Annotated in this window: 52 protein-coding genes, 16 tRNA genes, 1 rRNA gene and 2 riboswitches (1 of these 71 cut by a window edge); of the genes, 57 read left to right on the forward strand and 12 right to left on the reverse strand. The window is 45.7% G+C overall.

The annotated features are described in order from the left end of the window. The 22 genes from AC58QG_RS27560 to AC58QG_RS27665 form a co-directional block, all read left to right on the forward strand. A 23S ribosomal RNA gene (locus tag AC58QG_RS27560) occupies positions 1-157 on the forward strand; the annotation flags it as partial. 82 nt (positions 158-239) lie between these two features. Further along, positions 240-315, forward strand: a tRNA-Asn gene (locus AC58QG_RS27565). 3 nt (positions 316-318) lie between these two features. Next, positions 319-410, forward strand: a tRNA-Ser gene (locus AC58QG_RS27570). 15 nt (positions 411-425) lie between these two features. Then, a tRNA-Glu gene (locus tag AC58QG_RS27575) sits at positions 426-500 on the forward strand. 13 nt (positions 501-513) lie between these two features. Continuing rightward, a tRNA-Val gene (locus AC58QG_RS27580) sits at positions 514-586 on the forward strand. 56 nt (positions 587-642) lie between these two features. Beyond that, a tRNA-Met gene (locus AC58QG_RS27585) sits at positions 643-719 on the forward strand. Between the two features lie 12 nt (positions 720-731). Further along, positions 732-808 (forward strand) — tRNA-Asp (locus AC58QG_RS27590). 20 nt (positions 809-828) lie between these two features. Further along, a tRNA-Phe gene (locus AC58QG_RS27595) sits at positions 829-904 on the forward strand. Positions 905-919: 15 nt separating this feature from the next. Beyond that, positions 920-995, forward strand: a tRNA-Thr gene (locus AC58QG_RS27600). Positions 996-1,004: 9 nt separating this feature from the next. Further along, positions 1,005-1,086, forward strand: a tRNA-Tyr gene (locus AC58QG_RS27605). 12 nt (positions 1,087-1,098) lie between these two features. Continuing rightward, a tRNA-Trp gene (locus tag AC58QG_RS27610) sits at positions 1,099-1,172 on the forward strand. A 25-nt stretch (positions 1,173-1,197) separates the two neighbouring features. Beyond that, a tRNA-His gene (locus tag AC58QG_RS27615) sits at positions 1,198-1,270 on the forward strand. 22 nt (positions 1,271-1,292) lie between these two features. Then, positions 1,293-1,364 (forward strand) — tRNA-Gln (locus tag AC58QG_RS27620). Positions 1,365-1,372: 8 nt separating this feature from the next. Continuing rightward, positions 1,373-1,447 (forward strand) — tRNA-Gly (locus AC58QG_RS27625). Between the two features lie 10 nt (positions 1,448-1,457). After that, positions 1,458-1,531 (forward strand) — tRNA-Cys (locus AC58QG_RS27630). An 11-nt stretch (positions 1,532-1,542) separates the two neighbouring features. After that, positions 1,543-1,631 (forward strand) — tRNA-Leu (locus tag AC58QG_RS27635). 17 nt (positions 1,632-1,648) lie between these two features. After that, positions 1,649-1,727 (forward strand) — tRNA-Leu (locus AC58QG_RS27640). Positions 1,728-1,941: 214 nt separating this feature from the next. Beyond that, on the forward strand, positions 1,942-3,705 hold the full coding sequence (locus tag AC58QG_RS27645; protein WP_497365544.1) for a sensor histidine kinase: 1,764 nt from the start codon (positions 1,942-1,944) through the stop codon (positions 3,703-3,705). Next, on the forward strand, positions 3,698-5,302 hold the full coding sequence (locus AC58QG_RS27650) for a response regulator (RefSeq protein WP_497365299.1): 1,605 nt from the start codon (positions 3,698-3,700) through the stop codon (positions 5,300-5,302). The genes AC58QG_RS27645 and AC58QG_RS27650 overlap by 8 nt, the downstream gene beginning before the upstream one ends. A 269-nt stretch (positions 5,303-5,571) precedes the next feature. Next, positions 5,572-6,555, forward strand: coding sequence for an ABC transporter permease (locus tag AC58QG_RS27655; protein ID WP_497365300.1), 984 nt, complete (start codon positions 5,572-5,574; stop codon positions 6,553-6,555). A 15-nt stretch (positions 6,556-6,570) separates the two neighbouring features. Continuing rightward, positions 6,571-7,515, forward strand: a complete 945-nt coding sequence (locus tag AC58QG_RS27660) for a carbohydrate ABC transporter permease (RefSeq protein ID WP_497365301.1) — start codon at positions 6,571-6,573, stop codon at positions 7,513-7,515. Between the two features lie 74 nt (positions 7,516-7,589). After that, positions 7,590-9,140, forward strand: coding sequence for an ABC transporter substrate-binding protein (locus tag AC58QG_RS27665; protein ID WP_497365302.1), 1,551 nt, complete (start codon positions 7,590-7,592; stop codon positions 9,138-9,140). Positions 9,141-9,215: 75 nt separating this feature from the next. Here the strand turns inward: AC58QG_RS27665 and AC58QG_RS27670 are convergent, their stop codons facing one another. After that, positions 9,216-9,329 (reverse strand): YjcZ family sporulation protein, encoded by a 114-nt coding sequence (locus AC58QG_RS27670; RefSeq protein WP_497365303.1) that lies wholly within the window; start codon positions 9,327-9,329, stop codon positions 9,216-9,218. A gap of 251 nt (positions 9,330-9,580) precedes the next feature. On the opposite strand from AC58QG_RS27670, the gene AC58QG_RS27675 reads away from it, so the two are divergent. Continuing rightward, positions 9,581-10,291 (forward strand): class I SAM-dependent methyltransferase, encoded by a 711-nt coding sequence (locus AC58QG_RS27675; protein ID WP_497365545.1) that lies wholly within the window; start codon positions 9,581-9,583, stop codon positions 10,289-10,291. Positions 10,292-10,375: 84 nt separating this feature from the next. Further along, positions 10,376-11,590 carry an ROK family protein gene (locus AC58QG_RS27680; RefSeq protein WP_497365304.1) on the forward strand — a complete coding sequence of 405 codons (1,215 nt, stop codon included), beginning with the start codon at positions 10,376-10,378 and terminating at the stop codon, positions 11,588-11,590. Here the strand turns inward: AC58QG_RS27680 and AC58QG_RS27685 are convergent. Beyond that, on the reverse strand, positions 11,580-12,374 hold the full coding sequence (locus tag AC58QG_RS27685) for an alpha/beta fold hydrolase (RefSeq protein WP_497365305.1): 795 nt from the start codon (positions 12,372-12,374) through the stop codon (positions 11,580-11,582). The two genes, AC58QG_RS27680 and AC58QG_RS27685, sit on opposite strands and share 11 nt — an antisense overlap. A 184-nt stretch (positions 12,375-12,558) precedes the next feature. Between AC58QG_RS27685 and AC58QG_RS27690 the strand changes: the two genes are divergently transcribed. The 6 genes from AC58QG_RS27690 to AC58QG_RS27715 all read left to right on the forward strand — a co-directional run bounded on the left by AC58QG_RS27690 (position 12,559) and on the right by AC58QG_RS27715 (position 18,214). Then, entirely contained in the window at positions 12,559-12,942 is a 384-nt protein-coding gene (locus tag AC58QG_RS27690; protein ID WP_310501636.1) for a hypothetical protein, read from the forward strand. Positions 12,943-13,092: 150 nt separating this feature from the next. Continuing rightward, positions 13,093-14,469, forward strand: coding sequence for a molybdopterin-dependent oxidoreductase (locus AC58QG_RS27695; protein ID WP_497365306.1), 1,377 nt, complete (start codon positions 13,093-13,095; stop codon positions 14,467-14,469). A gap of 98 nt (positions 14,470-14,567) precedes the next feature. Then, complete coding sequence (locus AC58QG_RS27700; protein WP_497365307.1) at positions 14,568-15,212, forward strand: MOSC domain-containing protein; 645 nt, start codon at positions 14,568-14,570, stop codon at positions 15,210-15,212. Beyond that, a complete protein-coding gene (gene mobA / locus AC58QG_RS27705; RefSeq protein WP_497365308.1) occupies positions 15,209-15,823 on the forward strand; it encodes a molybdenum cofactor guanylyltransferase in 615 nt (204 codons plus the stop codon). The genes AC58QG_RS27700 and mobA overlap by 4 nt, the downstream gene beginning before the upstream one ends. An 86-nt stretch (positions 15,824-15,909) precedes the next feature. Beyond that, positions 15,910-16,914, forward strand: coding sequence for a GTP 3',8-cyclase MoaA (moaA, locus tag AC58QG_RS27710; protein WP_497365309.1), 1,005 nt, complete (start codon positions 15,910-15,912; stop codon positions 16,912-16,914). A 31-nt stretch (positions 16,915-16,945) separates the two neighbouring features. Then, complete coding sequence (locus AC58QG_RS27715; protein ID WP_497365310.1) at positions 16,946-18,214, forward strand: molybdopterin molybdotransferase MoeA; 1,269 nt, start codon at positions 16,946-16,948, stop codon at positions 18,212-18,214. Positions 18,215-18,443: 229 nt separating this feature from the next. On the opposite strand, the gene AC58QG_RS27720 is transcribed toward AC58QG_RS27715, so the two are convergent. Further along, the gene (locus AC58QG_RS27720) at positions 18,444-18,548 is read right to left on the reverse strand and encodes a YjcZ family sporulation protein (RefSeq protein ID WP_497365311.1); all 105 of its coding nucleotides are present in this window, start codon (positions 18,546-18,548) and stop codon (positions 18,444-18,446) included. Between the two features lie 154 nt (positions 18,549-18,702). Continuing rightward, on the reverse strand, positions 18,703-19,494 hold the full coding sequence (locus AC58QG_RS27725; protein ID WP_497365312.1) for a stalk domain-containing protein: 792 nt from the start codon (positions 19,492-19,494) through the stop codon (positions 18,703-18,705). A gap of 4 nt (positions 19,495-19,498) precedes the next feature. Next, a riboswitch (cyclic di-AMP (ydaO/yuaA leader) is annotated at positions 19,499-19,651 on the reverse strand. Between the two features lie 155 nt (positions 19,652-19,806). On the opposite strand from AC58QG_RS27725, the gene AC58QG_RS27730 reads away from it, so the two are divergent. The 5 genes from AC58QG_RS27730 to lepB all read left to right on the forward strand — a co-directional run bounded on the left by AC58QG_RS27730 (position 19,807) and on the right by lepB (position 23,673). After that, the gene (locus tag AC58QG_RS27730) at positions 19,807-20,463 is read left to right on the forward strand and encodes a PspA/IM30 family protein (protein WP_497365313.1); all 657 of its coding nucleotides are present in this window, start codon (positions 19,807-19,809) and stop codon (positions 20,461-20,463) included. An 18-nt stretch (positions 20,464-20,481) separates the two neighbouring features. Beyond that, positions 20,482-21,258, forward strand: coding sequence for a cell wall-active antibiotics response protein LiaF (gene liaF / locus AC58QG_RS27735; protein WP_497365314.1), 777 nt, complete (start codon positions 20,482-20,484; stop codon positions 21,256-21,258). Positions 21,259-21,365: 107 nt separating this feature from the next. Next, positions 21,366-22,433 (forward strand): sensor histidine kinase, encoded by a 1,068-nt coding sequence (locus tag AC58QG_RS27740; protein WP_497365315.1) that lies wholly within the window; start codon positions 21,366-21,368, stop codon positions 22,431-22,433. A gap of 26 nt (positions 22,434-22,459) precedes the next feature. Then, a complete protein-coding gene (locus AC58QG_RS27745) occupies positions 22,460-23,107 on the forward strand; it encodes a response regulator (RefSeq protein ID WP_497365316.1) in 648 nt (215 codons plus the stop codon). A 17-nt stretch (positions 23,108-23,124) separates the two neighbouring features. Further along, positions 23,125-23,673, forward strand: coding sequence for a signal peptidase I (gene lepB, locus AC58QG_RS27750; RefSeq protein WP_497365317.1), 549 nt, complete (start codon positions 23,125-23,127; stop codon positions 23,671-23,673). A 450-nt stretch (positions 23,674-24,123) separates the two neighbouring features. On the opposite strand, the gene AC58QG_RS27755 is transcribed toward lepB, so the two are convergent. After that, positions 24,124-24,843, reverse strand: coding sequence for a hypothetical protein (locus AC58QG_RS27755; protein WP_497365318.1), 720 nt, complete (start codon positions 24,841-24,843; stop codon positions 24,124-24,126). A gap of 129 nt (positions 24,844-24,972) precedes the next feature. Here AC58QG_RS27755 and AC58QG_RS27760 point away from each other — a divergent pair, with 129 nt between their 5' ends. Next, on the forward strand, positions 24,973-25,419 hold the full coding sequence (locus tag AC58QG_RS27760; protein WP_497365319.1) for a GNAT family N-acetyltransferase: 447 nt from the start codon (positions 24,973-24,975) through the stop codon (positions 25,417-25,419). A 45-nt stretch (positions 25,420-25,464) separates the two neighbouring features. On the opposite strand, the gene AC58QG_RS27765 is transcribed toward AC58QG_RS27760, so the two are convergent. Next, positions 25,465-25,833 carry a hypothetical protein gene (locus AC58QG_RS27765; RefSeq protein ID WP_497365320.1) on the reverse strand — a complete coding sequence of 123 codons (369 nt, stop codon included), beginning with the start codon at positions 25,831-25,833 and terminating at the stop codon, positions 25,465-25,467. A gap of 191 nt (positions 25,834-26,024) precedes the next feature. Between AC58QG_RS27765 and zwf the strand changes: the two genes are divergently transcribed. The 4 genes from zwf (at position 26,025) to AC58QG_RS27785 (ending at position 31,364) form a co-directional block, all read left to right on the forward strand. Beyond that, positions 26,025-27,560 carry a glucose-6-phosphate dehydrogenase gene (gene zwf, locus AC58QG_RS27770; RefSeq protein WP_497365321.1) on the forward strand — a complete coding sequence of 512 codons (1,536 nt, stop codon included), beginning with the start codon at positions 26,025-26,027 and terminating at the stop codon, positions 27,558-27,560. 172 nt (positions 27,561-27,732) lie between these two features. Beyond that, complete coding sequence (locus AC58QG_RS27775; protein ID WP_497365322.1) at positions 27,733-28,806, forward strand: metallophosphoesterase family protein; 1,074 nt, start codon at positions 27,733-27,735, stop codon at positions 28,804-28,806. A gap of 46 nt (positions 28,807-28,852) precedes the next feature. Further along, complete coding sequence (locus AC58QG_RS27780; protein ID WP_497365323.1) at positions 28,853-30,436, forward strand: peptide chain release factor 3; 1,584 nt, start codon at positions 28,853-28,855, stop codon at positions 30,434-30,436. A 127-nt stretch (positions 30,437-30,563) separates the two neighbouring features. Beyond that, positions 30,564-31,364 (forward strand): YheC/YheD family protein, encoded by an 801-nt coding sequence (locus AC58QG_RS27785; RefSeq protein ID WP_497365324.1) that lies wholly within the window; start codon positions 30,564-30,566, stop codon positions 31,362-31,364. Here AC58QG_RS27785 and AC58QG_RS27790 read toward each other — a convergent pair. Beyond that, complete coding sequence (locus AC58QG_RS27790) at positions 31,359-32,723, reverse strand: putative bifunctional diguanylate cyclase/phosphodiesterase (RefSeq protein ID WP_497365325.1); 1,365 nt, start codon at positions 32,721-32,723, stop codon at positions 31,359-31,361. The genes AC58QG_RS27785 and AC58QG_RS27790 overlap by 6 nt on opposite strands. 273 nt (positions 32,724-32,996) lie before the next feature. Between AC58QG_RS27790 and AC58QG_RS27795 the strand changes: the two genes are divergently transcribed. From AC58QG_RS27795 to AC58QG_RS27810, 4 genes are all read left to right on the forward strand, one after another. Continuing rightward, entirely contained in the window at positions 32,997-34,037 is a 1,041-nt protein-coding gene (locus AC58QG_RS27795) for a LacI family DNA-binding transcriptional regulator (protein ID WP_497365326.1), read from the forward strand. A gap of 387 nt (positions 34,038-34,424) precedes the next feature. Then, a complete protein-coding gene (locus AC58QG_RS27800; RefSeq protein WP_497365327.1) occupies positions 34,425-35,588 on the forward strand; it encodes a Gfo/Idh/MocA family protein in 1,164 nt (387 codons plus the stop codon). Positions 35,589-35,618: 30 nt separating this feature from the next. After that, positions 35,619-36,251 (forward strand): ThuA domain-containing protein, encoded by a 633-nt coding sequence (locus AC58QG_RS27805; protein WP_497365328.1) that lies wholly within the window; start codon positions 35,619-35,621, stop codon positions 36,249-36,251. A gap of 20 nt (positions 36,252-36,271) precedes the next feature. After that, positions 36,272-37,366 carry a Gfo/Idh/MocA family protein gene (locus AC58QG_RS27810; protein WP_497365329.1) on the forward strand — a complete coding sequence of 365 codons (1,095 nt, stop codon included), beginning with the start codon at positions 36,272-36,274 and terminating at the stop codon, positions 37,364-37,366. Positions 37,367-37,548: 182 nt separating this feature from the next. Here AC58QG_RS27810 and sspI read toward each other — a convergent pair whose 3' ends face one another. Then, positions 37,549-37,752: a small acid-soluble spore protein SspI gene (gene sspI, locus AC58QG_RS27815; protein ID WP_310501607.1), complete on the reverse strand. Its 204-nt coding sequence runs from the start codon at positions 37,750-37,752 to the stop codon at positions 37,549-37,551. Between the two features lie 176 nt (positions 37,753-37,928). Here sspI and AC58QG_RS27820 point away from each other — a divergent pair, with 176 nt between their 5' ends. From AC58QG_RS27820 to AC58QG_RS27855, 8 genes are all read left to right on the forward strand, one after another. Further along, the gene (locus AC58QG_RS27820) at positions 37,929-38,588 is read left to right on the forward strand and encodes a potassium channel family protein (protein WP_497365330.1); all 660 of its coding nucleotides are present in this window, start codon (positions 37,929-37,931) and stop codon (positions 38,586-38,588) included. A gap of 8 nt (positions 38,589-38,596) precedes the next feature. Beyond that, the gene (locus AC58QG_RS27825; RefSeq protein ID WP_497365331.1) at positions 38,597-39,400 is read left to right on the forward strand and encodes a TrmH family RNA methyltransferase; all 804 of its coding nucleotides are present in this window, start codon (positions 38,597-38,599) and stop codon (positions 39,398-39,400) included. Between the two features lie 845 nt (positions 39,401-40,245). Next, positions 40,246-41,328, forward strand: coding sequence for an iron-siderophore ABC transporter substrate-binding protein (locus AC58QG_RS27830; RefSeq protein WP_497365332.1), 1,083 nt, complete (start codon positions 40,246-40,248; stop codon positions 41,326-41,328). A gap of 4 nt (positions 41,329-41,332) precedes the next feature. Further along, positions 41,333-42,373, forward strand: coding sequence for a FecCD family ABC transporter permease (locus AC58QG_RS27835; protein ID WP_497365333.1), 1,041 nt, complete (start codon positions 41,333-41,335; stop codon positions 42,371-42,373). After that, positions 42,370-43,401: a FecCD family ABC transporter permease gene (locus AC58QG_RS27840; RefSeq protein WP_497365334.1), complete on the forward strand. Its 1,032-nt coding sequence runs from the start codon at positions 42,370-42,372 to the stop codon at positions 43,399-43,401. The genes AC58QG_RS27835 and AC58QG_RS27840 overlap by 4 nt, the downstream gene beginning before the upstream one ends. Further along, on the forward strand, positions 43,401-44,237 hold the full coding sequence (locus AC58QG_RS27845) for an ABC transporter ATP-binding protein (RefSeq protein ID WP_497365335.1): 837 nt from the start codon (positions 43,401-43,403) through the stop codon (positions 44,235-44,237). The genes AC58QG_RS27840 and AC58QG_RS27845 overlap by 1 nt, the downstream gene beginning before the upstream one ends. Positions 44,238-44,438: 201 nt before the next feature. Continuing rightward, positions 44,439-45,521 (forward strand): Gfo/Idh/MocA family protein, encoded by a 1,083-nt coding sequence (locus tag AC58QG_RS27850; protein ID WP_497365336.1) that lies wholly within the window; start codon positions 44,439-44,441, stop codon positions 45,519-45,521. A gap of 209 nt (positions 45,522-45,730) precedes the next feature. After that, a complete protein-coding gene (locus AC58QG_RS27855) occupies positions 45,731-46,636 on the forward strand; it encodes an RNA polymerase sigma-70 factor (protein WP_497365337.1) in 906 nt (301 codons plus the stop codon). Here the strand turns inward: AC58QG_RS27855 and AC58QG_RS27860 are convergent. The 4 genes from AC58QG_RS27860 to AC58QG_RS27875 form a co-directional block, all read right to left on the reverse strand. Continuing rightward, positions 46,629-47,732 (reverse strand): GerAB/ArcD/ProY family transporter, encoded by a 1,104-nt coding sequence (locus tag AC58QG_RS27860; RefSeq protein ID WP_497365338.1) that lies wholly within the window; start codon positions 47,730-47,732, stop codon positions 46,629-46,631. The two genes, AC58QG_RS27855 and AC58QG_RS27860, sit on opposite strands and share 8 nt — an antisense overlap. A gap of 21 nt (positions 47,733-47,753) precedes the next feature. Continuing rightward, positions 47,754-48,914, reverse strand: coding sequence for a Ger(x)C family spore germination protein (locus AC58QG_RS27865; protein ID WP_497365339.1), 1,161 nt, complete (start codon positions 48,912-48,914; stop codon positions 47,754-47,756). Further along, positions 48,911-50,359, reverse strand: a complete 1,449-nt coding sequence (locus AC58QG_RS27870) for a spore germination protein (RefSeq protein ID WP_497365340.1) — start codon at positions 50,357-50,359, stop codon at positions 48,911-48,913. Before AC58QG_RS27870 ends, AC58QG_RS27865 begins: the two co-directional genes overlap by 4 nt. A gap of 483 nt (positions 50,360-50,842) precedes the next feature. After that, the gene (locus AC58QG_RS27875) at positions 50,843-51,322 is read right to left on the reverse strand and encodes a carboxymuconolactone decarboxylase family protein (RefSeq protein WP_497365341.1); all 480 of its coding nucleotides are present in this window, start codon (positions 51,320-51,322) and stop codon (positions 50,843-50,845) included. A gap of 203 nt (positions 51,323-51,525) precedes the next feature. Here AC58QG_RS27875 and AC58QG_RS27880 point away from each other — a divergent pair, with 203 nt between their 5' ends. The 5 genes from AC58QG_RS27880 to AC58QG_RS27900 all read left to right on the forward strand — a co-directional run. Further along, complete coding sequence (locus AC58QG_RS27880) at positions 51,526-52,356, forward strand: ATP-dependent DNA ligase (RefSeq protein WP_497365342.1); 831 nt, start codon at positions 51,526-51,528, stop codon at positions 52,354-52,356. Positions 52,357-52,532: 176 nt separating this feature from the next. Then, entirely contained in the window at positions 52,533-54,044 is a 1,512-nt protein-coding gene (locus tag AC58QG_RS27885; protein WP_497365343.1) for a spore germination protein, read from the forward strand. After that, a complete protein-coding gene (locus AC58QG_RS27890) occupies positions 54,037-55,149 on the forward strand; it encodes a GerAB/ArcD/ProY family transporter (protein ID WP_497365344.1) in 1,113 nt (370 codons plus the stop codon). The genes AC58QG_RS27885 and AC58QG_RS27890 overlap by 8 nt, the downstream gene beginning before the upstream one ends. Further along, entirely contained in the window at positions 55,146-56,270 is a 1,125-nt protein-coding gene (locus AC58QG_RS27895) for a Ger(x)C family spore germination protein (protein WP_497365345.1), read from the forward strand. The genes AC58QG_RS27890 and AC58QG_RS27895 overlap by 4 nt, the downstream gene beginning before the upstream one ends. Positions 56,271-56,326: 56 nt before the next feature. Then, a riboswitch (FMN riboswitch) is annotated at positions 56,327-56,474 on the forward strand. A gap of 185 nt (positions 56,475-56,659) precedes the next feature. Beyond that, on the forward strand, positions 56,660-57,232 hold the 5' portion of the coding sequence (locus tag AC58QG_RS27900) for a DMT family transporter (protein ID WP_497365546.1). It continues 339 nt past the right edge of the window; the window shows 573 of its 912 coding nt (coding positions 1-573); it begins with the start codon at positions 56,660-56,662; its stop codon lies off the right edge, out of view.

Below are 57,232 nucleotides of genomic sequence, written 5' to 3' on the forward strand. Positions count from 1 at the left end.
GGGATAAGCGCTGAAAGCATCTAAGCGCGAAGCCCCCCTCAAGATGAGATTTCCCAGTATGTAAGACCCCTTGTAGACGACGAGGTTGATAGGTTCGAGGTGGAAGTGCGGCAACGTATGCAGCTGACGAATACTAATCGGTCGAGGGCTTAACCAAAATTCCTAAGAGTATTACCTTACGTTGAAGTTTCGTATCTAGTTTTCAAGGAATAAACCCTTGAAAGATTCATTGTTTTTATTCCCTGATAGCTCAGTTGGTAGAGCACTCGACTGTTAATCGAGTTGTCACAGGTTCGAGTCCTGTTCGGGGAGCCATATGGAGAGGTGTCCGAGCTGGCCGAAGGAGCACGATTGGAAATCGTGTAGGCGTCACAAGCGTCTCGAGGGTTCGAATCCCTCTCTCTCCGCCACAATCTTTCTAGTGAGGCCCGTTGGTCAAGTGGTTAAGACACCTCCCTTTCACGGAGGTAACAGGGGTTCGAGTCCCCTACGGGTCACCATTTTCATTCCCATGGAGGCTTAGCTCAGCTGGGAGAGCATCTGCCTTACAAGCAGAGGGTCGGCGGTTCGATCCCGTCAGCCTCCATCACTTTTCCTTATGAAAGACTTGATTTAATAGGAATCGTGACTTATACTTAATGACGCGGGGTGGAGCAGCCCGGTAGCTCGTCGGGCTCATAACCCGAAGGCCGCAGGTTCAAATCCTGCCCCCGCAACCAAATAATGAATGTGGAGCTGTGGTGTAGTGGCCTAACATGCCTGCCTGTCACGCAGGAGATCGCGGGTTCGAATCCCGTCAGCTCCGCCATTATCACATTCAACTAGTAAGGCTTTGTAGCTCAGTCGGTAGAGCAGAGGACTGAAAATCCTCGTGTCGGCGGTTCGATTCCGTCCAAAGCCACCATTTTAAACTTAATAAGCCGTTGTAGCTCAACTGGTAGAGCAACTGACTTGTAATCAGTAGGTTGGGGGTTCAAGTCCTCTCGACGGCACCATTGCTTTGTGGAGGCTTAGTGAAGTGGCTAAACACGGCAGACTGTAAATCTGCTCTCTTCGAGTTCGGTGGTTCGAATCCATCAGCCTCCATTTCCTTTATGCAGGGGCATAGTTTAAGGGTAGAACAAAGGTCTCCAAAACCTTTGGTGTGGGTTCAATTCCTGCTGCCCCTGCCAAAAATGCAAGAAACCTAATATTGTGGCGGTCGTGGCGAAGGGGTTAACGCACCGGTTTGTGGATCCGGCATTCGCGGGTTCAAGTCCCGTCGTCCGCCCATTATTACCAAAGCAACATAATGGGGATTAGCCAAGCGGTAAGGCAACGGACTTTGACTCCGTCATGCCAAGGTTCAAATCCTTGATCCCCAGTTTTATATGCGGAAGTGGCTCAGCGGTAGAGCATCGCCTTGCCAAGGCGAGGGTCGCGGGTTCGATCCCCGTCTTCCGCTCCATTATTACTAAGGCGCCATAGCCAAGTGGTAAGGCAGAGCTCTGCAAAAGCTTTACCCCCAGTTCGAATCTGGGTGGCGCCTCCACAAATTAATTAGCCGGAGTGGCGGAATCGGCAGACGCACAGGACTTAAAATCCTGCGGTAGGTGACTACCGTACCAGTTCAAGTCTGGTCTTCGGCACCATTGTTTTACAAGTTTATGCCGGCATGGCGGAATGGCAGACGCGCTCGACTCAAAATCGAGTCCGAAAGGGTGGAGGTTCGAGTCCTCTTGCCGGTATAGCGAACAAAGAAAGCCTATGAAATCTTCTGATTTCATGGGCTTTTTTTCTGTTCCTCGGTAAGCACGAATACATGACTTCATAAGACTTCATCAAACATTGTATCTAAAATGCTATGTATATGTGTTTTACGGATAGTAAAATAGGAAGGGAATACTTACAATAGAAGATCATACCCAAAATGACAATGAGGCGGGAAACCCTTTGAATATAGTGAATTCGGTAAGGTTTAAGATTTTTATTGGGTTTGTGTTGGTTGTTGGTCCCTTGGTCTTATTTCTGATATTTAATAATGTGTACTCCATGAATGTGGTGAGAGATCAAATTTCCCAAAACTATAATAAGCTCCTGCAGCAGTATGTGGAGGACACCGATAATACGCTCAAAGAATTCGATAATTATTTGTTTCATCTTTATAGTGATCCTGATGTGATTAATATGAACTTGTACCCGTTGGAATCGGATGATTATGTCTTAGCTAAGCAGCGATTATTTAATAAGTTAACTCGGCAGTTGGATATATACAACTTGGTCAATACGTTTTTTGTCTTCTCAGCTACAACTGGAGATCTGTTAGTGTCAACGAGAGAAAATACATATTACTATGATCGCGTTCAGACCGTGAAGCAATTCATCGTAGATAATTCGAAGACACGGCCTAATGATAGCTCGAATGGCAATTGGCTCATTATGAAAGCTTCGAATGGTGATCACTATTTAATGAAAATTAATAAGGATTTAGGGGCGGGACTGTCGGGCGGAATTCTCATTAAAATGAGTAGTATGGTTGAGCCGCTTAGCAAGTGGGACACAGGCGAAGGTGGAGGAACTACTGTGGTGTCTCCAGAAGGGACTACGTTAACAAACACCTATTTCCCGCTACAAAGGTATCAGAAAATTAGCGATCAAATTTCACCTAAAACCTCTGGCTTTCAAATTGTCAAAGACAAGGAGCTTGATCAGCAGTTTTTGATTGTTCGTGAAGCTTCCTCACATGCTGATTTGGAATTTGAGCTCATTATTGCGGAGAAAAATATGCTGCAGAATTTACCGTACTTGCAGCTGTTGATTTACTTTTTGCCATTAGGTGGAGCCTTTGTGCTGGGGATTTATTTGTTGTATGTCCAGCGGATCTTATTCAAGCCATTGATGCAATTAATCCGTGGTATGAGGAAGATTGCCCAAGGGGAATTGTCGATTCGTTTGCATGAGGGCAGCTCAACGGAGTTTGCCTTTCTGATCGCTACATTTAATAACATGGTGGATCAGATTGAGAATCTGAAGATTTCGGTGTATGAGGAGAAGATCCGCGTTCAGCAAGCGGAATTTAAGCATTTGCAGGTGCAGATAAATCCTCATTTCTATATGAACAGTTTAAATATTATTTATAACCTCGCGGCGCTAAAGGATACGAAATCAGTTCAAAAGATGTCCTTGCATCTAGCGGATTATTTCCGCTTTATTATGCGCACGAACCGGACGACAATGACACTGAAGGATGAAATCGAGCATATTCGCAATTATTTGGAGATACAAGTGATGCGTTATCCAGATCATTTGACTTTTGACATCCAATTGCCCGAGAAATACAGTCAGTATGCGATTCCTCCGCTCATTGTACAGCCTTTTGTAGAGAATGCGGTGATCCATGGGTTTACGAAACAGTATGGCACGTATGTGATTCAAGTGAAGGCTGAGCAAGATCCGGAAGCACCTGAGGAGTTCTTCATCCTGTCGATTAGTGATAACGGGGAGGGCTTTCAACCGGAATTGCTGTTGCAATTGAATTCAGCTGAGTATTTGGATCAATCGGGTGATGAGCATCTCGGGATCTGGAATGTAAGGCATCGATTGCAAATGAATTATGGAAACAAAGTTGCACTGAGATTCCTGAATAAGCCGGAGAGAGGGGCCTTAGTTCAAATCAGGCTGCCGCTTCATACTCCCATTGTGGAAGGGATGGATAAGGATGTATAACTTATTAGTTGTGGACGATGAGAAGATTGCGGTAAAAGGGATAACAGTGGGGATTGATTGGGAGACGTTTCCGATTGGGCAAATTTTTGAAGCGTTTGATGTGAGTGAAGCGAAACAGATTCTATCAGAGAATCGGATCGATATCATGATATCGGATATTGAAATGCCTGGTGCCAATGGTTTGCAGCTCCAAGAGTGGGTGCGTACGAATTCACCACAAACGGAGACGATTTTCCTGACAGGTCATGCGAACTTCGAATATGCTCAAAAGGCTGTACGTTTAGGCAGTTTTGACTATGTGTTAAAGCCGGTGGATCATGATCGTTTGCAAGACATCGTGAAGCTCGCTATAGCGAAGATTAAAGAGGATCAGGAGCAGTTGGATTTTCATGAAACCTATAAGATGTATTATAGTCACTGGGTCAATGAGCTTCCGACTTTGGTGGAGAAGTTCTGGCAGGAGCTGCTAAGCGGGAAAATACCTGCAAACGAGGAGCGGCTAACACGTAATTTCCAGATGTATGAAATTCCATTGGAAATGACGAGTACGATTTTACCTATCTTGATCAGTGTGGAGCATTGGAAGGAAGAACTAAACGCTAGAGATGAAGAGATTATGGAGTACGCGATTCGCAAAGCTGCTGCGGAAATTATTATCGTGGACCAGGCAGGATGTGTGATTCAAGAGAACGGCTCTTCTTTAGTTCTACTGTATGTAGCTGAAGGGAGCCGACTGTCGCTATCTGAAATAAAAGCTAAGTGTGAGGCTTATATTAACGCTTGTCATCGCTATTTTCAGTGCAGCTTGTCCTGCTATGTAGGTGAAGAAACACCCTTGCTTAAGCTAACGGCGAAGGTTGCGGATCTATTTCAAAATGAGCGAAACAATGTGACGAAAAGCAACTGTGTACTTATGGACAATGAGACGGATCAGCCGCTTATGAATAAGCCGCAGGCGCCAACTTTTTCCGACTGGATTGTGTTGTTAGAGTCTGGAAAGAAAGCTGAACTGGTGGCTCGCATACAGGAGAATATTGATCGTCTGCAGAAGACTGATGACGTCGGTTCTGAAACCGTAGAGGCTTTTTACTATGGGCTGCTACACGTGGTGTATCATGTATTGCACAAAAAAGGATTAGCTGTTCATGATATGCTGCCTCATCAGGATTTGCAGGATTATAGCAGTGCGACACGCTCATTAAATCAACTCAGGAACTGGGCCATCCGCATCGCACAAGTAAGCTGCGACTACATGAATAGCCATCTGAAAGGCGTCTCAGCCGTTACAGCGAAGGTATGCCAATACATTGACGAGCATATGGAAGAAGAGCTTAGCAGAGAGGAATTGGCGGCGTCTGTCTATCTCAATCCAGCGTATTTATCACGATTATTTAAGAAAGAAACGGGTCTTTCTATTTCGGAGTATAGCCTGAAGGTTCGTATGGAGAAAGCGATGAAGCTGCTTGCGGAAACAAACGATAAGATCAGCTATGTGGCAGAGCAAACGGGTTATTCGCATTTTTCCTTTTTCGCGAAAATGTTTAAGAAGTATTCGGGTCTTTCCCCGCAAGAGTATCGGAAAAACTTTCAGGGCTGAAGAGGTTTGAAGGAAACCGAGTGTGAGGAAGAAGATTTCAATATTGCTGACACAAAAGCTGCCCGAGAAGGGGCAGCTTTTGTGTTTTACGTGGATAGCTCTCAGGCGGCTTAAGGATTAAAATCATGCCCTTATTGGTAGTTACCCTCGAATGTCACAGAAGTGCTGATTCGGTCACGCTGAAGATAGAGAATTATTTGTAAACACTTTACAATGAACCTATAACAGAGAAGCAAGCGGATTGATTGGAAAGGGGAGCAAAATAGAAGATGAACGATACTCCAAATACGGCAGCGCAGGCAGCCCCTATACGTACTATAAAACGAACTCGCGTTAAATCGAACTTTCTATGGACAGTACGCAAGTATTGGATATTCTATGTGATGATGGCACCAGCAGCACTGCTGTTGATCATTAACAACTACATCCCAATGGCGGGCGTTCTGATTGCTTTTAAGAATGTGAATTACACAAAAGGGATTTTAGGAAGTCCCTGGGTTGGCTTCGATAACTTCAAGTATTTATTCTCCAGTGAGGTTGCGTGGGTTATTACTCGGAATACGATCTCTTATAATCTGGTGTTTATCGTATTGAACTTAGTAATAGCGGTTGCAATGGCGATTATGTTCAATGAGATGCGCAGTAAATTTTTATCGAAGTTTCATCAAAGCACGATGTTTCTGCCGTTCTTTCTGTCCATGGTATGTGTAGCTTATCTGGTTTACGCCTTCTTGGGAGCAGAGCATGGCTTCGTGAATACGGTGCTGCTACCTAAATTAGGTATTGAGCCGATTGACTGGTATACAGAGCCGAAATATTGGACGGTTATCCTGCCGATCGTGAATACATGGAAAAACCTTGGTTACTATACGGTCATCTATATGGCGGCCATTATTGGTATTGATCATGAGTATTATGAGGCAGCTTTAATTGATGGAGCGAATAAGTGGCAGCAAGTGAAACGGATCACAATTCCGCTTATCATGCCTGTCATGATAACGATGACACTGTTGCAAGTAGGTAGAATTTTCTATGCGGACTTCGGCTTATTCTTCCAAGTAACTAAAAATGCGGGTGCTTTATTTCCGACCACACAAGTTATTGATACCTATGTGTATCAAACATTCCTAACGATGGGGGATATCGGAATGTCATCAGCAGCAGGCTTATATCAAGCGGTAGTAGGCTTCCTACTTGTTCTAGTTACGAACTTATTTGTAAGAAAAGTAAGCAAAGAGAATGCACTATTTTAAGAAGGAGTGGCTGTCGTGAGTGAAGCAATTTCGGTACGTAAACAACGGATAGCCAAAAGACGAGGACCCAACGATTTATCTCCTACAGCGAATTTGTTGGTTAACGTGTTCTTCTGGATATATACCGCTGCTTGTATTATGCCTTTGGTTTTGGTTATTATCGTTTCTTTTTCCGATGAAAAGGGAGTTCTCATTCATGGCTACAATTTCATTCCTGAAGCTTGGAGTTTGGAAGCCTATAAATTTATGTTTAAAGATTGGCATCAAATCTTACGCTCCTTCGGGATCTCAGTCTTCTTAGCAACGGTGGGCACAGCGATTAGTTTAGTGATGATGTCACTCTATGCATATCCCATCTCGCGAAGCGATTTTCCACATAAAAGCTTCTTCTCCTTCTTCATGTTCTTCACCATGTTGTTCAATGGAGGACTCGTTCCTTGGTATCTCGTCTATACGCAGATGCTGGACTTGAAAAATACGATTGCAGCGCTCATGCTGCCCTTACTCGTATCCGCTTTCTTTGTACTACTGCTCCGGACGTTCTTTGCTAATTCCATTCCGATGCCCTTAATTGAAGCAGCGAAGATTGATGGTGCTGGCGAGGTTCGCATTTTCAGCCAAATTATTATTCCACTGTCCTTACCAGTTCTGGCTTCGGTTGGTTTGTTCCAGGTACTGAATTATTGGAATGACTGGTTCCTCAGTCTGGTGTTCATTTCTGGAAGCAAGAACATCAATCTGCAGTTCATGATGTACAAAACGATGCTGGATATTCAGTTCCTAACCTCGAATGTGCAGGCAAGTCAGGGATTATCACAAGCAGGTGGAATGCTGCAACTGCCGACGGAAACTGTGCGTATGGCGATGGCAGTACTCGGTATAGGCCCGATCGTGTTCGCGTATCCTTTCTTCCAGAAGTATTTTAAGAAAGGCTTGACGGTTGGGGCAATTAAAGGATAGTTGAATACGGCTTGTACCAGTTAAGGCTGGTTTAGCATATAGGAAGAATCGAGAAAAAGGGAGGCAATCCATCAATGAAAGCTTTGAAAAAAAGCACACTTGCACTTCTTACACTAACGTTTTCGTTATCACTCACTTTGGCGGGCTGTTCTAAAAGCAACACAGAGACTACAGCAAGCGCTACACCAGCACCAGCTACAAGTACAGCTCCAGCGGCTACGAAAGCAGCAACATCTGATCTGAAGCCTTATGAAGTGAAGCTGGTGTATCCTGGTACACCACAACCGGATCAAGCTAAAGTGGAAGAAGCAATGAACAAGGTTTTAAAAGAGAAAATTAATGCCACGATTAAATTGATGCCAATCGACTGGGGTCAATGGGATAACAAAACGAACTTAATGATCGCATCCCGTGAAGAGTTCGATATCTTGTTCACAGCACAATGGAATGGTCATGCAGTTAACGTAGGTAAAGGTGCGCTAATGCCGCTCAATGACCTATTGGGGCAATATGGTAAAGGGATTACGGATTCCTTGGATCCGGCGTTCTTGCAAGGCGCCAAAATCAATGGCAAAAACTATGGTGTTCCAACAAATAAAGAACTCGCAGCATCTGGTGGGATCGTGTATCGTTCCGATATCGCGAAAGAGTTAGGAATCGATATGGCCGCTGTTAAAACGATGGCAGATCTAGGCAATGTTCTCAAAACAGTCAAAGAGAAAAAACCAGAAATGACAGCATTCTTCCTTCGCGATGGGGATAACCTGAACGCGCACTATTTGGCACAATATGACTACCTTGGAGATAGTACAATTCCTGGTGTGATTATGAAAGATGGCACAGACACGAAGGTTATTCCGAAATGGGATCAACCGCGTTACAAAGAAATTTTGAAATTAACACGTGATTTTATGCAAAAAGGTTATATCAATAAAGATGCGGCAACAACGCAATTGTCCGGTCAAGATGCATTGAAATCCGGTAATGTGTTCATGATTACATCTTCTTTGAAACCAGGTAAAGATAGTGAATTAGCGAATGCAACGAACTTGGTAGGCAAGCTTGGACAAATCGAGCTTACACCACGTACAATTTCCACAGGCGACACGGCGGGTTCCATGTTGGGGATTTCAGTTACTTCGAAAGATCCAGCTCGTACCATGATGGTCATTAACCTCTTGCATACCGATAAACAATTGAACAATTTAATCAACTTCGGTATCGAAGGCACGCACTACACGAAAGTGTCTGAAAACATTATTAAAGCAACAGATGCTGGTAAAAACTATGCACCGGGTGCTGCATGGCAGTTCGGTAACCAATTCCTGAACTACTTGTATGATAATGAAGATCCACAAAAATGGGATAAATTCAAAGAGTTCAATAAAACAGGTAAAAAATCACCTGGACTTGGCTTTACTTTCGATTCCGAGCCTGTCAAAACACAAGTGGCTGCGGCCGTGAACGTAGGAAAAGAATTCGACGCGGCGATGGATACAGGTTCCGTGGATATGGATGCTTCCTTGCCGAAATATCAAGATAAAATGAAAGCAGCAGGCATTGATAAAATTATTGCTGAAAAGCAAAAACAATTGGATGCTTTCTTAGCAGCATCGAAGAAATAAGTTGTTGTATGGATAAGGAGCCAAGCTCAGATGAGCTATGGCTCCTTATGTTTGTTCCTATCATGTATGACTTAATTACCAAGCATAAGTCATAGTTACAATAACGAGCAATACGAACAAAACAAGAATAGCAGCAGCAGACGTTCCACCATAACCTGCACAAGAACCAGCACCTACAGCAACACCCATATATGTCACCCCCCATCTCTAGGAATGCTCTTCCGCAGAAGCGAATGAGAGACAATACTATCCTATGGAGAGATGTCACGATTTGCTTGGGTGTTTCGCCCAAATCCTTAGGGACAACCCCTAATTTTAGGCAAGAGCCTGTTTTTGGAAAAACGCGGCGAGAATCTGAACAAGTGACAGGAGCCTTCCATATGGTAGAAAAAGAAACGTAATGCCATTGCGGAGGTGTAGGGGCTATCGATTACTTGGATATGTTAGCGAAGCTCGGGATAGGAAACGCACATCCCGGGGGATTTGGAGAGACCATCGAGCAACTGAAGAGATATCCGATTGAGAAAGGGAAAAAGGTGCTGGAGGTTGGCTGTGGAACAGGTAGAACAGCCTGTTATCTAGCAGAGCAAGGTTGTGATGTCACCGCTGTCGATATACGTCCAGAGATGATTAATAAAGCCAAGATTCGAGCGGAAAAGCAGGGGAGCCAGGTGAATTTTCTAATTGGTGATGTCTGTCAGCTGCCATTCGAGGCTTCTACTTTTGATGTCGTGATGGTTGAATCTGTCACGAACTTTGCAGATGCACAGAAAGCCGTATCGGAGTATTACCGGGTATTAAGACCAGGAGGAAAGCTGTACGACCGAGAAGTTATTAAAGTAAAAGAGATGACAACAGGCATTCATAGGGCACTGTGCAGTTTCTACGGGGTGAGCAAGATCTATAAGCTGGAAGAATGGCAAGAGTTGCTGGAAAGCAATAAATTCGATGCAGTCACCTCGACAGGGATACATCCCTTCCCATTGACAATGTTCGAAGATCAGGTCCAGCATCCAGATCCTGTTCATTTATCTGATCGGCAATCATTTATGGACCCCCGCGTATGGCAGATCACGGCTAGATATGACGAGCTGGTCAGCAAATATCATCCTTATATGGGCTATACCCTAATGATAGGCTCTAAGCTCTAAGATCTAAGGACACAATAAGAAGCAGGATAATGAATCCTTCATGGCGAAGGATATGAGAAAGATTATCATTGGGGGCTGCTTCTTTTGAATGTAGACGTTATAACAGAACGAATTTCAAACCGTAAAGCCAAAGAAGTTTACGAGCTGATTACACGTCAAACTACGGTTTCGAAAATAGATTTATTAGAACAAAGCGGTATGACGGTCTCTACGTTGACGCGGCTTTTAGAGGAGTTAACGAGTCAGGGACTCATTTTAGAATCCGGCTTTGGAGCATCTACGGGCGGGCGTAGGCCGATTTTGTACGAAAAGAATCCGGCCTATGCTTATATATTTGGCTTGGAAATTTCCAGAACATTGTCCAAGCTCGTACTCGTCGACCTAGGGATGAACAAACTGGAAACCAAGAGCTGGGCAATGACAGAAGTCATGACGCCCGAAGTGCTAATTCCGCTTATTACCGAGGAAGCGCAGCGCATGTTAGCTCATCATGGCATCGAAACTTCACAGGTGTTAGGCATTGGGGTAGGTGCCGTGGGGCCAGTAGATCGATTGTCTGGCGTTATTCTGGAGCCCTCCTATTTCCCTGCGAGTGGATGGAGGCATGTAGAGATTTGTAAGTGGTTAAGCGAAGCACTGCAAATTCCTGCACTACTGGATAATGGAGCGAATACAGCGATTCTGGCGGAATCCTGGCACCAACGGACACGGAGCTTTAAACATCTCCTATATATTCATGCAGGGGTAGGCTTACGCTCTTCGATGGTGTCTGAAGGAAAGGTCATCTATGGGGCCGTAGATATGGAAGGCTCGGTAGGTCAGATGATTATTCAAATAGATGGCGTTCCACATCGTAACCAAGCTGGTAATTATGGCGCATTGGAATCTTACGCTTCGCTGTACGCGATAGAGAAGGCTGCGAAATCTGCCTTAAAACAAGGGAGATCCACAGTGTTAATACATATGGTTGAGGATCCAGAGCAGGTTACTTATCAGCATATTATGGAGGCGCTCAAAAAAAATGATCCCCTAGCTGTGGAGATCGTGACGGAGGCTGCGACCTATTTTGGGATCGGCCTGGCGAATTTATTAAATATTTTGCACCCAGAGAAAGTGATCATCGGGGGGCCATTGATTACAGGCGGGGAGTTGTTCTTCCAGACAGCAACGCAAGTTGCTATCCGGAAAACCTATTATTACCCCACCTATCAGGTTATTTTCAGCAAAGGGCAGCTAGGCGATGAAGCACTTGCCATCGGAGCTGCCGTGATGGTTATGAATCAGCTCGTTAAGCCGTAGCTCCTTTAAGAAAATCAAGAAGCAACGTATTAAAAGCTTCGGGTTTTTCCATTGGGGTAAGGTGAGAAGCGGCAGGGATGACGTGAAAGCTAGCCCCTTGGATGCGACCAGCCATGGACTTCATGACATCCGGTGGCGCAATCGCATCCTGCTCTCCAGCGATGACAAGCGTCGGTACCTTGATGGTGCTGAGTAAAGGTACGGAGTCATCGCGGAACGCCATCGCAATGCTAGCGTGGACAAGACCTTCGGCTGGCATGCTGTCCATGATCAACTTGAGGTTATCAATAAGCTGCGGCTGCTCTTGAAGCGTGGCTGCAGTCACAAGCTTAGGCATCATCGCATCGCGGGCTGCCGCGGCTCCCTTGTCATACAGAGAGACAGCCATGTTCATGCGATTCTTCCGTCCTTCTTGGCCGTCTGGCTCGGGGCGTGTATTGGCAAGAATCAAGGCTGAAAAGCGTTCAGGCGCTAGACGCAGTAGAGCAAAAGCCACATAGCCACCCATGGAGAAGCCTCCGAGGGTGGCTTTTTCTATACCTAATTCATCCATAAGGGCGAGAACATCCTGCGCATAGTGAGCGAGAGACATCGGTGTTACAGGGACATCGGATTGGCCCATCCCACGGAAATCAGGTGTAAGCACTCGGTAGTGGGCTGATAACGATTCGACCTGAGCCTGCCACATGCGATGATCCAAAGGAAAGCCATGAAGGAGGATAACAGGGGCTCCTTGACCTTGATCTTGAACGAACAAATCGGTACCATTTACGTGTTTTTTCATTGTTTTTCACCCTCCAAGGACCTGTTTTTAAAAAAAATAGCGAAAAAGTTATGTCTTCATACTTTCATTATGGTTAACTCATACTTACTTAACATTTCATTGCTATTCTCTGATTATACCTTTAGTACTTCACCAAGAACAGGCAAAACGAAACATTCATATTTACGAAACGGGGTTTATTGATATGACTAAAAAACCATGGTCCACCCAAGAGCTGGACAAACTAATTCGCCTTTCCTCGGAGTGTCCACCAGTTGTCATTGCTAGAGAATTATCTCGTCCTGTCACATCTGTCCGCAAAAAAATGCGTGAAATGGGTGTCAGCTATGTTTCGGGTGAGCAGTGGAAAAAAAGTCAAATTCAATACCTCATTTCGGATGAAGGCACATCTTACAAAAACAAACATAAGTTAACGCAAGAATCGAATGAAAATGGCTTTGAATCACCCGTGCTAGACGAGTTCTGGACAACCCTTGTGAAAATGGCTCGTGTAGCTAAAAAGAGGGGGAAACGGGTCGATGTCCTATCGTTTATCGATACATACCGGAAGATTCGTATTGGCGGTTAATGACAACTATATAAACAAATGAAGGTGAAATCCGTTGCGACGTGATATCACCTTTTTCTTTTGGGGTGGACAAGAGAAATTTATCCAATTGTAAGCCTATTTTAAGGTTAATGCGTTATGATAGATGCATAATGATATGGAACGTATCCCATGAAGGATGTGGCGAAGGTGGAGTCAAAAAGAGGCTGGCTCAAGCAGTCGTTTGGAAAGCGGTTAAATGCCATTCATAGTTGGAACGCTTGGATTGTGGTGCTGTTGACAGTGACAGGAATCGTGCTCAGTATTGGCGCGATTCGAGGAGATCTTGGTGCTTTTCGTGTGACACTGAAGCAGCTGCACATTTATTTGGGAGTAGCCTCTGTGCTGCTCATGATTCTGTATGCGCCGATGATCCGCAAGCATTGGCGCCAAATTCGCGCGCGCCGCAACCAACGCGCGAATCTGGTGTTCGTGCTCGCGCTCCTGATCGGCTGGGCCGCATCAGGCGTGATCCTGTGGCAGTTCCGGCACATGCCACCGGCTTTGAACAACTCGGCACTCTTCGTGCATGACCTGCTCACCTGGGTGGGAGTGCCGTATGCCGTGTACCACGCCATCTCGCGCAGCCGATGGCTGAAGCGCCAGCAGCGGCTCGAGCAAGCCGCTGCAGCCGCGGGCAGACCGCCAGCATCGCTGCAGGCGGTCTCAGCCCCTGCCGTCGCCGTAAGCGTCGCAGCGGCGGATACAGCTCCCGTGGCGGCCGAGGACGCCACGGCAAGGCGCTCAGCAGCGCAGGCGGTCATCGCCGCGCTGAAGGAATCGCCGATCACACGCGCCTCCTTCCTGCGACTCGTCGCAGGGGTGGTGCTCGTGATCGCGGTCGGCCCCGCCTTTTATCGCTGGATAAAAGGCGCGTTCGATACCGGCGGGTCGTCGACCGCCGAATATGTGGCAAGCGACGGCAACCGCATGCTGCCGCCGCCAGAGCCATTGCCCGACTCCGCCGCTGTAGTAGGCGGAGGGGCCAAAGGGAATTTCCGTATCTACACGGTGACGGAAATTCCGGCATTTTCCTCCGATACTTGGAAATTCGCCATTTCCGGCTTAGTAGATAGGCCTAATGCATGGAACTGGGATCAGTTCCTGCAAATGAAACGCACGGTTCAAGTCAGTGACTTTCATTGTGTAACCGGTTGGTCTGTGTACCAGTGTACGTGGGAAGGGATTCCCTTGAAGCAGCTGTTAGCTGCGGCGGGTGTTCAAGCGTCTGCTAAATTTGTGAAGTTTTATTCTGGGGACAAAGTGTATACCGATGCACTTTCCTTGAGTCAGGCAAATGGGGACGATATTATGGTCGCGGTCTTAATGGACGGTAAGCCGATACCGCAGCAATTAGGTGGGCCTGTGCGCCTGATTGTACCGCAGATGTATGCCTATAAATCAGTGAAATGGTTGCAAGGTATCGAGTTAATCGAGAAGGAGCACATGGGGTACTGGGAAGTGCGAGGGTATGATAATGATGCTTGGGTCGGCAAATCGAATGCATAAATTGGAGGAACCGCGGTCGAAGCGGGGAACTGACTTTTTGTAAGGAATTTGGTATAGTTAGGGCAAAGAATCCTGTTCGGAAATGAGGGACGTTTGCCATGCAAATTACATCGATTAACGTGGGGTTACCCCAAACGATAGCCTATCAAGGTAAAGAGCTGACTACGGGGATTTATAAGACCCCGGTCAGCTCCTCTTTGTTTGTATCCAAGATACAGATGGAAGGGGATGGACAAGCGGATCTGACGGTTCATGGGGGCATGGATAAGGCCATCTGTGTATATCCTGTAGAGCATTATGCCTATTGGGAAACGCTCAGGGGGCATAAATTGGACGCTGCTACCTTTGGTGAAAATCTAACAATTCGCGGTATGCAGGAGCATGAGGTATGTGTTGGGGATACGTTCGCCATTGATGAGGTGATCGTTCAAGTCTCACAGCCTAGGCAGCCTTGTCATAAATTAGCAAAGCGCATGAATTGGCCAGAAGCCACTCTTCATGTTCAGGAAACAGGGTATACAGGTTATTATTTTCGTGTGCTGCAAGAGGGGCGCATCGCACCTAATTCGGAGTTGCGACTTCTTGCCAGAGATGAAGGGGGTGTGACGGTTGCGTACGCCAATCAGATTAAATATCATGATAAGTTCAATATCGAAGGTGTTAAAAGAGTTCTTGCTGTCGAAGCACTTTCAGGTAGCTGGAAGCAATCGTTTAGGAAACGATTGACGGAGATTGAAACATGATCACTGGCGTTATACTTGCCGGAGGCTTGAATCGCCGTATGGGTGGGAAGCCTAAGGCTCTTTTACCTGTGCAAGGGGAAGCAATTCTTCTAAGACAATTGAAAGAAATGTCGCGTTGCTGTGGGCAGATTATTGTAGTGACCAATGAAGTCGAAACCTTACAGCCTGTGCTCGCTGGGGTAACCGATATAGAAGTGACGTGTGTTAGTGACCTCTATCCCCAAAAGGGACCCTTAAGCGGGATTCATGCCGCCTCCAAGGTCGCGCTTGCGACTCACTTATGGATTGTTGGCTGCGATATGCCTTTTATTTCTGGCGAGGCAGCAAACGCCATGGTGGAGGTATGTCGAGAGACGAATGTGGATGCGGTTATTCCCGAAATAGCGGGCCGTTTGCACCCCCTTCACGGGATCTACGCCAGAGAGGTTGGCCCTGAGGCTGAACTCCTACTGCAGCAACAAAACTATCGTTTAATGGGGTTGCTTGAGCACTTGGATTGGCAGTCTGTCGATTCGGATTTTTTTGTGCAAAGTGGGCTCCGAACAAATTTCGCAACCAATATTAATACGCCTGAAGAATACGAAGACATGTTAGATAATCTACCATTGTAATTCATTTCCCTAGATAAAATACTTTAAGAATCTAGGATTTTGTTAGAAAATATGCCATAATGGACAGAGAGAGAAGGTGAACTCCTATGCCAAAGCTGCTATTGGATCGTTTTGGGCGGATGCATGATTACCTGCGCATCTCAGTGACAGATCGTTGTAATTTGCGTTGCGTCTATTGTATGCCGGAAGAAGGAATGGAATTTGAACCGGATGAGAAGCTGTTAACTTTTGATGAAATAACTGAGATTGTTCGTGTGTTAGCTGGACTTGGTGTTCGTAAATTGCGATTAACTGGCGGAGAGCCTCTTGTTCGTAAAAACCTAGAGCAGTTGATCGGGAGGCTATCTCAAATTCCCGGTATTGAAGATATAGCATTGACTACAAATGGGATTTACTTTGCGTCGCGGGCTGAGAAGCTTCGGGCAGCAGGGTTAACTCGTGTAAATATTAGCTTGGATTCATTAAGAGCAGATCGGTTCTCACTGATCACCCGCGGGGGGGATATTCGTCGCGTGTTAGCCTCCATTGAAGAAGCATATCGTGTAGGCATTACGCCGATTAAATTGAATGTGGTACTCATGAAAGGGATCAATGATGACGAAATCGCTGATTTCTTACAAATGACGATTGATCGCCCGATTCAGGTGCGATTTATTGAATATATGCCGATCGGTCATCAAGACGAGGATTGGAAAAAGCGGTATCTGTCTCTTACGACAGTTCTTGACCGCTGTAAGGAAATGGGCTGGGAGGCAACCGCTTCTAATGCGGTTTATGGCAACGGCCCCGCACAGAATTATCGTATAGAAGGCGCACTAGGTTCATTCGGCCTTATCCATCCGATTAGCGATCACTTCTGTGAAACCTGCAACCGACTGCGGCTGACCGCAGATGGCAATATCAAGCCTTGCTTATACTGGTCCGATGAGTTCAACGTACGTAAGTATATTGGGGATGATGCAGCGGTAGAAGATTTGTTCTTCCGTGCACTGGATATTAAACCACAAAATCACGAGATGGCTCAGGCTTTGATGAATGAAGAGCAGTCGCATACACCAACTATTCGTCGGATGTCACAGATCGGCGGCTAGCGCAACGGGCACAGGGAGGCATGGGAAGCGAGTGAGCAGCGAAATGAAGCTTAGGTTTGGCCGTAAAGTGATTTCGGTCGATGAGGCGCGAGCCGAACTTTACACATACGTTAAACCCACAGAGACGGAGACTGTCTCGCTTTCAAGGTCTTTCGGAAGACGGTTGGCGAACGATATTTACGCGGATCATGATGTTCCGCATTTCCGACGATCAGGCGTGGATGGGTATGCTGTTCGTTCTCAGGATATTGCATCAGCAACTCCTGACACACCGGTTGTGCTACAAGTCATTGAGCGGATTCCAAGCGGAACCATGCCCCAACTTACGATTCTAGAAGGGATGGCTGCTCGTATCATGACGGGGGCGCCTGTTCCAGATGGCGCAGACACTGTTGTGATGCTGGAGATGACGGATTCCTTGCAGGATGCTTCCTTGTCATCCATGGACGCCAAGGTACGGATTAAGAAAAATGTGCAAGAAGCAAGTAATATAACCCCGATTGCCGGAGAAGTTGTACGTGGGGAGTTCGTAATTGCACGTGGGGATCAGATTGGTCCGGGGGAAGCTGCGATCCTGGCAACCTTTGGGTACTCCGTGGTTGAGGTATACCGAAAGCCTAAGGTGGCTATTTTCTCAACAGGTTCGGAGCTCTTACCCGTCGAACAGGAAATGCAGCCTGGGAAAATACGCAACAGCAACAGCTACATGCTAGCCGCACAAGTAGAGGCAGCAGGTGGAGCGGCTTTGATCATGCCAGCGCTCACTGATGATCCTCAGCAGGTGGAAGCCGCTATTGAGGCTGTATTGCCTGATGTGGATCTCATTCTCACTTCTGGCGGTGTCTCTGTTGGTGATTATGATGTCCTTGTCGAGTTATTCGGTCGATTTGACGGAAAGCTGTTGTTCAATAAGGTGGCAATGCGGCCAGGTACCCCGACGAGTGCTGCTTTCTGGAAGGATAAGCTGCTAGTAGCGTTGTCTGGTAATCCAGGCGCATCGTTCGTTGGCTTCGAACTATTCGCAAAGCCGATTATTAAGACGATGTTAGGGAGTCAGCGTCCTGAGGCAGAAGAGTTTACGGCCTTTCTGGATGTGACTTATGATAAACCCTCTGCCTATCCCCGTTATATTCGGGGGACCAAACGTGTCGAGGCAGGGTCTATATGGGTCAGACCTGCTGGCATCGATAAGTCGAGTATCATGGTGTCGATTAAAGATGCGGATTGCTTGATCTGGCTTCCTGCCGGAGGTCAAGGGTATCAGCGTGGTGATAGTGTGAAGGTTTATACAACACGTTAATAGATGAACTTATACGTTTATACATGTATTCATGAAATGATATAACCAATATCAACAGAAGTTTGGCGCTAACAAGTAACCGTCTATCAGGAGGGTCAGCTGTAGCGCTTTTTTTTCGAACAAGTGGTATCAATTTGAAATGAAAAAGCCCGCCTGCTGAAAGCTTCTATTCCTAGAAGTTTCAACAGGCAGGGCTATTTGCAAAGTAAATACTTAACGGAAGATGGTCCTAGTAGAATGTAGCAAGAATGATGACCAACAGTACATAAAGAACAAGAATAACACCTACGGAATTTCCGTATCCTGGCGTTCCACAACCAACTGCAGCTGACATAGTATCCCCTCCGGCTTGAATTAATGTGGGTTAAACACTATATAACATATGTAGGGGAAATACCTATTGATTGGACGAATGCCCTTATTGACCGGATCAATCACCTACAAAAAAAGCTGCCCTTGTGTGGTTCACAAGGCAGCTTTTTGCTCAATTAATTCGGAATTTGGTACACTTTAATTTTCTGAATGCCGAAGCTTTGCAGTGATTTTCTCGAGCCTGGGATAAAGATGTCCAGTCGCTTACCTTTAATGGCACCGCCGGTATCCGTTGCATAAGCGTACATTCCGCCAGTAGGAAGACCACTAAATGAATAACCTTCGATATAAAGTTTGGTACCAAGTGGAATTACGGATGGATCAACAGCAACTGTGCCGATCGCAAGTGGGTTACCCAAGTAATCAAAGGCCCCGTATCCACCATTTTCAGAAGGATCTGCTGAATAAGCTGTAGATTCAAAAACTTGATAATCAGGTGCATGCTTTCCGCCATCTTTACTCAGGATGGCCAGTTTACTGCTCGCATCCCACTGTACAGGTACACCTGCAGCCGTGGACAGAAAGCGAAGCGGCACATAAACCCGCCCATTTTGATACTGGGAAGCGCCATCTAAGATGACGGTCTCCTGATCAACGAGGGCTTCTTTTTGACCTGAAACCAAGGTAATCGTATGTTGATTGTTAGTTAGTGTTACTTCAATCTGTTTTCCATCTTTTTTCCAATTCACCGTATAACCGAGCTTCTCGGTCACAAACCGCAGTGGAACTTGGGTCGTGTGGTTGCCATCCAGAAATGGCTGTGCATCAGGGAAATGGATCAGGTCATCATTGACTTGCACTTTCACTTCCATTTCAGCTGCTTGGGCTGTAAATGGGGAAAGAAAGCCTCCTGCCAATACTGTTAGAGAAACAGCAAGGCCAGTTAACCCTTTGATAAGCTTATTCAATTGGTAATCCTCCTTCATGAGCCTTCGAGGTTAGTTGACGGGTTCGGGAAGAAGGTTCTCCCTAGTCTGCTCCAAGCCGAAGCAAATATTCACCCCAAGTATTTCGTCCCCCGTACCAGTGCCTAAATTTATGCACCAGACTCGGCTTCAAATATTTTATCATCACAGACATGCCTGAACAACGACCAATATATGGTTATGCCCTTTCATACTAGACTTAGGTCTAGGTTCAAAAACGGTCGATAGTCGGTTTTAGAACGTCTGTGATTGAGCTACGATAGGAGTATGATGAAGGGTGAGGGGCGATTTGACATGAATAATAAGAATCGGGAAATTGATCCTACTAATATATTTGACCGTATTGGCAAAATGGCTGAAACCGTTTGGCAGGAGACTATAGGCAAAACGAATCCAGGTACCTATGATGATGGCACCATTGCCAAGCTTGAGGAGCGCTATGACGATGCGCTCCAGGCCACGATTGCGCTGCGTAGTCACATCGCGAGAGCGGAAGAGATGGCGAAGCTGCGCGGCGAGCAAGCGGAGCTTGCAATGCGCGCCGGCGAAGAGGATCTCGCGCGGCTCGCTCTGCAAGAGAAGCTGCGCGAGGAAGCCGCTTGCGAGCACTACCGCGCGCAGTACGCGAGCAGCCAGGACTTGTGCCTGGCGCTCGCAGAGGAACTGCGCGGACTGCGTGCCGGGCACGCAGCCGAGGATGTGCAGCCGCATGGCGGGCTGCACGGGAAAGAGGCTCGCGACACATGGCGCGAGCTGGAGGTCGCCGGCCGCGAGCTCGGCCGGGAGGCACTGCAGGGGCTCCGCGTGGCGGGCCGCCTGTCGAAGGAGACGCTGAAGGAAGCCGGAGACAACCTTCAGCATGAACTGCGCGCGCTGCGTACCCGACTGCAGCATGAGTGGCAACAGGAGCAGCGTGCTCGCGATGAGCGGGATCCGCACAACCGGAAATAGCATTGGCTCGTGACCTCCATGAAAAGCAAAGCCTTGCCCTATAAGGATTTGCATCTTGGAGGTCGTCCATTCTTATGGTATGCTAGGAATCGTATGAACGAAAGTGAAATGGCAGCCAGAGGAGGTGCATCGATGGGAGAAGAAATGAAAAATAACCGCAGCCGGAATACAGCGCTTGTGCTGATTGGAGCCGGTGTTTTTTTGCTTCTAGATCATACCATAGGCTTTTTTCCCATTATGGCCGTAATCCTTATTCTGCTGGGCATTCATCGTGTTCGTTCACGCAAAGAGCGCAAGGGTTATGTGTTGATGGGGATTGGTGCCGTTATTTTATTTGGTGATCATCTCGCAATTGTCATTTCAGTTGTGTTGATTTCATTAGGGTTCTTTTTTATTCGATCTAAACAGGTTCATAAGGATGATTCTTATATACAAAAGCAAAAGATTGTTGATAGCGTTCGCCTCGGCCGAGAGCCTTGGATTCTGCGAAATACGTCGACATGGTATTTGGTGGGGGAGACGTATATTGATCTCTCGTTGGCCATTTTAGAACAAAAGGAAACGACAGTCATCCTACAGGGCGTTGTAGGGGATATTGATATAAAGGTACCTGATGATATCGGCGTTTCCGTTACAGCTTCTGTCATGTTCGGTCAGCTTCATATCGCTGAAGAGCGTGAAACAGGTGTGATGAACAAAGTGGTATGGCAATCGGAGAATTATCAACATTGCGACCATCGGGTGAAACTCGTGCTCTCTTTTATCGTAGGAGATATCAAGGTCAAAGTATTGTAAATTTCTTGGAAATATTGTTTCACACATTACATGGACTATATTTTAGATAAACGAAACCATCCTTATTGGACGGTATAGCCGTTTATTTCAAGGGGGTTCATCACCACGTGGACGGCTACAAACGACGTTTAACGAATATGATATGGCGCAGCATGGGGGAGGCCATCCTCTTTAGCTTCGCTGTTTTCGGTGCTATGCTTTATTTTTTGAATTCACGGCATTTGATTGAACCCTTTTCCAGCTGGCAGCAGGGGGTTAAATTTTCATTCATGGCCCTGTTGATTCTAGGTGTGATTGGTGCTGTGTTCGGATATTGGAACAGCTCTAAGGTGACACGCAGACTTGAGCCGATGATGGAAACGATGATTTTATTAGAAAAAGGGACATTTGCCCGTGAAGGCTTTCAATACGGGGAAGATGATGAAATTGGACGTTTAGGCGAACAACTCAGCCGTATTATGAAGCGATGGGAGGAGCAAGTGACCTCACTCCAACGACTCTCCAATAGTAATGCTGAGCTTACCGAAAAAGCCAAGCTTGCCGCAGTCATTGAAGAGCGCCAGCGTTTGGCACGCGAGCTGCATGATGCGGTAAGTCAGCAATTGTTCGCTATTTCAATGACTGCGACAGCTGTAGGTCGAACGTTGGATAAGGATTTCGAGAAAGCGAAGCGGCAAATTCATCTGATTGAAGAAATGGCCTCCGTCGCTCAATCCGAAATGAGAGCCCTATTACTGCATCTGCGACCGATCCATCTCGAAGGAAAACGATTGTCCGAAGGCCTTGTTGAGCTCTTAAAAGAGCTGGCTGCCAAGGTCCCTATGGCGATTAGCTGGGATATGGATGATGAAATTCGCTTAAACAAAGGGATCGAAGATCATTTGTTCCGAATTGTACAAGAAGCACTTTCGAATGCGCTGCGTCATTCCAAGGCGAATAAACTGGAAGTGAAGCTGCTGCATCGTTCAGACGGCATTCGATTAGTGATCCGCGATGACGGTGTTGGGTTCGAGCTTGATGCGAAGAAGCTAACTTCATATGGAATCGTGTCTATGAAGGAACGCGTTAACGAAATCGGAGGATCCGTTGATATCATTACGGCACCTGATCGAGGCACCCGTATCGAGATTCGGGTACCTATTCTGGCAAGCGATCCTCAATTGATCGAGAATTAGCACTGTACATAGAGAGGGAGAAGCGAATGGACGACACCTTAATCAAAGTACTACTTGTCGATGACCATGAAATGGTCAGAATTGGACTTGCAGCTGTTCTAGGGACGGAAGATGGAATTGAGGTCGTTGGCGAAGCGAGCAATGGTCACGATGGCATTCGTCTAGCTCAAGAATATCGTCCAGATGTCGTGCTGATGGACCTTGTTATGGAAGGCATGGACGGCATTGAAACGACAAGGAAATTACTGCAACTATACCCAGAATGTAAGGTCATTGTATTGACTAGCTTCCTAGATGATGAGAAAATGTATCCAGTTATCGAAGCAGGTGCCTTCAGCTATTTATTGAAAACCTCGCGGGCGTCCGAGATCGCGCAAGCGATTAGAGCCGCGGCCAAAGGGCAGTCGATTCTAGAGTCACAGGTTGCTTCGAAAATCATGAATCGCTTTCGTCAACCTAAGCCGGCTGCAGAGCCGCATGAAGAATTAACGGACCGCGAGATGGAAGTTCTTCGCTTGATCGCGAAAGGCAAATCCAATCAAGAGCTAGCTGATGATTTATTCATTGGTGTGAAGACGGTAAAATTCCACGTCACTAACGTTTTGTCCAAGCTAGGCGTAGAAGATCGCACACAAGCGGCGATATATGCCTTCAAGCACGGGCTGGCGGAATAAGGCAAGGAGCGATAAGCTTGAATGTAGTCAAACAGATTTGGAGCTGGTTTGGTTCCATAGCAATTTCTTTTGTTCTAGTTGTATTTCTAGGTGTGTTTGTGTTTCAATCGACGAGAGTTAGCGGTCATTCTATGGATCCGACGTTACATGATAGCCAACGTGTGTATGTTTCGAAGCTTTCACATACGTTTCATTATGAACCCAATTATGAGGACATTGTCATTATCGATTCTAGGGTTGATATGAAGCGAACTTTCAAAAATGATTTAATGGACAGCCCATTACTCAGCTTATTTATCCGAGGCGATGATAAGCATGTATGGATCAAACGCGTGATCGGTAAGCCAGGGGATCAGCTTGAGCTTAAGGATAACCAGATGTACCGCAACGGTGAGCTTCTGAATGAGTCTTACATCAACGAGGAAATGAGAGCGAACGGGAACAAAAAGTGGAGCGTTCCAGCTGATCATATTTTCGTAATGGGAGATAATCGGAACAATAGTATGGATAGTCGCGTAATTGGTTTCATACCAATTGACCATGTGTTAGGTAAAAAGTTATTTTAAAATTGAAAGAGCTGTCTCTCTGGTAGATGTATCTACTTTGGGAGACAGCTTTTTGTTGTTAATGGGTGATAGTTGTAGTTGTGAGGAAATCAGGAGTCGGAATCGTTCAACGCCAGTTAACACCAGTCAACGCCAGTGGTTGGAATTTTAGCTGTAAAAAGTACAGGTAAATCAGGCTAAATTAGGCTTTGAATGCGAATTAATGGAAAATGTACAGCTATTTCTTCACTTCTGATTGAAAAGGGGGAGGAATGAAACAAATAACTGGAATTTTTCCGGTTATTTGAGTTTAAAAGCTGGAAACGGAAAAATTAACTGCATGTTTTCCGTTTAAATTTAAAAGGCACAGTTCCCCGTAGAAGGAGCGCACGGACGCAGGGCTCTGCTAGAGATCAATGAGGTCGGGATGAGGCAGAAGGGCTGCTGACCAGCCAGGAGAAACTGCAAGAGTCACATCCTCGTATCTAACAACAAGCCTCGCATTGGAACCGGCAAATAGGTATTGAGCTGTGATTGATACTGACCATATGGCTTAAGCGGTGATGTGGAGAGCTGAAACAATGAGATGGCAGGGAGCTGCTGCAAGCGATCAATATTGCTTACTAACGAGTTCGCGAAGTTGGTGAGCGTAAGCAAGCTTTGGCGATCAATGCCAATAGGTTGCTTTAGTTGCTCCTCCAGAACGTCAGCTTGAAGGATCAACTTTCCGTCATCTTTCTTGGTGATGCCGAGATCATGAAGTGTGCTGGGACTTGCGGCTCCCTCAAGACCTTGAAGCAGGGCATGACTTACATAATCAGGTGAGTCCCCCAGTTGATCTTGTAATTCATTATAGGTATGAATAAAGTTTTGAATGTTGTTAGCAATATTGGTTGGTGTGGCTTCTGTAAGCGCATCGGCGGACTTGTTCGTACTTGAAGTAAGACTCGTATTGACAAGCGACTGAGCGGATTTCTTAACGTTGTCGGTAGTTTGAACGAAGCTGGCCACGTTTTTGGCGGCCGTTTGTGCGAATTGTTTGTAGGCGAGTTGCTCAAACGGCAAGTCCAACATACGCCGTATGGTATTCGACTTACCGCCAGAAACCGCACTTACAGCTCCAACACGGTAATAATCTTTATGAGTTTGATACCTGTTCACCGCCATGACGGAGGGATAAGCATTGATCATCAAGACCACCTCATTTCAATACGTTAAGTATATCACTTGCGTAGACTGGGGTAAATTGGTACTTGTGGGGTCAATTACAGGATTACCAACATAAGATAGCATTATTGCTTCTTGTGGAGGCGGTGCCATGTGATACGCAAACGTTTGGCTACCATTGACGACGCTGCTATATATCGATTAGTTGTTGAACAATTAGTTCCTTTTTCCAGAATGTACGCATCAGGCAATTCTGTGACCTTTTCCGAGATCCGTAAGCGATTGAACGCCAATAAAACTATCGTCATCGCGAAAGGGTATAAACGGCCCTACGGTTTCATTTCAGTGATGCGCAAATCGAGCAAGCTCTTCATTGATATGCTGGCCGTTGATCCCCGAGAGCAAGGTAAAGGCATCGGGCACTCACTTATGAAGGCAGCTGAAGACTACGGGCGTAGTGAGCGTTGCCAATCGGTTGAGCTTTTTGTTGATGACAGCAATCCGAAAGCGATTCGATTTTATAGTAAGAGAGGATATGAAATTGATTCATATGTACCCGAGCTTAGCTGCTATCGAATGAGTAAAAGGATGCAACGTTGAGAAAGGGGCTGTAGATGAGCCTAGCATCCACAGCCTTGATTTCCGTCAATCACTAAACATGGCCGCAATATAGTCGATCTGAATATCTACTGGACCCGTGGGTCTGGCAGCTGGGGCTTGTGGAGGCCCGCCAAAACGGATGAGTCCGAAGGAAGAGAGCTGATCCTCGGTTGTCAACTGAGCCGGTGTATCTGGTTGAGCTTGCTTCTTTTTCCCCTTTTTCGTAATTGTTGGCTTGGTGTTTTTGGAAGAGGATTTGATTTTCGGTGGTTGATTATCATTTAAAATGAGCTTGTTTTTCTCAACACGACTGACAATCCCATAAATCTCTGAGCCATTCGATAAATAAATAAGAACGGGCTTTCCGACAAGGCTTTTGCAGCTTTTTTCTGTGATTGGGTGAAAGGGTTGCATGACTAGGAGGCACCTCCGTATTGGTATGTACAGTTAGCCTATGCCGTGTCGTTTGCAACGGTATAGACGAATGTCTAGTTTCACATAAGAAAATGTTATGAGTTAAAGTGTTAAGATAAGTTGAATAGCTTGACAATTTTAGGTATGCTAAGCATATTAACTAATTCTAATAGAGAAAGAATGATGCATAGATGAGTGGAGCTGTGTTTTATATTTTCGGAGCAACGGGAGATTTAGCGAAAAGAAAGCTGTTTCCGGCCTTCTATAGCCTTTATCGGGAAGGCAAATTGGGAGAAAATTTTGCAGTAGTCGGTCTGGCTCGCAGACCGCGGACGAACGAGCAATTCCGTGAAGACGTGAAAAATTCGATTCAAGAATTCGCTCGTTACAAAAATACAGATGCCGCTGAATGGGAGAAGTTCGCCCAACGTTTCGAATACATGTCTCTCGACATTAACAATGTTGCGGGTTTCCATGAACTGAATAATCTGACAGCGAAGTTGGACGAGAAATATCAAACGGGCGGCAATCGTCTGTTCTATTTGGCACTTGCACCAGAGTTGTTCGGCAACGTTTCATACAATTTAAGTGAAGGCGGCTTGCTCCAAACAAAGGGCTGGCATCGCCTAGTTATTGAAAAACCGTTCGGCTACGATTTGCCGTCGGCGGAGCGTTTGAATGGACAGCTTCGTCAAGTGTTCGAAGAGAAGGATATCTACCGAATCGATCATTACCTAGGTAAAGAAATGGTCCAAAACATCGAGTTTGTTCGTTTCGCGAATGCTTTCTTCGAGCCGCTTTGGAATAATAAATACATAGCGAACATCCAGATCACGTTGAGTGAAACTGTTGGTGTAGAAGAGCGCGGTGGCTACTACGACCACTCAGGGGCTCTTCGCGATATGGGTCAAAATCACATGCTGCAAATGCTGATGATGATGGCCATGGAACCGCCTAGCCGTCTGCATCCGGAGGATATTCGAGATGAGAAGGTGAAGGTGCTTCGCTCACTTCGTCTGTTCGAAGACGGTGACGATGTGCGTGCGAACGTGATTCGAGGTCAATATGCTAGTGGTTCGGCCAAAGGCAAGGCGCTCACGGCCTACCGTGAAGAGGATTCTGTGAATCCACAATCGACGACAGAAACCTATTTTGCTGCTCGTGTTCACGTGGATAATTTCCGCTGGGCCGGTGTGCCATTCTATATTCGTACAGGCAAAAGACTGCCAGTCAAGACGACCGAGGTCGTTGTAGAATTCAAAAACATTCCGAACAATGTCTATTTGGCTAAAAAGCATGACCTAGAGCCTAACCTGCTCGTATTCCGAGTGAATCCGATGGAAGGCATCTACTTGAAAATGAATGCGAAGCAGCCAGGTTCAGAAGGTGTGATCGTACCTGTTGCGATGGATTTTTGCCAAAGCTGTCAAATCGGCATCAATACACCAGAAGCTTACGAGCGACTGCTGTATGACGCGACTCGTGGAGATTCCACGTACTTTACGCGTTGGGATGAAGTGGCGCTTGCATGGTCGTATGTGGATCGCATAGCGGCTGCATGGGGCGAACAGACAGATGACCTTAAGCACTATCCTGCTGGCTCATGGGGACCTGAAGAAGCGACGAAACTCTTGAGTGATGATGGGTTCAAGTGGTGGCCGATTAATGGTCAGAATGAGGGAGAAGTCGATTGGGAAGCTGTGCAGAAAACGACCGTATTGGCTTAAAATAGGGTATCTCATCCAACAGGCGTTTTTGGCCTGTTGGTTTTTTGCATGTTGGAACAAGCGTAGTAAGAAATCGCGTGATGTCGCCTAGTCTGGACGACGTATATGACACAATTTGTGGTATACTAGTGCATATGGCCATTTTCTCATTTTATACACTAGAGGTGCATCGATGTCACGAAGAGCGTTTGTGCGATGGCTGCTCGCCATTGGGGCTGTTTTAGTAGGATTAAGTGCTTGGTTTAGTCTGTTGGTCAAGAAAAAATTCATTCCTGAGGATCAGACTGCTGTCGCTCCCGTGGCTACTGCCGAGCCTCCAAAAGCTATTCCAGAACCCTCAGAGGAACCTCTGCCTCTTGGGCCATTGATGTCCTTCTTTATCTTAAGCGATCTTCATGTGACTTCGGGAGATTCTCTTCCCAATAAGAAGCTTAGGCTAGCGCTAGATGATGTTACCCATTTCGATGGTCCAGTCGATGCGATTATGCTGACCGGTGATTTGACGGATACAGGAACCGAAGTTGACTATAAGACATTGCGCGCCATCATGAATGATTATAAGCTTCCTCCTATTCATGGTAATATGGGGAATCATGATTATTACACGATTTGGATTAATAAAGCGAATAGTTGGGATCAGGATAAAGTCCCGAATGGCAAGAGTGATGCGATAAGTAGAGAGCAGTTCAAAAAGTTTATGGGCTATACTTCCCTTTATAATGATTTTACGGCTAACGGACACTCTATACTATTGCTATCACAGGAAGCTTACGTGCAAGAGAAGCCTGAAGTGGGCGAAGGTGCCTGGTACTCCGATGAACAAATGGCTTGGTTCAAAAGCAGAATGGGCAATTTATATAAACCAGGAAGACCTCTGTTTGTGATGACGCATCAACCGCTGCCTCCTGTAGGTACAGATGGCGGTTCACATCAGCTTATCCGTGCGATTCAGTTCCGCGAGACGTTAAAGGATTATAAAAATGTTTTCGTCTTCTGCGGTCACCGTCATCAGGATTTCCAGAATGGGACACCGCACTATATTCAGGAAACGTTCCATTATTTTCATAATGCCTCTGTTGGGAGAACGCTGAATCGGGCGTACCAGCAAACTGCTCAGGATAAAGCACAGGGCATTTATGTGCAAGTATTTGCGGATAAAGTGGTTGTGCGCGGCAGGGAATTCAGCACTCGCAAGTTCATTGAAGAAGCGAACTGGAGTGTTCCCTTGGAGAAAGCACGCGCTTGATTCCGATGTAATCTATATGTAAAAGAAGAAGGGAATAAACGAACACATGAAAACGCAACTCACTAAACTTCTCGAAACGGAAGTCGCTAAACGACGTACGTTCGCGATTATTTCTCACCCGGATGCGGGGAAAACAACATTAACAGAGAAACTGCTCCTATTCGGGGGCGCCATTCGCTTAGCCGGAACGGTTAAGGGACGTAAAGCTAGTAAACATGCGACATCGGACTGGATGGAAATTGAGAAACAACGTGGTATCTCCGTAACGTCAAGCGTTATGCAGTTCGACTATGAAGGTCACCGCGTCAATATTCTGGATACACCGGGCCACCAAGACTTCAGTGAGGACACCTACCGTACATTGACAGCCGCGGATAGCGCGGTGATGTTGATCGACGTTGCTAAAGGGGTCGAGACTCAGACGAAGAAGCTATTCCAAGTATGTCGTATGCGCGGGATTCCCATTTTCACCTTCATTAACAAATTGGACCGTGAGGGCCGTGATCCTTTCGAACTGTTAGAAGAGCTTGAAGAAGTGCTCGGCATTCGTTCTTATCCAATGAACTGGCCTATTGGCTCAGGGAAGCAATTCTGCGGGGTTTACGACCGTGGGAAGTCCCAATTAGAGCTATACCAAGGTGATGATCATAGGGAGATTGAAGTCCGTAAAGTGGATGGCGTGGAAGATCCCTTAGTGAAGCAAATCGCAGGTGAATTCCTCCACAAGCAATTGTGCGGAGATATCGAGTTGCTCGATGTCGCGGGAGATCCTTTTGATATGGAAAAAGTCATGAAAGGTGAGCTTACGCCAGTGTTCTTCGGAAGTGCGGTGAACAATTTCGGTGTGCAGACGTTCCTTGAGAACTTCCTGCAACTAGCTCCACAACCAGAGCCGCGTACGAGTACAGCTGGTGTGATCGAGCCTACGAGAGAGAAATTCTCGGGCTATGTATTCAAAATTCAAGCGAACATGAACCCTGCTCACCGTGACCGCGTAGCTTTTTTACGTATCGTCTCAGGTAAGTTCGAGCGAGGGATGTCCGTGAAGCATGTAAGGCTTGGCAAGGATATAAAACTGGCGCAGCCGCAGCAGTTCCTTGCGCAAGATCGTGATATCGTGGAAGAGGCGTTCCCAGGCGATATCATTGGTCTGTTCGATCCAGGTATTTTCCGAATTGGTGATTCCTTAAGCGAAGGGGAAGAGGTCGTATTTGACGAGCTTCCAACGTTCTCGCCGGAGTTATTCAGCAAGGTATCGATCAAAAATGCTTTGAAGCAAAAGCAGTTCCTTAAAGGGATCGATCAATTAACCGAAGAAGGGATGATCCAAGTCTTCACGACGATTGGTTTCGAGGATATGATTCTCGGCGTCGTAGGCCAACTTCAATTTGAAGTGCTGGAACATCGCATGAAATCGGAATATGGTGTAGATATTCTTCTGCAGCGTCAGAATTATCAATTCGCGCGTTGGATCATTGATGATAAAATTGACCCAGCTAAATTCCGTATTAACTCACAGTTGGTGAAAGATAAAAAAGGGAATTTCGTCGGTTTATTCGAAAGCGAATATGCGCTGCGCTCTTCCATTGATAAAAATCCAAGTGCACAGTTCTTAACGAGTGCGCCATAATAGCAAGCAAGTAAGAAGAGGCTTTTCCTGAATTTCAGGGAAAGCCTCTTCTTGTTGTATTGTTGTCGCCAATGCTCAGTTGCCTTCATACACTAGGATGGGGTGAATTCGAAGCTGGAGGCTAAGTATGAAGAAGAGAATAAAGTGGAGATCAAAGAAAGCGCTGCCCTTGAGTAAGGCAAGATATGTAAGCAGCAAAATCGGAAAAACCAAGGCCGTCGAGACGGTTGAATCACTTCGCAAGTATGTGCCAAGCACCAAACGCATGACCTCAGAAACCTTACAAGAAATGCTCGAACAATATAAAATGGTCTACGTGAAACCCAATATAGGAATGTTCGGGAACGGTGTGATCCGTATCGAGTTAGCAGGGGAAGACACAGAACGGTCCTATACTTACCAATCTGGGGTCACGATCAAAAAGTTCAAAACTTTCGCTGACATGTACGTCTCACTCCTCAAGGTGACAAGGAAACGGCGTTATTTAGTACAGAAAGGGATTCATCTGTTGACCTACAAGGGGAACCGCTTTGATCTTCGCGTTATGGTGCAGCAAACGCCTGCTCGCAAATGGGAGACAACAGGGGTAATAGGCCGCGTGGCACATCCCGCAAAGATTGTTACGAACTTTCATAATGGAGGTACGTTGAAATCGGTGGATACCTTGTTAAAGAAGTATTTGGCTCCAACGGAGAGGCATGGGTATGTGAAACAGCTGCAAGTGATGGGCACTCAGGTGGCTAAGGCGATTAACGCAAGGTATAGAGGGGTCAAAGAAATAGGTGTTGATGTTGCATTAGATAAGGAGCTAAATCCATGGATTCTTGAAGTGAATACGAGTCCGGACCCGTATATTTTTCGGAAACTAAAGGATAAGCGCATTTTTGCCAAAATCAGAAGATATGCCAAAGCATACGGCCGGTTATGAAATCATAACCGGTCTGTTGTCATACATATGAAAGGTTTGTTCGATGTCATAGGCGGAAATAGGGGGACTTAGCAGGAAGCCTTGAATCGTTGTGCAAGTGGTTTCTTTAAGAATATCAAGCTGTCCCACATCCTCAACTCCTTCGGCGACCACTTGGATATTGAGAGCATGGCCGAGATGAATGATGGCGTTGGTAATTGCCAAATCATTGGAATTACTTTGAATATTTTTCACGAAGGAACGGTCAATTTTGAGACAATGAATAGGGAACTCCTTCAAGTAGTTGAGGGATGAATAACCAATTCCAAAATCATCGATGGAGATGGAAATCCCTTTGGAACAAAGCTTATCAAGGACAGCGATTGTTTTATCCATATTTTGCATAATCGAGCTTTCAGTAATTTCGAATTCTAGATAAGAGGGATGAATACCGGATTGTTCAATGATGCGAATCGCTTTGTCCGCAAAGCTTTCGTCTTGAAACTGACAAGGGGAAATATTAACAGCAACCTGATAATCGAGCTTACCTTCAGCGAGCCATCTCGCCTTCTGAAGACAGGCTTCACGCAACACCCATTCTCCCAGTGGCAAAATAAGACCGGACTCCTCAGCAAGCGGGATGAAATCACTAGGTGCTATCATGCCATGTGTGGGATGATTCCAACGAACCAAGGCTTCTAGGCAACTAATTTGCCCCGTTGATAGCTCAAGGCGAGGCTGGTAGTATAACAAAAGCTGATTCTCTGTGATCGCATTTCGAAGGTCGGTCTCCATCTGAATTTGACTAGCGAAACGCGTTAGTGAAGGCATGGAGTGGAAAGTAATGAGTTTATTCTTGCCCGTTTGTTTGGCAATGAGGAGTGCCTGCTCAGCTTGGTGGAAGGCTTCTGATATATTCTCAGGTGTTATCGTAAGGGCATTCAGACCGAAGCTTGCACGAAGGAAACAGTCCTGACCTTGATAGGTAAAGGGGGAATCAAAAACGTGTTGAACGCGCTGCAGTGCAGCTTGAAGTTGTTCTTGTGTACGTGCCCGAAGAAGCAGTGTATATTCATTATCGCCAGATCGAACGACATGATCGATGTGATCTAAGGCTTTCAATCTACGGCTTAATTCTTGTAAAAGATGATCCCCGCATACGTATCCGAGCGAGAAATTAACTTGGCGAAAACGATCAATATCGAAAACAAGACATGCACGAACGTCAGGAGATAAGGCGATAAAATGTTTCCGAACAGCATGCTCTAACTGGGCAAGGAGCTGCCCGCGAGTGTGAAATCGAGTGATCTGTGACCTGCTCTTGAGAGCTTCGATCGTTGTAGATGCAGTGAACCGAAGATGGCGCCAGATTGCTTTCATTTGCTATCACTCATTCCCATCTCATAGTTGTCCCAATAACCTTTATCATAAGGCTCGAGGAGGAGATAAACAATATTAAGAGTTTGCTTTTATGACAAAAAATGGACTTTATTTTCGCGTTTCTTGATGAAATATTAATGAAAATGTCGAAAAATGACGAAAACGGAAGTTGCATGGAAATGTTGGAATTTATATTGACAGAAGCGGCTTTTGAATGAGAAAATGTACGCGTGTACATTTTACATGTAAGTGAGCGGAAGGGAGCCTATCAACATGGTGACGAGAAAAGAGGTTGCCGAGTTAGCCAGCGTATCAGAGGCGACCGTATCTCGCGTGTTTAATGGACTTGGTCCGATGAAGCCTGCAACCAAAGAACGTGTGCTCGAAGCGGCGAAAGTGCTTGGCTACCACCCGAATGCGATTGCACAAAGCTTCGCTCGGAGAAGAAGCGGCAATTTAGGCGTGGTGCTTCCGTACATGCCGAAGGTGCATGTGTTTTCCGCGTATTATTTTGCAGAGATATTAAGCGGGATCGGGGAGCAGGTAAGCGAACAAGGCTATGACATGTTGTTGTCCTTGCTTGCACCGGATGATGATTTGGATTATGGCCGGTTATACCGTTCGCAGAAGGTGGATGCCTGTGTCATTCTGGGGGCGAGAGATACCGCATCTCAGCGAAGCTCTTTACTGCAATTGCAGGAGCAGGGACTTCCGTTCTGCTTGGTCAATCAACGATTCGAGGGGCTATCCTTCCTTGAAGTTGATGCGGATCATGTGGAGGGGAGCTATCAGGCGGTACGCCATTTGCTGGATGAAGGCTATCGGAAGATTGCCTTTCTCAACGGTTCTCCCCAGTATTCAAATTCTTTGGACAGACTTCATGGATACCAAAAGGCAATGCTGGAGGCAGGCTTATCGATGGACCCATCGCTGCAGTTTGAGGGGAATTACAGCCGTACTAGCGGGTATGAGGCAGCGGCAAGGTTGTGGGAGATCCGGGATCAGGTGGAAGCTGTGTTTGCGGCTAATGATCGAATGGCCATCGGATTGATGCAAGGACTTCGTGAACGCGGTTGGATCGCTGGGCGAGATTTTGCGGTAATCGGGTGCGATGACTCGGATGCTGCGAAGCTAAGTGATCCACCGCTCAGCAGCATTAAAGTGCCCTTCTTTGAAATGGGCAAGCAGGCCGCGCGAGCAGTGCTTGCTAGTGTCGGGCAGGGAACTAGTGAGACTCAGCTGCAAGTTAAGCTGCCGACGGAAGTGAAGATTAGACAGTCTTCAAGGCATGGGCGTTGTGAGCTGAAGGGCTAAGAGCAGAGGATAAGTGCTGAGTGGATGAAGAGTGCAGAGTACATAGTGTTAAGCGAGAGTAGCTGGGGTGTTTGTAAAAATAACTGGATTTCCTGTAGGTAATTATCTTGGAATTGGCCTGTTTGGAGATTTAAATGGATTTTCTACAGTTAATTTTATGGATTTGATTAGAAAGAGGCTGAATGCGGACTATTAGTTGTATGTTTTCCAGTTAAATTTGACAAATCAGTTGGATAAGTCAGAAATAGCTGTAGGTTTTCCAGCTATTCTATGGAGGCTCGGCAAGGGAGAGGTAACAGGTACCGATGACTTTAGATGGGAACTGGTAACCGAGAACTGAGAGCTGAGCGTTTGATTAGTAACTACACTTGGGGAGGCGTGAATTCGATGAAGAAAACGTTCAATATCGGTATGATTGGCTATAAATTTATGGGAAAAGCGCATAGTCATGCTTATAAAGATTTACCTATGTTCTTCCCAAAGACGGCGATTCCAAAGATGAAGCTCATCTGTGGACGCGACGAGAGCGGTGTTCGTCAGGCCGCGGAGCAATTCGGCTGGGACGGGTATGTGACAGATTGGCGCGAGCTGGTTACGCATCCCGATATCGACGTCGTCGATATCAATGCGCCAAGTGATGCGCACAAGGAAATTGCTTTGGCGGCGGCGAAGGCCGGCAAGCATCTGTTCTGCGAGAAGCCGCTGGCGTTGACCCTTGCGGATGCAAGGGAGATGCTGGAAGCGGCTGAAGAGGCTGGCGTGAAGCACATGGTCGGCTTCAACTATCGGTTTGCACCAGCGGTACAGCTGGCGAAGAAGCTCGTGGAGAGCGGCCGACTCGGCCAGATCTATCACTTCCGCGCGTGGTTCCTGCAGGATTGGATCGTTGATCCAACGTTCCCGTTGGTATGGCGCTTGCAGAAGGAGATCGCAGGCTCTGGCTCGCATGGTGATTTAGGCGCTCATCTCATCGATCTTGCGCACTTCCTCGTTGGCGATATGACCGAGGTGATCGGGATGAGTGAAACATTCGTGAAGGAGCGTCCATTGCCAACATCGATGACGGGACTTAGCGCCAAAGGCAGCAAGGATGCACCGCATGGTCCTGTAACCGTGGATGATGCGACATTATTCATGGCTCGCTTCGCAAATGGTGCATTGGGCAGCTTCGAGGCAACGCGATTTGCTCCAGGGCACCGATGTACGAACTCTTTTGAAATTAACGGAAGTAAAGGCAGCGTGAAATTCGATTTCGAGCGATTGAATGAGTTGCAGGTGTATTTTACAAGTGATGATGAGGATGTTCAGGGCTTCAGACGCGTTCTAGCAACAGATGCCTCGCACGCTTATATGGATGCTTGGTGGCCAGCGGGACATACGATCGGGTATGAGCATACCTTCGTTCATGAAGTTGTGGAGTTGATGACAGCGCTTTCCGAGGACCGTCAGCCGGTTCCGAATTTCGTGGATGGCGTGAAATGCCAAGAGGTGCTGGAGGCCGTGGATCAATCGATTGCGCAGCGCCGCTGGGTTAGCATTAGTGAAGTATAAAAGGGGCATGGAGAGAGGAGCAAGATCACGATGAGTCAAAAGAAAGCATTGATTGTATGGGGTGGCTGGGATGGTCATCAACCCGAGGAGGTTGCGGGGATTTTTGCAGGGGTATTGCGTGAAGAGGGCTACGGGGTCGAAGTTTCGGATACGTTAGACAGCTTCCGCGATGAGGAGCGTTTAGCGAGTATGGATCTGATTGTTCCGGTCTGGACGATGGGGAAAATCGAGAAAGAGCAGCTTACTCCGTTAATCAATGCGGTAAAAGTAAGTGGAACGGGGATCGCTGGTTGTCATGGCGGGATGGGAGATTCCTTCCGTAATGAGGTCGAGTACCAGTACATGGTAGGCGGACAATGGGTAGCGCATCCTGGTAACGATGGTGTTACGTACACAGTACGCATGAAAGACAGTGAGCAGCCATTGACTACAGGCATCGGTGATTTCGTCGTTGTTTCTGAAAAATATTATATGCACGTAGATCCGGCGATTAAAGTGCACGCGGTGACAGACTTCGATGATGTGGAGATGCCGGTTGTTTGGACGAAAACATACGGAGCAGGGAAAGTGTATTATAATTCACTTGGTCATCAAGCTAACATTGTACGCATGCCGGAAACGTTGGAATTAATGCGACGCGGATTGCTATGGGCAACACGCTAAAATAAGGGGGAAATAAAGCGATGAACAAGAAGAAGGTTGGTATCATTGGCTGTGGGAATATAAGCGCGGCTTATATGAAAAATATCCCTAACTTTGCACATTTGGAATTGGTCGCCTGTGCAGATATCGATGTGAGCAAAGCACAAGCGCGTGCTGAAGAGTTTGGAATTCCTCATGCGTACACCGTTGAACAATTGCTAAGTGATCCTCAGGTGGACATTGTGATCAATTTGACGATCCCAGCAGTACACGCTCAGGTGTGTATTCAAATTCTAGAAGCGGGGAAACACGCTTATGTGGAGAAGCCACTTGCGGTCACGCGTGAAGAAGGCCAACAGATCCTAGAAGTAGCTAAGCGCAAAGGACTTCTGATTGGAAGTGCGCCGGATACGTTCCTTGGCGGAGGTATTCAAACGGCCTTGAAGTTGATCGAGGATGGCTGGATTGGTAAACCGATTGCGGCTACAGCGTTCATGATGGGTAAAGGGCATGAGCACTGGCATCCAGACCCCGAGTTTTACTATGCCAAAGGCGGCGGTCCGATGTTCGACATGGGACCCTATTACTTAACGGCTTTAGTGGCTTTGCTTGGGCCGATTCGCCGTGTAACAGGTTCAACGACTGTGAGCTTCCCAGAGCGTACGATTTCGAGCGAGAAGAAGCGCGGGCAAAAAATTACAGTAGATACACCAACTCATATTGCTGGTGTTTTAGATTTCCATAGCGGTGCGATTGCAACACTCGTAACAAGCTTTGATATTATGGCTGGTACGCAGTTGCCAAATATTGAAATCTACGGCAGCCATGGCTCCTTGCGCGTCCCTGATCCGAATACTTTCGGGGGGCAGGTGCTGATTCGTAAGGCTGGTTCCGAATATGAACCGATTCCGCTTTCGCATGGCTATAAGGACCATCATCGCGGCTTAGGTGTTGCTGCGATGGCGCAGGCTCTGATAACAGGAGATAGCTCAGCACATCGCGCGAACGGCGAGCTCGCCTATCATGTGTTAGAAGCCATGCATGGGTTCCATGATGCGTCGGATTCCGGTCAGCATTATGTCATGCAGAGCAGCTGTGAGAAACCAGCAGCGATGAATCCTTTGACGGTGCTATAGTATAAAGTAAAGTATCATAGTTTGGCGCTTTCCTCCTCCTTGGTCTGTATTACGACTGATGAGGGGGATTTTATTTTGAATGGCATATCTTTATGGTGAAAAGAACAAAAGCTAAGGAATGCCGCAGCATCCCTCAGCTCGATCGAAACATGCGATGGTCCATGTATGGAACATTTTCAGAGTCAAGGCAGATGTGCCTTCAGTGTTTCTACAAGTGTATCCTGCGTGCTTGCTTCTGTATGCTGCCATATAATTTCAAAAAGAACACCTAGTCCAGGTAAAACTTTCTCTTCTCCACCGATGGAATCTTCAATAACTTCCTTAAGTTCTTCGGGTGTTTTGTTCTGAACCCGCTGGTGAATGGCTTGTCTTAGGGTAATATTCATTCAAGGACCTCGCTTCCATTTCATTCTCGCTATTAATATGTGCAGTTGAAGAAGGCTTCATCCTTGCCACACTTCGCCAATGCAGGTTGCTGCTCCTTGGTCGTGAAGTGAGCTATGGATTCATGTGTGGTATAATAAAAGGGATATATTCTGGGGAATATGGAGGAACGTGAACGGTGAAAAAACAATTTGCGATTATAGGGATGGGAAGATTTGGTTCAGCTGTCGCTAAGACGTTATCACAACTAGGCTTCGAGGTTCTTGCCATTGATCAGGACGAAGAGACGGTTCAAGACGTTTCCGCCTTTGTGACACATGCCGTTCAAGCCGATTCTACAGATGAGGAAGCTATGCGTGCCTTAGGTATTCGGAATTTTGACGTTGTGGTCGTGGCCATTGGGGAAGATATTCAAGCGAGCATTCTAACGACATTAATTCTTAAAGAAATGGGCGTAGCTACGACGATCGTAAAAGCAGTCAATGATCTTCATGGCAAGGTGCTCAAAAAAATTGGCGCAGATAAAATTGTCTATCCTGAAAGGGATATGGGGCAACGTGTAGCACATCATATGATCTCCTCAAACATTATCGATTATATAGAACTCTCTGCCGATTACAGTATTGTGGAAATGAAAGCATCTAAAGATATGGTTGGCAAAAGTCTGCGAGAACTCGACGTGCGTGCCAAATATGGCTGCAACGTGATTGCGATCAAGCATAATGAGCAGATGATCATTCCGCCAAGTGCGGAAGAGACGATTAAACAAGAAGATATTTTAGTTATTGTTGGAAAAAATTCAAGTCTTCAGAACTTTGAAGTTACTTTTGCGGAGTAGGTACATTCATGACAAATTCATATATAGAAATCATGTCCGTTCAAAATACGAGAGTCAAAGATTGGGCTCAGCTCTTAGAGCGTCGTGGCAGAGATAAACAGGGCAAGTATATCATTGAGGGTTACCATTTGATTGAGGAAGCTTTGAAGGCCGGGGCACAGGTGGAGACCATTCTATTTCTTACGGAAAAGGGGAGTCCAGTAGAACTTGCCACTCTCGCTGGTGATCGCGCCGTCGAGTGGGTCGGCGTGAGCGCCGCGGTGTTGGCCAAGTGCTCGGACGCACAGACCCCGCAGGGTGTGGTGGCCATCGTGGCCCGGCCTCAGCTTGGCATGGACGAGCTGCTTGCCGGCGAGCATGATTTGGTTGTGGTGCTGGACGGTGTCCAGGACCCGGGCAACCTAGGCACGATTATCCGCAGCGCGGATGCCGTCGGGGCCAAAGCAGTTGTGCTCGGCCGCGGCACGGTCGATCTGTACAATCCCAAGACGATCCGCTCGACGATGGGATCGATGTATCATCTGCCGATTGTGGAGGCAGATCTGGCAGAACTGCTGCCGCAAGCGCGTGAGCGCGGCGTGCAGCTCGTGACGACGAGCCTGCAGGCGCAGGGCTCGTGCTACGACACGGACCTGCGGCTGCCGACGTGGCTGATTCTCGGCAACGAGGCCAAGGGCGTGTCGCAGGAAGTTGCCGCGCAGTCGGACGTGAAGGTCATTATTCCGATGCAGGGCAAAGCGGAATCACTGAACGTTGCGATGGCGGCGACGGTTTTGCTGTTTGAGGCGGCGAGGCAGCGGATGGTGAAGTAAGGGCTTCTGCCCTCTGTCATAATTCGTATCCATCTCATTTATTTGGTACAAAGTGGATGCGTACAATACCCCTTAGATGAGTACAATACTTATGTTTTCAATTACTCAGATGGGTGGGCTAATGTTATGACAACACACGATAAACAACGAGAAAATCACGCTAAAGATCAAGAAGATAATAAACCGAATCATGGTAAAAGTAGAAAAAAGGGTAAGTAAATACTAAAGCAAAAAAAAAGCCCTTGGGGATTCTTTCCCTCAGGGCTTTCTCTTTGTCCGATGCTTTCGGAACTAAAATTGGAACGTAGATTTGTGATTAGTTCCGATGTGCTCAAGCCTTGGCACATCGGGTTTTTTTGTGTTTTTAGAAGTCGGATTTTCATTTCATATGACGATAATCATTCAAGTTTATCTTAGCCCCTCAGCCTATTGCTGAGGGGCTTTTTCGCTAGTGAAGCCAACAGCCTACACAGTTTTCTTGTGAATTTGTCATTGACAACTCTGTAAAAGGGAAGATATAGTAATGACATTGATAATCATTATCAAATGAAAAAAGTGCTAGAACATGAAAACACGCATTCCCATGGTGTTGATCCTCATGGTACCTCATGGTCATGATCAATACCTACCGGAAAACTCTCGAATGACTGCTATGGAACGGTTACCTAACCATGCGAGCCGGACCCGTCGAGGTTCCGGCTATTCCTAAGCAAATCGTCGCGTTGACGAACGCGATGATCTCGAGAAAAGTTCCCGACCGGATGATCACTGGAATGGAACGTTGAAACATTTTACGTAAGTACAAAACAAAAAAATATAATTCATGATAAGGATGGGTCTACAAAATGAAAGCAAAACAAAAAATCTCATTCAAAACTTTGGCAATTTCAGCTGCGATTATGATACCGCTTGTTGGTTGTGCATCGGAGAAATCAAGCTCAACTCCTGCGAGTTCAACACCTGCAGCAACCCCAGTTGCGAGTGCTGCTGCGACTGCTGCTGCAAGTGCCGCCCCAGACACAACGAAATATCCGCTTGTGATCAAGCATGCTTTTGGCGAAACAACCATTCCAAGCAAGCCTAAACGCGTTGCTACCATTCAATGGGCTAACCATGATGTTTCACTCGCGCTCGGTGTTGTGCCTGTAGGCTTCTCGGCGGCGAATTACGGTGTTCAGGATAAGAGCGGACTTCTGCCTTGGACAGCTAAAAAGCTTAAAGAACTTGGGGTAGATAAACCTAACGTTTTCCAAGATACAGATGGACTTGATTTTGAGGCGATTTCAGCTTCTAAGCCAGATGTCATTCTCGCTGCTTATTCCGGGATCACACAAAAAGACTATGAAACACTTAGTAAAATTGCTCCGGTTGTAGCTTATCAAACCAGTCCATGGGTAACCACATGGCGTGAGCAAGTCCTGTTTAATGCAACAGGCATGGGGATGAAAGCGGAAGGCGAGAAATTGATTAAGGATACGGAGGATTTGATTAAGAAAAAAGCAAGCGAATATCCGCAGTTGAAAGGCAAAAAAGTGGCCTTTACTAACTTCTCAGCGAAGGATTTGTCAAAAATCTATGTATATACACCTGCAGACCCTCGTGGTGCTTTCTTGCAAGAGCTAGGCATGGTTTACCCAGATAGCGTTTTGAAAAAAATTACGGATCTTAAAGCTTATTCTTTGAATTTAAGCGCTGAAAATGCAGACGTTCTGAACGAGGCGGATCTTTTGGTTGGATATGGGGATGACACTTTATTGAAAGCCATTAAAGCGGATCCTGTTCTTAGCAAAATTCCAGCGGTTCAAAAAAATGCCGTTGTGTTTATTGGTAACGGTACACCTCTAGCAGCTGCTGGAAACCCAAATCCACTCTCAATCTCTTACACGATCGATGAATATCTGAAATTAATCGCAGGAGCTATTAAGTAGATCCATGAATCGATCATCGGTTTCAGACAACACACCGCTAAACACGCATATTCCGAAGCATTTTGTGATGGTTCTCTTGATCAGTCTGGTCTTGCTAGGCGTATGTGTGATTGCATCGCTCGTTTTTGGCTCTCGCCTAGTGAGAATTCATGAAGTATTAGACGGTTTATTTCACCCAGATATCGATTCCTACGGGGCAAGCATAGTTCGAAAACGGTTCTCCCGAACCGTTTTCGGTTTGTTTTGCGGTGCGGCACTCGGCGTTTCTGGCGCGCTTATGCAGGCTGTTACGCGCAACCCTATTGCTGATCCGAGTATACTTGGGGTTAACACAGGCGCATCGTTGTTCGTCGTTTGTGGCATTGCCTTCTTGAACATCACGACGGCTAATCAATATATTTGGTTGGCATTAGCAGGGGCTGCGATTACCGCGATTTTCGTATTTGGAATCGGCTCTATGGGGCGTGGTGGTGCAACGCCAATTAAGCTTCTGTTGGCTGGGGCAGCCACAAGCGCCGCCCTTTCTTCGTTGGTCAGTGCCATCATGGTGCCACGCTCTTATGTCATGGATCAATTCAGGTTTTGGTCAGTGGGCAGCGTGGGCTCGGCAACCTGGGACGCTGTTGCTACCTTTACCCCGTTTCTGATCATCGGCATATTGGTTGGCACTCTTTCTGGCCCAGCACTCAACGCGTTAGCACTAGGAGACGAGCTGGCGACCGGGTTAGGCGTTCGAACAGACACATTGCGACTTATTGCGGCTTTTGCAGGCGTTATTTTATGTGGTGCAACGACTGCGCTGGCAGGCCCAATTGGTTTTATCGGACTTATCTCGACTCACGTCATTCGCCTGATGCTTGGTCCCGACTTGCGTTTTGTTATCCCGATGTCAGCCCTTTCAGGAGCTATAATTCTGACGTTATCCGATGTCATCGGTCGGCTTGTTGGCAGCCCTGGAGAGCTTGAAGTCGGCGTAGTTACCGCATTTATAGGAGCTCCAATCCTAATCATTTTAGCTATAAAATCGAAAGTGCGTTCATTATGACAAATACATCTATAGCATTTATTATGGCGGGAAGACGTCAAAGACGCCGCCGATGGCTACTCGTTACCAGCTTACTTACAGTACTTTCTTTCATGCTGATCTGCGCCATGCTTTTACTGGGAACTACTCTTTATCCGGTTAAAGATGTCATCCGCGTGCTTTTGGGAGAACAGATCCAAGGTGTATCATTTGCGATTAATACCGTACGTCTACCGAGAATGCTAGCCGGCCTTTTTGCTGGATTTGCATTCGGTCTTGCCGGGAACACCTTCCAGACGATGCTACGTAACCCGCTTGCCAACCCGAATGTCATCGGTATTACTGCCGGATCGAGTGCGGCAGCTGTTTTTTGCATACTCATCCTTCATGCGAATGGACCTGTTATTTCCTTTGCATCCGTGATTGCCGGTCTTGCTACTGTCCTGTTCATCTATCTATTGTCCAGGGGGAAATCATTTTCGATCGGGCGATTAATCCTTATCGGTATAGGTATCCAAGCCATGCTTGACTCTGTTATCTCCTATTTTCTGCTGGTTGGTGCACAGCAAGATATTCCAGCAGCGCTCAGATGGCTTAGCGGCAGCCTCAATGGTGTTCAAATGTATGAACTTCCGCCTCTTGTAATTACGGTTCTTATTTTTGTGCCGATCATTGTCGTGCTTGGCAAACATTTGAGTCTATTGGAGCTTGGCGAACAATCGGCGACTACCCTCGGTGTAAACACGGACATGACAAGAGTTACACTTATTGTGAGTGCCGTTTTCCTAGTTGCGCTTGCTACCGCTACAACGGGACCAATTGCATTTGTCGCTTTCCTTTCGGGACCGATCGCAAAAAGACTAGTCGGGGTAGGGTTCTCAAATGTCATTCCGGCGGGTCTTGTTGGCGTAAATTTAGTTTTAGCAGCAGATCTCATTGGTCAATTCGCTTTCGTAACCAGATTCCCGGTAGGTATCATAACCGGAATACTCGGAGCGCCGTATCTGATCTTCTTGCTAATCCGAATGAATCGAAAGGGAGATTTATAATGAAGCCGACACACATTTTTCAAGCCGAACAGACTGTCGCGGGTTATGATAATAAAACGGTTATCCAAGGCGTAAGCCTTGTTATCCCCAGTAATAAGATAAGTGTTATTATTGGAGCAAACGCCTGCGGGAAATCAACGCTGCTTAAATCGCTGGCAAGGCTTATAAAGCCTGAGTCAGGCACAATCACACTTGATGAAAAGCCGATTGACAGAATTCCGCCCAAACAATTAGCTCGCGTTTTGGGACTGCTGCCGCAATCTCCCATTGTTCCGGAAGGAATTTCTGTCGCCGATTTAGTTGGACGAGGAAGGTTTCCGCACCAATCCTTGTTCAGCGGATGGACCAACAAGGATTACGAGGCCGTTGCCGAAGCCATGGAAATTATGAATATCACGGAGCTTACCAATCAGAACATTGACGAGCTATCAGGCGGCCAAAGACAACGCGTCTGGATTGCTATGGCTCTTGCGCAACAAACCGACATCTTATTTCTCGATGAACCAACAACCTTTTTAGATATCACCTATCAAGTCGAAATTCTTGATCTGCTCACAGATCTTAACCGGAAACACGGGACTACGATTGTCATGGTTCTTCATGATATTAATTTGTCCGCGCGTTATGCAGATCATATTTTTGCACTGTATAAAGGAAAGCTTGTGGCAGAAGGCGAGCCTTCAAAGGTGATTACAAGCGCATTAGTGAAAGATATCTTCGGGCTTGATTGCGCAGTAATAGAAGACCCGGTTTCGGGTTCTCCATTGGTCATACCCAAAGGGCGATATCACGTTAAACATGATTCTGCTCCATTAATTCCGATTACTTACAAATGAAAAAGGCAACCTGTTCATCTGAACGGGTTGTCTCTTTTCATTTGATGATTCGTCTACTGGCATGTTTGTCGCGATATTGCACTTCCTCTGGCACCAATATGAACTAAAAAATTGTCCTCCTATATGCTATTGTCAATCTGTATCGCTTTACAGGATGAGTTGAATTTCATACACTTTCATTAGAGAGAAGGATTGACGACAATGAGCAAAAAACTGCGTATTGGCATAATTGGAACTGGGGGCATTGCTAAGGCTCATATCTCTGCGTATAAAAAGCTAGACTATGTTGAGATCGTTGGCGTAGCAGACGTGATTGCGGGCAAGGCACTCGCATTTGCGCAAGCACAAGGTTTGACGGAAGCGGCTTCCTTTGATAGTCATACTGATTTATTGCGCATGGATTTGGACGGGGTTAGTATCTGTACGCCGAACGTCTCACATCATGTGACGACGGTCGATTCGTTGCGCTCAGGCAAAAATGTCCTGCTCGAGAAGCCGATGTCTGTGACACTTCAAGAAGGCATTGATATGACCCAGGCGGCGAAAGAGAGTGGAAAAATGCTAACGCTGGGCTTCCAGCCTCGCTATGATCCGAATATGAAGCTATTGCAGACGATTGTGCAATCAGGGCGACTTGGAAATGTGTACTATGTAGAGACGGGCGGTGGGCGTCGTCGCGGTATGCCAGGAGGGACATTCATCAGTCAAAAGCTTGCTGGTGCAGGCGCAATGGCGGATATTGGCTGTTACTCGTTGGACATGGCACTTAACACGCTTGGATACCCTCGTCCGCTTACCGTGTCTGCCTTTACTTCTAACCACTTTGGCACCAATGCACGGTACCATCCAGAAGCGAGTAAGTTCGAAGTCGAGGATTTCGGTGTAGCCATGGTGCGCTTCGAGAATGATCTTGTGCTGCAGTTCAAAATATCGTGGGCCATGCACATGGATACGCTCGGCCCAACGATGTTCCTTGGTACGGATGCAGGCCTTAAAGTCATGCCGGCAGGTGTTGGACCATGGTCGGGTGTATGGGATGGATCTGTCGGTGCCATCACGTTATTTCATGATGAATATGGCGGCCATACATCCACGCCAATTCCGCTTGTCGAACATAAATTGAATCTGTTTGATCAGAAAGTCCATGATTTTGCTGAAGCCGTTCGAGATGGTCGACCAGCACCAATTCCTGGGGAGCAAATTCTCATCCAGCAAGCCATCATTGACGGCGTACTTCGTTCTGCGGCAGCCCGTCGTGAGGTATCTGTCGAGTTGCCGGGCTAATACGAGTTGTAATGCAAAAACAGCCAATTGATTGGCTGTTTTTTTAATTCAGATTTATGTCACACTTGCACGTCGCCAATTGTCTTATCTAAGGACGCTATGTTTGTCTATTACAATGTTTATTCTGTTTCTGTAGCATGGTTCACTTCAAGATGTTGAATAATAAATAGATATGACTGAGTTTACTCGTAGCAAGCAGGAGGGGTATTATGCAAAGTTACACCATGGATCAACCCAATAGCAGTATTGAAGATATGTATATAACCTACAAACCTCATCTATTTTCCATTGCTTACCGTATGTTGGGTTCAAGAGCTGATGCAGAGGACATGGTGCAAGATTTGTTCATCAGCATGCATGGTTATATCAATGAAAATATTCTTAATATGAAATCGTACTTAAGCAAAATGATGATCAATCGGTGTCTGAACGAACTAAAGTCGGCGCGAAAAAAAAGAATAAGCTATGTCGGGAATTGGCTTCCGGAACCCATTGTGCAAGTCAATGAGGATAGCCCTTTAGAAAGCGCGGAACGCCACGATACGATTTCTTATGCTTTTCTTATTCTTATGGATAAACTTACACCCATAGAGAGAGCTGTGTTTATTCTTAGAGAAGTCTTTGCTTATGAGCATAGTGAAATTGGTGAAATGATTAACAAATCGGAGGTGAACTGCCGTAAGATTTTCAGTCGTGTTAAGAAAAAGGTAGAAGATTCCTCAGAAAAATATGAAATGCCATCCACACATCCGCATGAAGAAAAGGAACTGGTGACACGATTCATTTCAGCCATTTCGAGTGGTAATATTCAATCCTTGGTGGACATGTTAACCGAAGATGTCATCATGTTTGCAGACGGTGGTGGAAAAGTATCAGCGGCAATTCATCCTATCTATAGTAGAGAACGTGTGCTTAAGTTATTAAATGCTCTCTCTGAAAGTCGCTTTCCTGAATCAAAAGCAAAGCTTGTCGAGGTTAATGATCAGCCAGGGATACTGCTAACGAAAGATGACGTTCCAACTGGTGTCATTTGCTTTGAGTGGGATGACCACACGATGACGATTCAACGAATTTACTTTATCGTGAATCCAGACAAGCTCCAACATATCATTTAATGATAGTTGAAGTTTTACGTCTTTGTCGTATACTGCCAATTGCCCATAAAATCAAGGGAATAACAATGTAGACTGCAGGGTAAAAGTAGCCAATAAGAAACATATTCTTAGTCGTATACGAAATCCGAATATGGTGGGTGCTATAGATCACATACGCGAACAAGATCAAAGTCATTACCCAAGAGATTAACTTCCAATTCTTGAACCCAGTCCACTCTGATAAACCATAGCTAAGGATGAACAAGCATACCCCTAATTTAATGAAAGCTCCAAGCAGCCACAGTGGTATGAAAAAAGCATCGATATTCTGAACGAAATTGAGAATGGATATGAATTTGGTAAGAGAATAGACAGGAGTAATTAATTTAGCAAGCATATTGGGTCCTGTAATGAACAGAAGCACCAGCGTGGTTATTATACCCCATATCATGGATACCGCAGTCCCCCATAGGATCGCTCTCTTGGCGGTTCGCTTATTCTCGGCGAAATAGAAAAGCATGAGAATGATGGAGGGGTCTACCATTTGGCTGTACGACATAAAGGCCCCCTTAAGAATATGAAGCCAACCTGAATCCGCATAGAAGGGCAGTATCCTATTCAACTCCATGTCCTTAGGATTCAAGAATAGTTGCAAAAAATACATGAATACGAAAATAGGGCCAATGACTTCTGCACAACGGCTAATCGTCGTAATCCCCCCTTTGTGAACCGCATACGCAACGAGGAATAACATGCAAAGTACGATGACGAACATCGGTGTGGTATGAACTAAAACTAAATTTACAAATTCGGCATTACCTCTTACAATCGTAGACATTTGCATAAACCATAACAGGAAATACACGGTGACAATCATTTTGCCAGTCACAGTGCCTAATAGATCTTTCACGAAATTGACTAACGTTTTATCCTTATTCTGCATGCATACGCGGAGCATGATCCAGGTGCTCGCCATCATGATCATGCTTCCAAGTAGAATGGAAATCCAACAATCTTGATGGGACTGCTCCGCGGCTAATTGGATGGGAAGGTAGGAAAGCAAGATGATGGAAGAAATAGTAACCAGCCAAAATATTTGATAACCGCTAACTTTCATATTTCGCTCTCCTCACCCTATTCATTTTAATTGCCCGCCAAGACCTCCGACGGATCTTAGTAGTATTTTCGCTTGGACAGTGATGTCGATTTTCTTGAAATTGTCATCCCAATCGTCTTTTTGAGACCTCCACCAGGAAGGATATTGACGATGAAGATGAGCCCCGATGCCGAAAACATCTGGCCCCCAATTCTGAACTTTTCCCAGTGTTAACTGTAATTTTTTTTGGACTTGCTCATCCATGTATTGCTGGACCTCTACTATATTGTCTGCTACGGTCATGTCTAATGAGGTCGTGTTTTCCAGAAGATAAGCTTGTGCCTTCACAGTTACTACAATCCTAGTAGGATCATTGCCACTTGCGGATTGAATTTGGCGCCGAAGATGTGTTAATCGAAACGATAAGATTCCGTTGCCGTCCTTCCAAGTAATCGTTAGTCCGTGCGATTTTTCTTTTCCAGATAACCAAGCTACGTCGGAGCCTTCCGCATCGTCCAATAAGCCAATGACTTTCAACTTCTTGTTTAAGATGGCATATCCGGATAATACGGCAAGGGGCTCCGCTTTTTTTGTGTTCACCTTCATATTTTTGATCTGGAAAGTGGGCACAAGAGAACGATATTCTTCGGATACACTGTCGACAATAAACTGTCGGGTAGAGAAACTCCTCATTCCGTTGATATGCAGCTCTTTGCCGGCGGCAATGCTTGAGAGATTTTCCAAAGGATGCTTAATGAGAAGGAATTCCTTGGCACTGCTTCCTTTAATCATGAGCGTAACATCTCTTTGATTGTTGGCTGGGTCCCTGCCCAGCTTATCAAATAACTTGGTAATGTCGTTCTTATTGAAAAACTCTTCACTGATCGCGATCAATATACGATGGCTCGTCATCAGTCTACGGGACATGTCTCTTTGAATTTTCTCTGTTGCTTCAAATACATCTTTACCTTTCGCCGACATGACGAGGAAACTATCCGAATTACCGGCTCCGCCACTTCTAGCCGAATTCATCTGTGAGGGAATTGCGATCTGATGGGTAACTTCAATATTTCCATTCTCAACATGATCAATTGCCGTCCCCAAGACAAAAGCCAGTTGATTGGGTTCGACGAAGTCTGTGCAGCCGGTTAAATACAATAAGAGAAAGAGAGAAAGGCATGTTTGAATGACACCTCGGATCATGTTGAGCGTCCTTTCTTGTTGCGACCGTTCTTGATCCAGAAGGGATAACGGATGATCAGGTCTTTAATCCGTTTGCCATCGAATGGGGCTACGGGGCTTAAGTATGGCTTTCCAAAGGATTCAAGCGATACCAAATGGATTAACAAGAAGATAATGCCAAAAGCGAAGCCGACGAAGCCAAGCAGGCCTGAAATGAACAGCATGAGATACCGGATTATGCGAAAGGGAAGCGTGGCGCTATACCTCGGAATCGTATAAGCAGCGACGCCTGTTAAGGAAATAACGATGATGATCGGCGTGGAGATGATGCCCGCTTCGACTGCGGCTTGTCCGATGACCAACGCACCTATAATGCTGACGACTGGCCCTAGTTGATTGGGAAGATGAACACCAGCTTCTTGTAATCCATCGAAAACAAACATCATAAGAAATACTTCGATGACGGTGGGAAATGGCGTATTTTCCCTCGCTGTTGCGATACCGATCATGAGGTAGCTCGGAACCATTTCTGGATGAAAGGTTGACAAGGCGACGTAAATTGCAGGTAAGGCAAATGAAATGAACGTCATAATGTATCGGATCATTCGTGTGATGATAACGAATACAAACCGCTCGAAATAGTCGTCTGCTGATTGAAGTCCAGACCAGAGTGTAATAGGGAGAATAAGGACGAAGGGGGTTCCGTTTGTGATGATCGCAAGCTTTCCCTCTATTAAACTTGCAGCCACGATATCGGGTCTCTCGGTATTCTGGATCTGTGAGAAGATAGAAAAGGAATTACCCTCAAGCCATTCTTCGAGATAGGCAGAATCAATAACGCCATCTAACTCGATTTTACCTAGCTTTTCTCTGACTTCGGATAATACTTTCTCATCTGCAAGACCTTTCATATAAGTAAGAATAACTTCGGTTTGTGTGTATTTACCGATCGTAAAGGATTCCATTTTCAGAAGCGGGTGAATAATACGTCGTCTAATTAAAGTCGTATTCGTACGAATATTCTCGACAAAGCCTTCTTTGGAGCCGCGTAAGGTCGCTTCCTTCTTGGGCTCTTGGATGCCTCTTGTCTCGTAACCTTGAACTTGAGCAATGAGGGCAGAAGCTTCACCATTCACCAAGATGCCTAAGCTGCCCTGTAGGACATGATTGACTAAATCCGCTAGGGAAGTGTCCGTCTTTACATCAGTCAATGGTAACCATTCACGTCTGAACATTTCCGCTAGTGATTGTAAGCGATCAATGCCTTGTGGCAAACCGTTGTAGAGCAGTGGCTTCAGTATGTTATCTTCTACGCCTTGCAATCGAGTCATTCCGTCCAAATAAACGAGTAAAAGCTGGGTTTCATCCATTAATATAAAAGACCGCATAACAAAGTCAGAACAATGATTAAATTGTTCTGTGAGATAGGCTTTATTAACTTCCATATGCTTGCTTATTGAACTCATAGATGAATCACCCCTCATGCCAAATATCTCTGAGATATTATGAGCAGAGAGGTGTGCACTTATACAGATATTGGAATGAATAAGGGGAGATGTCACACATGCAACGCACCAATTGTCTAAACAGTGTCACAATAAGAGAAATTACAACTGGAAAAAACAAGGAATATTGAAGGGGTTGAGATTACCTTGAACTTAAGCAATTGTCCGGTATGTCTGGTAGGTGTAGTAGAACCGCTAGGGTATGTTGAATTAAAAGAAGGACCGTTAGAAATCAAACTAAGTCGATTTCCACCCACCCAAATAGCGGCAATTGTGATCGGGATGTGCAGTATGGAACCTTGTATGCATGTAGGATTCGGAGCAGCAACGGAATCTCTTACTATAGCTAAGAGTTTATTACGAGATTTGATATTTTCGTCTGAAAAATAAAAAAAACAAAAGAACCCTTCGCAGGGTTCTTTCTTTATGAGAGATAAGCGTATATTAGCTCAAACCAGCCTTCGTTAGTCCAAATGGTACATCGGCCGAGCCGGGAACATTCTTGAACGCGACGTTTATCCGATTCCAAGCATTGATGGCCATTACGGAGAAAGTAAGATCAGAGAGTTCTTTCTCTGAGAACTGTTCACGAACGCGGTTATACAATTCGTCGGATACACCATGGTCAGGTAGTTTCGTCAGAACTTCAGTCCAGGCTAACGCTGCCCGCTCACGTGTAGAAAACAATGTTGATTCCCGCCATATCGAAGTGTGATAGAGGCGAAGCTCGCTCTCGCCATGGATCTTAGCTTGCTTGACGTGCATATCCAAGCAGAATCCGCAGCCATTGATCTGAGAAGCTCTGATGTGAACAAGATCAAGAATTTTCTCTTCAATGGCACTTTGCTGTTCTGCGTTGCTGAATTCTAGCATTTTTTTGAAAAGTTCTGGTGATTGTTGCATATAATTTATACGTTGTGTCATTTGTATTACCTCCTATTTTGTTTGACACTTATAAGACAATTGGCCTCTTTCAAGTGTGACACAAAATCAATTTTATTTATTTTGCTTGGCCAATCTAAGTAGGAGGTCTCGAATCTAAGATTGGGGAAACAGTTTCCATTAGGCATAAGGTTCATAGTGAAGTATCATTTAGTACAGGGTGATATTAAATGTTCATTTCTCCTATGATGCTGTACAATGCCAAAAATAATAAGCCATTCTACAGTAAGAATCATATTGCAGAATTAAAATTAGATGGTTTACGCTGTATTCTCTCCAACATGGATAAACTGTATGTGTATACGAAGCACAATGACTTAATAACACATAAATTTCCTGAATTACTTAGATGTCCTGTACCGGAAGGCACCGTACTAGATGGTGAATTAGTCGTGTTGGATGATCAAGGGAAACCTGACTTTGAAGCGATGTCCGCGAGGTTTTTGTCCAAGAAAAATAAGAAACCTGTGGTTTTTTGTGCTTTTGACATTTTGCGGTACAAAGGAATTGACGTCACGGGTTTAAACTTACTTAAGCGTAAAGAGTTATTAGATCAGGCTTTTACTGAAAATGAAATCTATAAAAAGATGGAAGTGTTTGAGGGGAATGCGGTCGATTATTATGAGCGTGTTCGTATGCGAGGACTTGAAGGTATTATAATTAAATCCAAAAAAGAGAATTCTAAATACGAAGTAAACAAACGCTCGATCCAGTGGCAAAAAGTAATAAATTGGACGTATGCAGATGTGTATATTTCTGGTTATCGAAAACATAATTTTGCCTTGTTAGCCTCCATTGATGCAGCCGACGGTTCTAAGCTTCCAGTAGGCATTATTGAGTCCGGCATATCATCCATCCACCAAAACGCCATAGAAGGCGTGAAGAAACGGCTGGTCTTCAAGGAAGACAAGAATTTTGCTTATATGGAGCCGCGGATCATGGCTAGAATAAAGACAAGAAGCTGGACCCAAAGCGGCAGACTACGTTCACCGGAATTTATGGAATTTGTTATATAAATCATATCAAGCAGTAAAGTATAAAGAGACTGAATTCACCTGGAAAAGGGGCGATTCAGTCTTATTTGTTTATTCGCATACCCATTCATTTACATAAAATTCACTCGTTCAGCGCAAGATAAACGTACTTTCGAAATGTCAGGATGACTGGTGAGTACGTGTTTTCCATAAAAAATATGCTGTTCAAATCTAAACCCAAATTCAAACAGCCAAACCCGAAGGCGGCGACTTCGTCATTCAACTTCGTACCTGAATTGACTCAAATGAACATACAGTTTCAAGAAACATTTCGGATGTTTCCTGATTTTGTTAGTCGAGAATTGACCCATATAGCGACATATGGTGTTTACTATCTAAGTAATTTGGTGGATTCAGAGTTACTCTTTCAAGAAATTCTCAATCGATTAATCGAAATAGAAGAGCTGCCTACGCCTGAGAAGCTGGTGGATTTACTCCCCATTGGTCAGCTGCTATTGGACGATAATTGGAGCCATATGCAGCAGCATATCTTGCAAGGCTGGACGTATATCCACATAAGCGGCTATAAGTATGGCATTTTGGCCAAAACGCCGAAGCGAAGAGAACGAGCATTGGCTAAGCCAGAAAATGAGAGTCAAATTTTAGGTCCGCAAATCGCTTTTACGGAAAATTTGGAAACCAATTTAGCGCTGATTCATCACTATTTGCCTAACCCCGATTTATGCGAAATAGCCATGAATATGGGTGAAAACACCAAAACGAATATTCGTCTTGTCTACTTGAGCAATCGAGCTGATTTAGAAATGGTCTCCCATATTTATACAAGCATACAGGCGTTGGATCTGGAAGCGCTTTTGGATGCAACGATACTTGCACAATGGTTGGAAGACAACCCAAGCTCAGCTTTTCCGCAAATGATTACCACGGAAAGGGTGGATCGGGCCATATTTCCTCTTCTGGAGGGAAAGGTTGTTATTGCCGTGAGCGGCAGTCCGCTGGTCATCATTAGTCCCACTACTTTTTTTGATTTTTTCAAATCAATTGAAGATTACTATTATAGATGGCTTACGGGGCTGTTTTTTCGAGGACTGCGCATTGTGGGTATTGCGATCTCCCTGTTTGCTACGGCGTTTTATGTGGCTGCACTTACCTACCATTACGAAATTATTCCTCAGGCATTACTGGTTCCACTTGCTCAATCTCGTGCCAGAGTCCCCTTTCCTCCACTCGTCGAAGCGCTGATGTTAGAAACGATCATTCAGCTACTAAGTGAAGCCGGTGCCAGATTGCCATCCAAAGTAGGTCAAACGATGGGGATCGTTGGCGGTATCGTCATCGGTCAGGCAGCGGTTCAAGCCGGCTTCACCAGCAATATTTTAATCATCATTGTGGCATTAAGCGCCTTATCCTCGTTCACGACGCCCGTATTTGCCATGGCCAATACGATTCGGATTATTCGCTATCCAATCATTATATCCGCAGGCATACTAGGTGGTTTAGGTATCACTGTAAGCATCGCTTTTTTAATTCTGCATTTGCTGCGACAGTCCAGTTTAGGACAGCCTTATTTCTACCCTCCTTATACCATTGCAAATAAAAACAAGCGAGATGGCCTCATAAGGCTCCCTTACAAACTGAACCCGAAACGATCCGTATTCGCTAATACGGGGGAGAACAACCCGAAGGGAAACACGGATATCGATGAGTAAAAAACAACAAACGTATATGTATAGCAGCTTTCTACTCATGTTTATTATCCATGACGCTCAGGTGGGGGTAGGACTTCCCGGTTATCAAAGAATTGTGTTTGGTATCGCGGGTCATGATGCCTGGATAGCGGCCTTGATTGCGGGTATCGTAACGCAGTTCGTGGTCTGGTTAATGATTAGAACGTTGGCGAAATTCCAAAATAAGGACCTCTATGACATTCATTTGCTGGTCTATGGCAAATCGATTGGCCATGTCGCGAATTTGATCTATATGATTTATTTCTTAATAGCCACTATTATTGTGATGCGCAATTATATCGAGATGATTCAAGTCTGGTTATTTCCCAATGCCCCACAATGGATTATTGCTTTATTGATTACCAGTGTCGTATTTTATGGCGTAAATGGAGGCTTACGTACGATTGTAGGCGCTTGTTTTACCTTTGTGACCTTTACGGTTTGGTTAATCTTCCTCCTTTATTTTCCACTGATCTATGCGGACTGGACTGGCATATTCCCCATATTAGAGACGGATCTGAAGCATCTCAGTAAAGGAGTTCTTTCCATGTCGTTCACAATGGCAGGGTTTGAAATTGTCTACTTTATTTATGCCTATGCCAAAGATAAGTCCAAAGTCCAACGCTATACCCAGATTGGTTTGATGAGTGTTACCTTGGTGTACACAGCTGTCATGTTTGTTTCTATTGTTTTCTTCAGTGGAGGTGAACTATTGAAGACGGATTGGGCAACGTTTACCATGTTGAAGATTATCAAATTCCCTTTTTTGGAACGATTTGAGTACATAGGTGTTAGTTTGTGGCTCTTAGTAATTGTACCGAATCTGCTCATGTACAGCTGGGCGGCAACGAGGGGGCTGAAACGTACGTTTTCATGGAAACAAAAATATTGGTTGTATGTATTCATGGGAGCTGCTTGGGTCGCTTGTTCTTTGATTGACTCCCGTATTCAGATGGATCAGATTAATAATCTATTTGCAAAATGGGCGTTTTATATCGTTTATGTATATCCTGTGGTCCTCTTCGGTATTGTCCAATTCCATTTCTGGAGACAGAAGAAGAGGAGTAAGACCGAGGTGATCGCATGAAAAGATTCAATATCATTTTCCTTTTGTTGCTTATTTTCACTTTGACTTTCAGCTTACATCTGGAGAAAAATGTGTTGGAGAAATTAGGAATGACAATCGCGGCGGGGTATGACCAAGGTGATGGTGATAAAATCAAAGCTACTTATGTGATCCATCAGATTGATCCGAATTCCAAATCCACCGTCATGACGATCAACTCGGAGGGATTAACGAGTAAAGGTGCACGTGTTGCTGCTAACCGTAAATCGAATAAGAAAGTCGTTTCTGGTCAGCTGCGGGTTGCCATTTATGACTATAAGCTGGCCCAGACGGGGCTTTTACCATTGGTAGATACCCTATTTCGGGATGCGTCCATTGCCAGTACGGTTTATATGGCTGTCAGTAAAGACACGGCGGAAGATTTGTTAATGCATAAGTATACACAGTTCCCGGATGTGGGAACGTTCATTGTAGATAATATCCATCAGAATATTCTTGGAGAACAGATGGTCTCAGGCACACTGCATGAGTTCCTCTCGGCTCTATATTCTACAGCAGACCCCATGGTACCGCTTCTACAAAGAAAAGGCGAATCTGTAGAGTTGAAAGACGTGGCTGTTTTCAGTGGTGATAAAATGGTGGGTACCGTTGACCCAAGGGAAGCGTTCTTCCTTAAGACGATACGGGATAGATATAAAGCAGGCAATATCGAACTGTCTTTAGACACGGATCAATTGGGAGATATCGCGAAGCAAGTCAAGGATAAGACGGTAAGGATTGTGCTTGAGAATATCTCTAGCGATAGCACGAAACGGTTGATTAGCCAAGACCCGCTTAAGTTTCAGGTTGATATAAAATTGAAGGGCATGCTTACGGAAAGTTCTGCTCAGTTTGATCTCGGTCAAGCCGATGTTATTCATGCCCTGCAAAAGCAAATGAATAAAAAATCCGAAGAACATATACAAGCTTTATTAAAGAAATTAACTGCCTTAAACTCGGATCCGGTCGGATTCGGAGAATTTTACCGCAGTCGGGTGTACCATTCGAACCTGACGAGCGATTCTTGGCATGACATGTATAAATCTGCCTCCTATGATGTCCACGTCGACATGAGGATCGTGCGATTGGGACAAATCCAATAGCACATAAAAAGGGTTGCCAATCAAACTGTAACCTGATAGTATACATTTAATCGAATATGAACCTTCGGGGCAGGGTGAAATTCCCTACCGGCGGTGAGGATACCCGTGTGTATCTCAAGCCCGCGACTCCTAGCCAGCAATGGCTGGGACTGACTTGGTGGAATTCCAAGGCCGACGGTATAGTCCGGATGGGAGAAGGTGAAGAACAGCCTTTTAAATTTCGATAATTTAATAGGTCTGTTTGTCAATGCCCCCGTTTAATCTGAACGGGGGCATTGTTTCTTCGAGAAGGTTCAATTCAAAACGTTCAATAGGAGGTTTTTGAATTGGAAAATGCATTTAAGTTTGGAAGTAAGGGTGCGACTTCTCAGAGCTCACGAACAAGTGGTATGAGTGGGATCTGGTATGTAGCGCTTGGCGCAACCCTGTGGGGATTGGATCCGCTCTTTCGGATCCTATTATTAAAAAGCTTTACCTCAGCTCAAATTGTATTCATCGAACATGTCTTATTGGCCATTTACGCGGTGCCTGTACTGATCAAGTATCGCCGGACGTTAACGGGCAAGCTATCCATTGCTGTCTTAGGAGCCCTGCTCTTCATATCCTGGGGAGGATCGGCGATTGCCACCATACTATTCACTGCGGCTTTCTCTCACGGAAGTGCCAACGCCATCTTGCTTTTGCAGAAATTACAGCCCTTATTCGCCATTATTTTAGCACGTGTACTATTAAAGGAAACATTGCCTTCGAAATTTTCTAGATATATTGTTGTTGCTCTCCTAGGTACTTATCTGTTGACGTTTGGTCTTGGTATGCCTGACATGGGCTTGAAGGATTTAGGTACAATCAGTTGCTTATTTTCCATTCTGGCAGCAGTCTTATGGGGCGGATCAACCGTGATGGGGAAATTCCTGCTTTCGAAAAATTTGGATTTCCCAGTCGTCACCTCACTGCGGTTCTTG

It is taken from the genome of Paenibacillus sp. J22P169 (genome assembly GCF_059691995.1).

What these genes read in the sequence shown, in the direction of transcription:
- AC58QG_RS27650 (WP_497365299.1), top strand. Translation starts at nt 3,698, where the DNA reads ATGTATAACTTATTAGTTGTGGACGATGAGAAGATTGCGGTAAAAGGG.
- AC58QG_RS27655 (WP_497365300.1), top strand. Translation starts at nt 5,572, where the DNA reads ATGAACGATACTCCAAATACGGCAGCGCAGGCAGCCCCTATACGTACT.
- AC58QG_RS27665 (WP_497365302.1), top strand. Translation starts at nt 7,590, where the DNA reads ATGAAAGCTTTGAAAAAAAGCACACTTGCACTTCTTACACTAACGTTT.
- AC58QG_RS27670 (WP_497365303.1), bottom strand. Translation starts at nt 9,329, where the DNA reads ATGGGTGTTGCTGTAGGTGCTGGTTCTTGTGCAGGTTATGGTGGAACG.
- AC58QG_RS27675 (WP_497365545.1), top strand. Translation starts at nt 9,581, where the DNA reads ATGTTAGCGAAGCTCGGGATAGGAAACGCACATCCCGGGGGATTTGGA.
- AC58QG_RS27685 (WP_497365305.1), bottom strand. Translation starts at nt 12,374, where the DNA reads ATGAAAAAACACGTAAATGGTACCGATTTGTTCGTTCAAGATCAAGGT.
- AC58QG_RS27690 (WP_310501636.1), top strand. Translation starts at nt 12,559, where the DNA reads ATGACTAAAAAACCATGGTCCACCCAAGAGCTGGACAAACTAATTCGC.
- AC58QG_RS27695 (WP_497365306.1), top strand. Translation starts at nt 13,093, where the DNA reads ATGAAGGATGTGGCGAAGGTGGAGTCAAAAAGAGGCTGGCTCAAGCAG.
- AC58QG_RS27700 (WP_497365307.1), top strand. Translation starts at nt 14,568, where the DNA reads ATGCAAATTACATCGATTAACGTGGGGTTACCCCAAACGATAGCCTAT.
- mobA (WP_497365308.1), top strand. Translation starts at nt 15,209, where the DNA reads ATGATCACTGGCGTTATACTTGCCGGAGGCTTGAATCGCCGTATGGGT.
- moaA (WP_497365309.1), top strand. Translation starts at nt 15,910, where the DNA reads ATGCCAAAGCTGCTATTGGATCGTTTTGGGCGGATGCATGATTACCTG.
- AC58QG_RS27720 (WP_497365311.1), bottom strand. Translation starts at nt 18,548, where the DNA reads ATGTCAGCTGCAGTTGGTTGTGGAACGCCAGGATACGGAAATTCCGTA.
- AC58QG_RS27730 (WP_497365313.1), top strand. Translation starts at nt 19,807, where the DNA reads ATGAATAATAAGAATCGGGAAATTGATCCTACTAATATATTTGACCGT.
- liaF (WP_497365314.1), top strand. Translation starts at nt 20,482, where the DNA reads ATGAAAAGCAAAGCCTTGCCCTATAAGGATTTGCATCTTGGAGGTCGT.
- AC58QG_RS27745 (WP_497365316.1), top strand. Translation starts at nt 22,460, where the DNA reads ATGGACGACACCTTAATCAAAGTACTACTTGTCGATGACCATGAAATG.
- AC58QG_RS27755 (WP_497365318.1), bottom strand. Translation starts at nt 24,843, where the DNA reads ATGATCAATGCTTATCCCTCCGTCATGGCGGTGAACAGGTATCAAACT.
- AC58QG_RS27765 (WP_497365320.1), bottom strand. Translation starts at nt 25,833, where the DNA reads ATGCAACCCTTTCACCCAATCACAGAAAAAAGCTGCAAAAGCCTTGTC.
- zwf (WP_497365321.1), top strand. Translation starts at nt 26,025, where the DNA reads ATGAGTGGAGCTGTGTTTTATATTTTCGGAGCAACGGGAGATTTAGCG.
- AC58QG_RS27775 (WP_497365322.1), top strand. Translation starts at nt 27,733, where the DNA reads ATGTCACGAAGAGCGTTTGTGCGATGGCTGCTCGCCATTGGGGCTGTT.
- AC58QG_RS27780 (WP_497365323.1), top strand. Translation starts at nt 28,853, where the DNA reads ATGAAAACGCAACTCACTAAACTTCTCGAAACGGAAGTCGCTAAACGA.
- AC58QG_RS27785 (WP_497365324.1), top strand. Translation starts at nt 30,564, where the DNA reads ATGAAGAAGAGAATAAAGTGGAGATCAAAGAAAGCGCTGCCCTTGAGT.
- AC58QG_RS27790 (WP_497365325.1), bottom strand. Translation starts at nt 32,723, where the DNA reads ATGAAAGCAATCTGGCGCCATCTTCGGTTCACTGCATCTACAACGATC.
- AC58QG_RS27795 (WP_497365326.1), top strand. Translation starts at nt 32,997, where the DNA reads ATGGTGACGAGAAAAGAGGTTGCCGAGTTAGCCAGCGTATCAGAGGCG.
- AC58QG_RS27800 (WP_497365327.1), top strand. Translation starts at nt 34,425, where the DNA reads ATGAAGAAAACGTTCAATATCGGTATGATTGGCTATAAATTTATGGGA.
- AC58QG_RS27805 (WP_497365328.1), top strand. Translation starts at nt 35,619, where the DNA reads ATGAGTCAAAAGAAAGCATTGATTGTATGGGGTGGCTGGGATGGTCAT.
- AC58QG_RS27810 (WP_497365329.1), top strand. Translation starts at nt 36,272, where the DNA reads ATGAACAAGAAGAAGGTTGGTATCATTGGCTGTGGGAATATAAGCGCG.
- sspI (WP_310501607.1), bottom strand. Translation starts at nt 37,752, where the DNA reads ATGAATATTACCCTAAGACAAGCCATTCACCAGCGGGTTCAGAACAAA.
- AC58QG_RS27825 (WP_497365331.1), top strand. Translation starts at nt 38,597, where the DNA reads ATGACAAATTCATATATAGAAATCATGTCCGTTCAAAATACGAGAGTC.
- AC58QG_RS27830 (WP_497365332.1), top strand. Translation starts at nt 40,246, where the DNA reads ATGAAAGCAAAACAAAAAATCTCATTCAAAACTTTGGCAATTTCAGCT.
- AC58QG_RS27835 (WP_497365333.1), top strand. Translation starts at nt 41,333, where the DNA reads ATGAATCGATCATCGGTTTCAGACAACACACCGCTAAACACGCATATT.
- AC58QG_RS27840 (WP_497365334.1), top strand. Translation starts at nt 42,370, where the DNA reads ATGACAAATACATCTATAGCATTTATTATGGCGGGAAGACGTCAAAGA.
- AC58QG_RS27845 (WP_497365335.1), top strand. Translation starts at nt 43,401, where the DNA reads ATGAAGCCGACACACATTTTTCAAGCCGAACAGACTGTCGCGGGTTAT.
- AC58QG_RS27850 (WP_497365336.1), top strand. Translation starts at nt 44,439, where the DNA reads ATGAGCAAAAAACTGCGTATTGGCATAATTGGAACTGGGGGCATTGCT.
- AC58QG_RS27855 (WP_497365337.1), top strand. Translation starts at nt 45,731, where the DNA reads ATGCAAAGTTACACCATGGATCAACCCAATAGCAGTATTGAAGATATG.
- AC58QG_RS27860 (WP_497365338.1), bottom strand. Translation starts at nt 47,732, where the DNA reads ATGAAAGTTAGCGGTTATCAAATATTTTGGCTGGTTACTATTTCTTCC.
- AC58QG_RS27865 (WP_497365339.1), bottom strand. Translation starts at nt 48,914, where the DNA reads ATGATCCGAGGTGTCATTCAAACATGCCTTTCTCTCTTTCTCTTATTG.
- AC58QG_RS27870 (WP_497365340.1), bottom strand. Translation starts at nt 50,359, where the DNA reads ATGAGTTCAATAAGCAAGCATATGGAAGTTAATAAAGCCTATCTCACA.
- AC58QG_RS27875 (WP_497365341.1), bottom strand. Translation starts at nt 51,322, where the DNA reads ATGACACAACGTATAAATTATATGCAACAATCACCAGAACTTTTCAAA.
- AC58QG_RS27880 (WP_497365342.1), top strand. Translation starts at nt 51,526, where the DNA reads ATGATGCTGTACAATGCCAAAAATAATAAGCCATTCTACAGTAAGAAT.
- AC58QG_RS27885 (WP_497365343.1), top strand. Translation starts at nt 52,533, where the DNA reads ATGCTGTTCAAATCTAAACCCAAATTCAAACAGCCAAACCCGAAGGCG.
- AC58QG_RS27890 (WP_497365344.1), top strand. Translation starts at nt 54,037, where the DNA reads ATGAGTAAAAAACAACAAACGTATATGTATAGCAGCTTTCTACTCATG.
- AC58QG_RS27895 (WP_497365345.1), top strand. Translation starts at nt 55,146, where the DNA reads ATGAAAAGATTCAATATCATTTTCCTTTTGTTGCTTATTTTCACTTTG.